The following is a 56,039-nucleotide window of genomic DNA, read 5'->3' as shown; positions in this document are numbered from 1 at the left end:
ACTTCATCATCTGCGACTCCCCGGCGGGCATCGAGCGCGGCGCCCAGCTGGCCATGTACTACGCCGACGCGGCGATCGTGGTCACCAATCCCGAGGTCTCCTCGGTGCGCGACTCCGACCGCATCCTCGGCCTGCTGGCCTCCAAGACCCGGCGCGCCGAACGCGGCGAGGACCCGATCCAGGAGCACCTGCTGATCACCCGCTACAACCCGAGCCGGGTCGACCTGGGGGACATGCTCAACCTGGAGGACATCCGCGAGATCCTGGCCATCGACCTGCTTGGCCTGATCCCGGAGTCGGAGGCGGTGCTGCGGGCGTCCAACCAGGGGGTGCCGGTCACCCACGATGACGACAGCGATGCCGGCCAGGCCTACGCCGACACCGTGGCCCGCCTGCTGGGCGAGGAGGTCCCCCTGCGCTTCCACGAGTACCAGAAGAAGAGCCTGTTGAGCCGCATGTTTGGAGGAGTCCGCCGGTGAAGTTGCTCGATTTCCTGAAGCGAGAGCGCAAGAAGTCCGCGTCGGTCGCCAAGGAGCGGCTGCAGATCATCGTGGCCCATCAGCGCACCCAGCGGGGGCAGCCGGACTACATGCCGCTGCTGGAGAAGGAGCTGCTGGAGGTGATCCGCCGCTACGTGCAGATCGATGACGACGCGGTGAACATCACCCTCGACAGCGAGGACAACTGCTCGGTGCTGGAGCTCAACGTGACCCTGCCCAAGTCCTGAACAGGCAGCCCCGAGCGCGTCCTGGGCACGAGCCCGGCGGCTGAGTCGTCCGCGGGGCTATGCTAGGCTGGAGGCCGTGAATTCACGCCTTTCGGAGAGCTCCCGCCCATGGCGCAGTCCCCCGCCGCCCCGCAGTCCTTCCTGTGGCACGATTACGAGACCTTCGGTGCCGATCCGCGTCGCGACCGGCCCTCCCAGTTCGCGGCCATTCGCACCGATGCCGATCTCAACGAGATCGGTGAGCCCCTCGAGCTCTTCTGCAAGCCGGCCGATGACTTCCTGCCCCATCCCCAGGCCTGCCTGATCACCGGCATCACACCCCAGCAGGCCCGCCGCCGCGGCCTGCCCGAGGCCGAGTTCGCCGGCCGGGTCGAGGCGGCCATGGGCGAACCGGGCACCTGTGCCCTGGGCTACAACAGCCTGCGCTTCGACGACGAGGTGAGCCGCCACCTCTTCTACCGCAACCTGCTCGACCCCTATGCCCGGGAGTGGCAGAACGGCAACTCGCGCTGGGATCTGATCGACGTGGTGCGTGCCTTCCATGCCCTGCGCCCCGAGGGCATCGAGTGGCCGACGCGCGACGATGGCGCGCCGAGCTTCAAGCTGGAACACCTGACGGCCGCCAATGGCATCGCCCATGCGGGGGCCCATGACGCCCTGGCCGACGTTCGCGCCACCATCGCCCTGGCGAGGTTGCTGCGCGAGCGCAACGGCAAGCTCTTCGACTACCTGCTGGGGCTGCGCGGCAAGCGGGCCGTCGCCCGGCAGCTGGACCTGCCCGGGCGCAAGCCGGTGCTGCACATCTCGCGTCGCTACCCGGCGAGTCGCGGCTGCAGCGCCCTGGTGATGCCGCTGGCCGAGCACCCCTCCAACCCCAACGGGGTGATCGTCTTCGACCTCTCCATGGATCCGACCCCGCTGCTGGAGCTCACCCCTGAGCAGATTCGCGAGCGGGTCTTCGTCAGCAACGATGACCTGGCGGAGGGGGCCGAGCGCATTCCGCTGAAGGTGATCCACCTCAACAAGTGTCCGGTGCTGTTCCCGACCAGCGCCCTCAAGGACGTGGAGGGGCCGCACAAGGGCGAGTATGGCGCGATCGTCGAGCGACTGGGGCTGGACCTGGCCGCCTGCCGGGCACACTGGAAGCTGCTGTCGAGTCGCCCGGAGGTCGCCTCGCGTGTCGCCGAGGTGTTCGCCGCGCCGCATCCCGAGCCGCCGCATGACCCGGACCTGATGCTCTATGCCGGTGGCTTCTTCTCGCCGGCGGATCGCCAGCAGATGCAGCGGGTGCGCGAGACCGACCCCTGGGACCTGGTGGGGGCACGCTTCGCCTTCCAGGATCCACGCCTCGAGGAGATGCTGTTCCGCTACCGGGCCCGCAGCTATCCGGAGACCCTGGAGAGCGAGGAGCAGGCACGCTGGGAGGCCTTCCGCTGGGAGCGCATGAACGATCCGGCCGTCGCGAGCCTGACCCTCAAGGAGTTCGCCCGGGAGATCGAGCGGCTCAACGGCGTCCCGCTCTCCGACCGTGACCGGCAGATCCTCGAGGAACTGGTGATGCACGTGGAGGCCATCATGCCGCCCCAGGCCTTCGACTGACGATCCGGTTCCTTTCCCGATGCCAACGACAGCGCCCGGCCGATGGCCGGGCGCTGTCGTGTCGTCGGGTCAGTCGTCGTGCTTGGGCAGGGGGGCCAGGTGGCGGCTCAGGGGAAGCACGTCACTGGGCTCGTCACCCGGGTCGAAGCTGACTCGTGCCACGGCGGCCTTGCGCAGTGCCGGCCAGCCCTCACGCAGCTCCTCGGCCGTCACGGCCAGGGCCCGCTCGGCGATGCGGCGGTGCCGGTCGAAGGTGGTATCACCATAGGCGAGGGTGCGCCACAGGCGGTTGGTACGTCCGGCAAGGCTGGTGTCGCGCTGCATCAGCTCGTCGTGCACGGCCTGGCGGTAGGGGGCCAGGTCCTCATCGTCGAGTGCCTCGAGCCGCTTGGCGAAATCGTCCAGGAAGGCATCGATGCGGGCCTGGATCGCCTCGCTTCCGGTGTCGGGGGACTGCACCAGCAGGCTGATACCCGGCGCGTCCAGCATCGGCGAATAGCCCGCGTTGACCACGTAGCCGAGTTGCTCCTCGGTGCGCAGGCGCTGGTAGAAGGGGGTCTCCAGCAGCTGGCCCAGCACCGCCAGTCGCGCCTGGCTGTCGAGCGAGCGGTCCGGTCCCTGCAGGTAGCGCAGTACCAGCGACTCCTCCCGGGTGGTGGCCGGGGTCAGGGCGGGCAGGTCGTCCGCCCGCAGGGGGACGAGATCCGGAATCTCGTCGGCTGCCAGGGACGGAGAGAGCGCCTCGGCGACCAGCCGGGCCTCGCGCTCGGCGAGCGCGGCGTCGAGGTTGCCCACCGCCATGGCCTCCAGGTGCAGCTCGGCCAGGAAGAGCTCGCGGAAGTCGCGCAGGTCCTCCACGCCCAGCTCGCGGCTCGCCTCGAGCAGGACATCGGTGGGCCACTGGGGACGCACCAGGGCCTCGGCCAGGGTGCGGTGGGCCTGCCGGTAGAGGGCATCCTGAGGGGCGTTGCGCCATTCGCGCTGCAGGCGGTAGAGCACCCGGTCGAAGCTCCCCGCGTCGATCTCGCCCTCCTGCAGCTGGGCGAGCACCCGGGCAATCAGCCGGTCCTGGCGGTCCCGCCAGCCGGAGAACGACAGGGTGATGCCCCGGGCGTGGGCATAGGCCTCGAAGTCATGGCCGGCCAGGCGTGCCGGGTAGAGGGTCTCATTGAGGCTGTCGCCGAGCCAGCCGGCGAGCAGGCGGGAGAGCGCCGCCTCGCGGGCCTCTTGGCTGGCGGCGGGGTGCTGCAGGCTGATGCGCCACTCCACCTTGGGGGTGTCGAAGCTGGCATCCGCCTTGTGCCAGAAGCTGAAGCTCGGCTCCTCGATGCGCTTCTCGGGCACCTCGTCCTGGCCGTCGAGCAGTTCGAGGTCCTCGGCGATGTAGGGATTGGGCTCAGGCAGGGCGAGGCCCGCCAGCGGTTCGGCGTCGGTCGCGGCCTCGACCTCGCGCCATGGCGCATCGAACCAGGGCGAGACCTTCTCGCCCTCGACGTCCGGGCCGCTGTAGAGTCGCAGCAGCCGTTCGGGCCGCAGGCCATCGAGCCAGCGCACGATCTGGTCGCGATCAAAGCCGTCCATGCGGTAGGGCGCGACGTTGACATCCGCCAGCGGATAGCGTGACAGGTTCATGGCCAGCCGCATGGCATCGCTCTGCGGCGAGCCATGCTGCTGGAAGCGGAACTGCTGCTCGGCCAGGCGTGCCTGCTCCTCGTAGCGCCAGGCTTCCAGGCCGGCGTCGCGGATCTGGTCGATGGCGGCGAACAGGCTTTCCTGGATGCGGTCGAGCCGGTCGGCGCCGGCCGGCGTCAGACTGATGTCCACGGCGAACAGCGCATGGCGACCGTCGCCGCGGGTCACGCCCGCGGAGAGGCCATCGGCCCAGCCGGCCTCGCGCAGCACCGCGAGCAGGCTGCCCTCGCCCTCGTGACCGAGCAGGTGGGCCAGGTAGTCGGCCGGCTTGTGGCGGTAGGCCTGCTGGGGGTCGGGCACCGGGAACAGGAAGCTGACCCGCTGGCTGTCGCGCACCGACTGCATCTCGGCAGCGCGGGGCAGGGTCTCTTCCGCCACCAGCGGCGCCTCGATGACCGGGCGGGAGAGGCCGCGGTCCGGTATCTCGGCGAAGCGCTCGGTGACCAGTGCCTCCAGGTCATCGAGGGGCTGGGGGGCGACCACGGCCAGGTGCATCACGTTGGCACCATAGTGGTTCTCGTAGAAGTCGATCACGCGCTCGCGCAGGCTCGGCTCGCCCTCGGGGCGGTCGGCCAGGGTCTCGCGGCTGCCCACCGAGAAGCCGGTGGTCGGGTGGTCGGGGTTGAGCAGCTCGTTGAGCACGTCCTGGGCGCGGCGCCCATCCTCGCGGAGTCGGGCCTGGTATTCGGAGTGCACCACGTTGCGCTCGCTCTCCAGCCGGTCGGCGTTGAACAGCGGGGCGACGAAGAAGCGGCTGAACCGGTCCAGGGCCCCGGGCAGCGCATCGGGCTCGATGTCGAAGAAGTAGTTGGTGTCGTGGGGGGCGGTGAAGGCATTGTGGCTGCCCCCGTGGCGTGACAGGTAGGCCTGGTAGGCATCCGACTCGGGATAGGCGTCGGTGCCCAGGAACAGCATGTGCTCGAGGAAGTGGGCCAGGCCGGCCAGATCCTCCGGGTCCTGGGCGCTGCCCACGCCCACGTTCAGCGAGGCGGCGGCCTGGTCGGCCTCCGGGTCGCTGACCAGCAGCACGCTGAGGCCGTTGTCGAGGGTCAGCGCACGGTAGTCGCGGTCGTCGTGGGGGCTGACCCGCGGCGAGACGACCTTTTCGATGGCCGCCTCCGCCTCTGGCGCCTCGGCCCGGGCGGCCAGTCCCGTCATCAGGGACGCGGCCACGGCGAGCCAGGCGAGCAGGCGGACCGGCTGGCGGAAGGGGGCAGGCAAGGGCTGTGTCATCATCGCTCCTGTGGGACGGGGTGGCGCAGCATGGGCCCGATGGGATGGGCGCAGGCCGGATCCTGGTTGGCGGGGTCATTCACACGTCTTGATACCGGAAAGGCGCCAAACAGTTCCCCGGGAGCGGGCGCAAGAAGCGCCTGCGCTTCCGCCATCGGGGTCTGGGGGTCGAGCCAGCGTTGGGCCTCGGCGGGGTCGATCACCGCTGGCAGTCGGTCGGTGAGCGGGGCGAGCAGTGGCCCCGTGGGCACCGTGATCAGCGCCATGGAATCATTGTACTCGCTCAGGGTGGTATGGAAGCGGCACCAGAGTCCCGCCAGCAGCAGCGGGCCCCGGTCGACGCGGGTCACCAGGAAGGGCTGCTTGAAGCGTGGCTGCGGCTTCCACACGTAGATGCCGCTGGCCGGCACCAGGCAGCGGCGCGCGCCGAAGGCCTCGCGGAACATGGGGCGGGCCGTCAGTGCCTCGGCCCGGGCACAGTGGGGCGCATGGTCGAGCACCTTCAGCCAGGGGGGCGTGAGCCCCCAGAAGGCATTCACCAGGCGCGGCCGCCCCCCTTCCAGGCGCACGATCGACAGGGGGCGACGCGGCGCCAGATTGGCGCCGGTGACCAGGGTGGTCTCGGCGACCAGGTCGGGCAGCAGGCGCTCGAGCTCGAGGGGGGCGATGTGCAGTCGGCCGGCCATGGGGTCTCCGGGGTGGTGGGGCGTCAGGGTAACCAAGTCGACCCGGCGAGAAAAGCGGCGAACGGGCGGTGATCCTGTCCCCGGCTTGCATCGTCATTCGTGTGGGATATCCTGTCGAAAACAGTGTTCGATGAGAGTATCCTTGTCGCCCGACCCGCGATGCCCGCGACTCTTCCTGCGAGGAAACCGATGGCCCGTCCCAGACAGCATGCCCCCGAGGCACTCCATGCTCAGGTCATGGCCGCATGCGATGCCTGGCTGCAGGAGCATCCGGCCCACACGCTGTCGCTGCGTGCCCTCGCCCGGGAGGTCGGCTGTGCGCCGAGCACCCTGCTCAAGCTCTACGGCAGCTTCGGGAACCTGCTGCAGCACGTCAACATCGAGACCCTGGCGCGCCTGCGCGGGGTGATCGAGCCGCTGCTGGCCGACATCGCCCCCGAGGAGCGGCTCAAGGCGCTGGCCAGCGCCTACTGGCAGTTCGCCCGCCAGGATGCCTATCGCTGGCAACTGCTGTTCGACTATCCCCTGGCCCAGGAGGGGGAATTGGACCAGCGCCAGAACGAGATGATCGAGGGCCTCTTCCTGCGCGTCGAGGCGACCCTCAAGGAGTACCAGCCGGCGCTGGACGACCTGGAGGCACGGCGGCTGAGCCGCACCCTCTGGGGCAGCGTCCATGGCCTGGTCCAGCTGGGGCTCAACGAGCGCCTCGGCTACTGGCAGGGTGAGCCGCTGGAGGTGCGCGAGCTGCTCGACCAGCTGCTCGCGACCATCCTGGCCGGCCTCAGGCACGCGCCCGGCGTGACGTGATGACCCCCTGGCTATGGGGGGTCACGAGCCTGGCGGTAGTGGCGGGGAGCTGGCGACTGGCCAGTGCGCCCCGCCCCTTCCTGCGCTGGCTGGTCTTCCTGCTGGTCCATCTCGTCTATCGGCTGCGATTCCGCGGTCGACACCACATTCCCCCGCGTGGCCCGGCCATCGTCGTCTGCAACCACGTCAGTTTCATGGATGCCCTGGTAGTGGGCGGGGCAAGCCCCCGGCCGCTGCGCTTCCTGATGGACAAGCCGATCTACGAGTCGCCCTGGCTCAACTGGCTGTTCCGCCTGGTGGGGGCCATTCCCGTGGATGCCGACCGTCGCGATCCGGGCAGCGTGCGCCATGCGCTGGTCGAGGTCAGCCGCGCGCTGCGCCAGGGCGAGGTGGTGATGGTGTTTCCCGAAGGACGCCTGACGCCGGACGGCGAGATGCACCCCTTTCGCCGCGGCCTCGAGCTGATCCTGGCCCGGGATGCGGTGCCAGTGGTGCCCGCCGGGCTGGCCGGCCTCTGGGGCTCCTGGACCTCGCACCATGGCGGTAAGGCGCTGACCCGGCCGCCTCGCCGGTTCCGGGCGCGGGTGGCCCTTTTCTTCGGTGAGCCCATGCCGGCCGGCGAGGCGAGCCGGCGCAACGTCGAGGCCCGGGTGCGGGCACTCAAGGCCGAGGCCGAGGGCTGGGCCGACAGCGCGCGGAGGTAGGGGTCAGCCGCGGCGCGGGGGGCGCCGCACCGGCTGCCAGCAGCGTGCCGCGGTGATCAGGTTGTCGCGGACCTCGAGGATCTCCATGCGCACGCTGCCGATCTGCAGGCAGGCCGGCCCGTCGGGGAAGGACTCCAGGTGCTCGAGGATCACGCCATTGAGGGTCTTGGGGCCATCCGTGGGCAGCAGCCAGCCCAGCGCCTTGTTGATGTCGCGGATGTTGGCGGTGCCGTCGATCACGTGGCTGCCGTCTTCCTGCGGATGGATCTCCTGGTCCAGGCCCGCCACGTCGGTGGTGAACTCGCCGACGATCTCCTCGAGGATGTCCTCCAGGGTCACCAGCCCCTCCACATCGCCGTACTCGTCCACCACGATGCCGATGCGCCGCTTCTGCTTCTGGAAGTTGAGCAACTGGGTATGCAGCGGGGTGGACTCGGGGATGAAGTAGGGCTCGCGGGCCTCCTGGACGATGGCCGCCTTGGTCACCTCGCCGCGGGACAGGAAGCGCGCCGCATTGCGCAGGTGGAGCATGCCGATGATGTTGTTGATGTCGCCCTTGTAGACCGGTACCCGGGTGTGCTGGCTGGTGCGGATGCGGGCCAGGATCTCCTCCAGGTCGTCGTCCAGGTCGAGGCCCATCACCTCGTGGCGCGGCACCATGATGTCGTTCACGGTAACGTTCTCGAGGTCGAGGATCGACAGCAGCATCGCCTGGTGGCGGCGCGGGATCAGGGTGCCGGCCTCGTGCACCACGGTGCGTAGCTCGTCGCGGGTCAGGTTGTCGGCGCCCCCGTCGATGTTCCTGACCCCCAGCAGGCGCAGCAGGCCATTGGAGATCGCGTTGACCAGCCATACCAGCGGGTAGAGCAGCTTGAGCAGCGGCTCGAGCACCAGCGAGGCAGGGTAGGCGATGCGCTCCGGCTTCACCGCCGCATAGGTCTTGGGGCCCACCTCGGCGAAGATCAGGATCACGATGGTGAGGATCAGCGGGGCGATGGCCGGGCCGGTCACCTCGCCGAAGAAATGGATGGCGACTACCGTGGCGATGGCCGCGGCCAGGTTGTTGACCAGGTTGTTGCCGATCAGGATCACGCCGATCAGCCGGTCGGGGCGGGCCAGCAGACGCAGCACGCGCTGGGCGGCGCGCTCACCGCTGTTCGCCTGGTGGCTCAGGCGATAGCGGTTGATCGACATCATCCCGGTCTCGGAACTGGAGAAGAAGGCGGAAAGACAGATGAGCAGAAACAGCAGGCCGAACAGCAGTCCCAGCGGGAAGTCGTCACTCAAGTCGAAGGGTCCTCAAAGGCGTATCAGGCTCGAGTTGTAGGGGGTCGGTCATCCGGTGTCAAGGCGCGTGCAGGCGTCAGCCGCGGTCGAGCAGGATCTCCAGCACGAACTTGCTGCCGAAGTAGGCGATCAGCAGCACCAGGCAGCCCCCCAGGGTCCAGCGGACCGCCCGCATGCCTCGCCAGCCCAGCCGGTGGTGGCTGAACAGCAGGGTGGCGAAGATCACCCAGGCGGCCAGCGAGAGGATCGACTTGTGGGCCAGGTGCTGGGCGAACATGTTGTCGAGGAACAGGAAGCCGCTGACGATCGACAGGGTCAGCAGGACCATGCCGGCCCAGATCAGCTCGAAGAGGATCCGCTCCATGGTGGTCAGCGGCGGCAGCGACTGGACCACGCCGCGGATATGGTGGTGGCGCAGCGCCTGGTTCTGGACGCCGAGCAGCACCGCCTGGATGGCGGCGATGGCCAGCAGCGCGAAGGCCAGCGCGGAGCTCAGGGCGTGCAGGGCGATCCCCGGTGTCATGCCGGCTCCACGCTCGGGGCTCGGCAGGCCGACGGCCAGCAGCAGGGTCAGGCCGGCCAGCGGCAGCAGGCCGGTGGCGACGTTGAGCACCGGCTTGACGAGGCTGACCACCAGCAGCACCAGGACGGCCAGGCCGCTGGCCAGCACCGCGCTGGTCGAGAGCCCGGGCAGCAGGGAGTCGCCGCGGACCAGCAGCGCAGCGGCCAGGGGCAGGTGGCAGAGCAGGCCGAGCAGGCCCAGGACTCGCACCAGCATGGCGCGGGGCGGCACTCGCCGGGCCAGGGTCAGCCCCTGCCAGGAGGCGGCACCGAGATAGAAGATGAAGGCCATGACGGCAAGTGATAGCGGCTGCATCGATCGCTGTCCGTGCGCCTTCGCCAGCGCTGGTGGTAGGGAATGGAGCCGCTACTATACCGAATCCGCTTGGCCGCGCACAGCATGTCGGTGCCCCTCGCGGGGCCGGGAATGCCCGCCATGCATGGAGACTGGCGGCCACAGGGCGTATAATTTTCGACCATTGCAGGGAGCCCCCGGTCGGTGCCGGGTAGGCTCTCCGGCCATCGTGAGTGGAGAGGCCCATGTTCCAGAATCTCAGCGAGCGTCTGTCGCAGACGCTCAAGTCTATCAAGGGTCAGGCGCGCCTGACCGAGGACAACGTCAAGGACACCCTGCGCGAGGTGCGCCGGGCGCTGCTCGAGGCCGACGTGGCCCTGCCGGTGGTCAAGGCGTTCATCGACCGCGTGCGCGAGCGCGCGGTGGGGCAGGAGGTCTCCCAGAGCCTTTCCCCGGGGCAGCAGTTCGTCAAGATCGTCCAGCAGGAGCTCGAGGCGATCATGGGCGAGGCCAACGAGGGGCTGACCCTCAAGGGCACCCCGGCCGTGGTGCTGATGGCCGGCCTGCAGGGCGCGGGCAAGACCACCTCGGTAGCCAAGCTCGCGCGCTACCTGCGTGAGCGGGAGAAGAAGAAGGTGCTGGTGGTCTCCGCCGACGTCTACCGCCCGGCGGCCATTGACCAGCTCGAGACCCTGGCCCGCGAGGTCGAGGTCGACTTCTTCCCGTCACGCTCCGACCAGAAGCCCGTCGACATCGCCGAGGCGGCGATCAAGCATGCCAGGATCCAGTTCCATGACGTGGTGATCGTCGACACCGCCGGCCGCCTGGCCATCGACGAGGCGATGATGGCCGAGATCCAGGCGCTGCATAAGGCCGTGGTGCCCGCCGAGACGCTGTTCGTCGTCGATGCCATGACCGGCCAGGATGCCGCCAACACCGCCAAGGCCTTCCACGAGGCGCTTCCGTTGACCGGGGTGATCCTCACTAAGGCCGATGGCGATGCCCGCGGCGGTGCGGCGCTGTCGGTGCGCCACATCACCGGCAAGCCGATCAAGTTCATGGGCGTGGGCGAGAAGGTCGATGCCCTCGAGCCCTTCCATCCGGACCGCGTGGCCTCGCGGATTCTCGGCATGGGCGACGTGCTGTCGCTGATCGAGGAGGCCGAGCGCACCGTCGACAAGCAGAAGGCCGAACAGCTGGCCAGGAAGGTCAAGAAGGGCCAGGGCTTCGACCTCGAGGACTTCCGCGACCAGCTCCAGCAGCTCAAGAAGATGGGCGGCATGGGCGGCCTGATGGGCAAGCTGCCGGGGATGGGCCAGATGGCCGAGATGGCCCAGGGCCCCGGCCCCGAGAAGGAGCTGGGCAAGCTCGAGGCGCTGATCAACTCCATGACTCCCCAGGAGCGGCGCAAGCCCGAGATCATCAACGGCTCGCGCAAGCGGCGCATTGCCGCCGGGGCCGGCCTGCAGGTGCCGGACCTGAACCGCCTGCTCAAGCAGCACAAGCAGATGCAGAAGATGATGAAGAAGGCGGGCAAGAAGGGCGGCATGCAGAAGATGATGCGCGGCATGTCCGGCATGATGGGCGGCCCGGGCGGCCCGGGCGGCCCGGGTGGACCCGGTGGCATGGGGGGCATGGGCGGTCCCGGCGGCATGCCGTGGCGCTGAGCCTGCCCGCCGCGGGCCGGCTCCCGCAAAAAGGTTTCCAAGTCGGGCGGTTTTCCGTAGAATGTCGCGTCTTCACTGGCAGGACCGCGATCGACGCGGCCATCGTCGTGACCGAATGACCCGAAGCCGGGCCGTCGGCCCGCTTCCCGTAGCAGATCGTCGAGGGCCAGCAGGGTATCGGTACCTCGGCCGAAACATCCGCAACTTCAACCGAAGGATAATCAACGCATGGTTACCATTCGTCTGGCACGTGGTGGCGCCAAGAAGCGTCCCTTCTACCACCTCACCGTGACCGATTCTCGCAAGTCCCGTGACGGCCGCTTCATCGAGCGCCTGGGCTTCTTCAACCCCGTGGCCCGTGGCCAGGAAGAGCGCCTGCGCGTCGACCTGGAGCGCATCAGCCACTGGCAGAGCCAGGGTGCCCAGCTCTCCGACCGCGTCGCCGAGCTGGTCAAGGAAGCCCGCAAGCAGGCCTGAAGGGTCTGACTTGCCGGCTGCAACGGTCCAGGGGTCGTCGATGAGCGAAAATGCGCAAGCGCAGCCCGCCGACGATCATGTGGTGCTGGGCACGCTGACCAGCCCCTACGGTGTCAAGGGCTGGCTTAAGGTGTACTCGTACACCAGCCCCATGGAGGGCATCCTCGACTACGCGTCCTGGGTGCTGCGCCAGGGGACGACGCTGACCCGGGTGGGCGTCGTCCAGGGGCGTCGCCAGGGCAAGGGCCTGGTGGCCCGGCTCGAGGGAATCGACAGCCGCGAGGCGGCCGAGGCCCTGGCCGGGGCCGAGATCCTGCTGCCCAAGGCGGAACTGCCCGCGCTCGAGGCTGATGACTACTACTGGTATCAGCTGGAGGGTCTCCGGGTGGTGACCCGCGAGGGACTGGCGCTTGGACACATCGCCTATCTCTTCGAGACCGGCGCCAACGACGTCATGGTCGTCAAGGGCGAGGTCGACGAGGGCATCGAGGCACGCGAGCGGTTGCTGCCCTACCTGCCCGGCGAGGTGGTGCTGGACGTGGACCTCGAGGCCGGCGTGATGACCGTCGACTGGGATCCGGATTTTTGATGGCACCAGGTTTGACGGAAACCGGTCTGATGGCACCCGATTCGACGTCGGCCGACATGTGGATCGGGGTAGTATCGCTGTTTCCCGAGATGTTCGAGGCGATCACTCGCCATGGCGTCACGGGCAGGGCGGTGGAGAAGGGGCGCATCGCGCTCGAGTTCTGGAACCCCCGGGACTATGCCACCGACCGGCATCGCACCGTGGACGATCGCCCCTATGGCGGTGGCCCGGGGATGCTGATGAAGGTCGACACCCTGCGCTCGGCCATCCACGCCGCTCGCGAGCGGGCCGAGGCGGCCACCGGGAAACGGGCGAAGGTCATCTACCTGTCGCCCCAGGGGCGCCGCCTGGATCAGCGGGGCGTGCAGGAACTGGCGTCGGGCCCACCCCTGGTGGTGGTGGCCGGACGCTACGAAGGCATCGATGAGCGGGTGGTGGAAGCCGACATCGATGAGGAGTGGTCGATCGGCGACTATGTGCTCAGCGGCGGCGAGCTGCCGGCCATGGTGCTGATCGATGCCGCGGCAAGGCTGGTGCCCGGAGTGCTGGGCCATCAGGATTCCGCGGTCGAGGACTCCTTCAACGACGGACTGCTGGATTGTCCGCACTATACGCGCCCGGAGGAAATCGATGGGCGGCGGGTGCCGGAGGTCCTGCTCAGCGGCCACCATGGCGCCATCCGGCGCTGGCGGCTCAAGCAGTCCCTGGGGCGGACCTGGCTCAGGCGCCCCGACCTGCTGGAAGGCAGGACGTTGAGTGCCGAGCAGTGCGAGCTGCTCGAGGAGTTCATCGAGGACTACGCGCTGACCAGCCGATAGGTCAGGGCGGAGGTGCAGGACGCCACGACGCCCCGAGCGGGCAGGCGGACCTGTGTCACCAACGCATTCCCGCGCTCTCGAGCTCGACTCGGGCGCCGGGATCACGGTTCGCCGGCGACCCAAGCCGACCGGCGGATCAGGTTATCAAGGAGTCAATGTCATGAGCAGCAAGAACAAGGTGATCCAGGCGCTCGAGAGCGAGCAGATGAGCAAGGAAGTGCCGGTCTTCGCCCCCGGCGATACCGTGGTCGTCCAGGTCAAGGTCAAGGAAGGCACCCGCGAGCGCCTCCAGGCCTTCGAAGGCGTGGTCATCGGCAAGCGCAACCGCGGCCTGAACTCGGCCTTCACCGTGCGCAAGATCTCCCACGGTGTCGGTGTCGAGCGGACCTTCCAGACCTACAGCCCGCTGGTCGACTCCATCGAGGTCAAGCGTCGCGGTGACGTGCGCCAGGCCAAGCTGTACTACCTCCGCGAGCGCAGCGGCCGGTCTGCCCGCATCAAGGAAAAGCTGGCCTGAGGCGAGCGCCTCTGCCGGCCCGTGGTGCCGGGGCCCCAGGCCCCGCACCCCTTGCGAAACCCCGTCACCGCTCCGCGGGGCGGGGTTTCGTGCTGCTGGGGCATGTCCGGGAGCCCTATGGAAACCACCATGGATGCGGGCACGCTGGTCGATGCCTTTCTCGACGGCCTGTGGCTGGAGCGGGGCGCGAGCGCCAATACCCTGGCCGCCTATCGCCATGACCTGAGTGCCTGGCAGGCTCGCCTCGAGGGCGTCGACCAGCGGCTGCTGGCACCGGCCGGCGGGGTGCTGCCGGCCTGGCTCGACGAGCGTCGCGACGCCGGTTACAGCCTGCGCAGCAACGCCCGTCTGCTATCCAGCCTGCGGGGGTTCTACCGCTGGGCGCTGGCCGAGGGGCTCGTCGACCACGACCCGCTGGCCGAGGTTCGCCTGCCCCGGGTGCGCCCCTCGCTCCCTGATACCCTGGAGGAGGCCGAGGTGGAGCGCCTGCTCGCGGCCCCGGACCTCACCACCGACCTGGGCATGCGCGACAGGGCCATGCTCGAGGTCCTCTACGGGGCCGGGCTGCGTGTCTCTGAGTTGGTCGGGCTGACCACCGACGCGGTGAACCTGCGCCAGGGCGTGGTCCGGGTGCGGGGCAAGGGCGACAAGGACCGCCTGGTGCCGCTGGGCGAGGAGGCCGTGGCGTGGCTGACTCGCTACCTGCGCGGCGCCCGCGGCGCGCTGATGGTCGACATCACACGGCCGGCGCTGTTTCCCGGGCGTGGCGACCGCTGCCTGACGCGCCAGGCCTTCTGGCACCGCATCAAGGCCCATGCGCGTACCGCGGGCATCGACCGTCCGCTGTCGCCGCACACCCTGCGCCACGCCTTCGCCACCCATCTGTTGAATCATGGGGCCAACCTGCGTGTCGTACAGCTGCTGCTCGGTCACAGCGACCTCTCGACCACGCAGATCTACACCCATGTGGCGCAGGTGCGACTGGAAGCCCTGCACGCCCACCATCATCCTCGAGGCTGACTCATGAGACGATCGACCCTTACCCTCGGCGGCGGACTGCTCGCCGCCTCCCTGGCCCTGCTGCCCGTTGCCCAGGCCGACCCGGCCGAACAGCTGGCCGAGACCCTCACGGTCAACGGCCAGTCCATGCCGGTGGAGCGCGTGCGCGAGACACCTCTGGAAGGCTTCTTCGAGGTCCGGCTGGAGAGCGGGGAGACCTTCTACAGCAACGCCGAGGGCAGCCACTTCCTGGTCGGTGACCTCTACGAGAACGGCGAGAGCGGCCTGGTCAACCTCACCGAGCAGGGGAACAATGCCGAGCGCAGCGGGCGTCTCGCCGCGGTGCCGGAGAGCGAGCGGGTGGTCTTCCGCGGCGCCGACGAGAGCCGCGCCACCCTCATGGTCTTCACCGACACCACCTGCCCCTACTGCCGTCAGCTCCATGAGGAGGTGCCGCGCCTCAACGAGATGGGTATCGAGGTGCACTACCTGGCCTTCCCGCGCAGCGGCCTGGGCTCGCCGGGGGGGCGGGAGCTGCAGCAGGTGTGGTGCGCCGACAATCCGGCCGAGGCCATGTCCGCGGCCAAGCGCGAGGAAGCGCTCTCGGGTGCCGCCGACTGCGACAATCCGGTCGAGGAACAGTATCATCTGGGCATGGAGCTCGGCGTCCAGGGCACGCCGGCGATCGTGCTGCCCGATGGTCGCCTGGTACCCGGCTATGTGCCGGCGGAGCGCCTGGCCGCCATGCTCGGCCTGAACGAGTGATGACCGACGTCGACGAACGTCGGCACGGCGGGCCCGGACGGGCCCGATCCACGCTGAGACACACGCCAGAACGAGGGGAATGACATTGAAACCGGTGAGAGTGGGAATCTGTGGCCTGGGGACCGTCGGTGGCGGAACCTTCAACGTGCTGACGCGCAATGCCGACGACATCGCCCGGCGGGCGGGGCGTCCGATCGTCATCGAGCAGGTCGCCTTCCGCAGCCTCAATCCCGACTGTGACACCACCGGCATCCGGACCACCTCCGACGTCTTCGAGGTGGCCACCAACCCCGACATCGACGTGCTGGTCGAACTGATCGGGGGCTACGACGTGGCCCGCGAGCTGGTGCTCACCGCCATCGAGCACGGCAAGCACGTGGTCACCGCCAACAAGGCGCTGATCGCCGTGCACGGCAACGAGATATTCCGCGCCGCCCACGAGAAGGGCGTGATCGTCGCCTTCGAGGCCGCGGTGGCCGGCGGCATCCCGGTGATCAAGTCGCTGCGCGAGGGCCTGGGCGCCAACCGCATCGAGTGGGTGGCCGGCATCATCAACGGCACCGGCAACTACATCCTGACCCACATGCGCGACGAGGGGCGTGCCTTCGAGGACGTGCTCGCCGAGGCCCAGGCGCTGGGCTACGCCGAGTCCGACCCGACCTTCGACGTCGAGGGCATCGACGCCGCCCACAAGCTGACCATCCTCGCCTCCATCGCCTACGGCGTGCCGCTGCAGTTCGACAAGGCCTACACCGAGGGCATCTCGCGCATCACCGCCGACGACGTGGAGCAGGCCGACAACCTGGGCTACATCATCAAGCACCTGGGCATCTCCAAGCGCACCGAGGCGGGCCTCGAGCTACGCGTGCACCCGACCCTGATTCCCAAGGAGCGCCTGCTGGCGAGCGTCCATGGCGTCAAGAACGCCATCGCCATCATGGGCGATGCCGTCGGGCCGACTCTCTACTACGGGGCCGGTGCCGGCGCCGAGCCCACCGCCTCCGCGGTGGTCGCCGACCTGCTGGACGTGGCGCGCGACATCGCCACCGACCACCACTACCGGGTGCCCTACCTGGCCTTCAGCGGCATCGGCGAACCGGAGTGCGACCTGCCGATCATGCCCATGGAGGACATCATCACCGCCTACTACCTCAGGCTGCTGGCGGTGGACCGTCCCGGCGTGCTGGCGCGGGTGGCGACGATCCTCTCCGAGCAGGGCATCTCGATCGAGGCGCTGATCCAGAAGGAGGCCACCGAGGGCGAGCTGGTGCCGATCATCCTGCTGACCCATCGCACCCGCGAGAAGCAGATGAACGAGGCGATCCGCCTGATCGAGTCGCTGGCCGACATCGCCGGACCGGTGACGCGGATTCGCGTCGAGTCGCTGGACGAGCAGGAGTAAGCCATGCGCTATATCAGCACCCGCGGGCAGGCGCCCGCGCTCTCCTTCGAGGAGGTCGTGCTCACCGGAATGGCCAGCGATGGCGGCCTCTACGTGCCGGAGGAGATTCCGATGCTTTCCCATGACGACCTGGCGGCCATGGCGGGGCTCTCCTATGCCGAGATCGCCTTCCGGGTCATGAAGCCTTACGTCAACGGCGAGATCGACGATGCGACCTTCCGGGGCATCGTCGAGGAGGCCTATGCCACCTTCAGCCACGACGCCGTGGTGCCCCTCAACCAGCTCGACGCCAACCACTTCCTGCTCGAGCTGTTCCACGGCCCGACCCTGGCCTTCAAGGACGTGGCCCTGCAGCTGCTCGGCCGCATCCTCGACCACTTCCTGCAGAAGCGCGGCGAGCGGGCCGTCATCATGGGGGCGACCTCCGGCGACACCGGCTCGGCGGCCATCGAGGGCTGTCGCCACTGCGACAACCTCGACATCTTCATCCTGCACCCCCACCAGCGGGTCTCGGAGGTGCAGCGCCGCCAGATGACCACGGTGCTGGCCGACAACGTCTTCAACGTCGCCATCGAGGGCAACTTCGATGACGCCCAGGCCATGGTCAAGGCGAGCTTCGCCGACCAGGGCTTCCTCGACGGCACCCGGCTGGTGGCGGTGAACTCCATCAACTGGGCGCGCATCATGGCCCAGATCGTCTACTACGTCGCCTCGGCCGTGGCGCTGGGGGCCCCCCACCGGGCGGTGAGCTTCTGCGTGCCCTCGGCCAACTTCGGCAATGTCTTCGCCGGCTACATGGCCAAGCGCATGGGGCTGCCGGTGACACAGTTCATCATCGCCACCAACGCCAACGACATCCTGCACCGTACCCTGGCCGACAACGACTTCTCCAAGCAGGAGCTGGTGGCCACCCTGGCGCCCTCCATGGACATCGTGGTGTCGTCCAATTTCGAGCGGCTGCTGTTCGAGGCCTACGAGCGCGACGGGGCGGCGGTGAAGGCCCTGCTCGAGCGCTTCCAGAGCGAGCCCTCGGCGCTGGCCGAGGCGCCGCTGGCCAGGCTGCGCGAGTCCTTCGCCAGCCACAGCGTGAGTGATGCCACCATCCTGGAGGTGATCCGCGAGGCGCATCACCGCACCCAGGAGATCCTCGACCCGCACACCGCCACCGGCTACCGTGCCGCCGAGCAGGCGCGTGCCGATGCCGCGACCCCGGTGATCACCCTGGCCACGGCCCACCCGGCCAAGTTCGCCGAGGCGGTGGTCAAGGCCGGCTTCCCGGGGGTGCCGCTGCCGCCGCACATGGACGACCTGCTGGAGCGCGAGGAGCGCTACAGCGTGCTGCCGGCGGAGCTTTCTGCCGTGCAGCGGTTCGTCGTCGAGAACCGCCGCTGAACCGCATGCCTTTAGTGCAGCGTCATCACTAGCGAGGGGCGCCGGGGATAGGCCGAAGAGGAGGTCCTATGCCAGGGATGGCATCGGTAGCGCCCAGGGATGGGTTCACAGCGCCTCCTCGCAGGCCTGTCGCCGGATCAGCCCCGAGCGGGCTGCTGCCCCCTGTTCTCAACCGTCCGCGATAACCCGCAGGAGTCAGGCTTGGACGCCGTCACCGATCCCATCGAGCTGCAGGGGCGCTTGCGCCCCCGCATCCAGCCCAGGCCCCGCGATGAGGCGCTCTATGCCCGTGCCCGCGAAGAGGGCCTGACCGAGCTTCAGGCCCGGGTGCTGGCGGGGCGGCTTGCCGGTTACCAGGGTGAACTGGCGCCGCTGGTCTCGCCCAGCCTGCGCCACCTGGCCCACCCCGAGAAACTCGCCGACGCACGGCGTGCGGCCGAGCGCATCGCCCAGGCGGTGGTGGATGGCGAGCATATCGGCATCCTCACCGACTACGACGTGGACGGCATCACCTCCCACGTGGTGATCCGGCGCACCCTGGTCGAGCTCTTCGGGGTGCCCGAAGCCCGCCTGCACAGCCTGATCGGCCACCGCATCCATGACGGCTACGGCATCAGCCTGCCGCTGGTGGAGCGCACCCTGGGGCTCTCGCCACGGCCAAGCCTGGTGATCACCGCCGACTGCGGCAGCTCCGACGAGCCGCGCATCGCCCGGCTCCGGGACGCCGGCATCGAGGTGGTGGTCAGCGACCACCACGCCCTGCCGGTGGAGGGCCCGCCGGCCTCGGCCTACGCCGTGGTCAATCCCACCCGTGACGACTGCGCCTACCCCGACCCGACCATCGCCGGGTGCATGGTGGCCTGGCTGGTGATGTCGCTGACTCGCGGCGTGCTGATCGAGTGGGGCGTGCTGCCCGAGGCGACGCCCAAGCTCTCGCCCTGGCTCTCCTACGTGGCGCTGGGCACGGTGGCCGACTGCGTCTCCCTGGGCGGCAGCGCCGCCAACCGCGCCGTGGTGACCCACGGCCTGGCGCTGATCAACCGCATGGAGGCCGCCTGCTGGCGTGCCATGGCGGCACGCCTGGGGGCCGACAGCGTGCCCTTCGATGCCGAGACCCTGGCCTTCCAGATGGGGCCTCGGATCAACGCCCGTTCGCGGCTCGACGATCCCTATGCGGCGCTGCACTTCATGCTCGCGGCGGATGACGCCACGGCGGCGCGGCACCTGGAGACGCTGGACCAGGATAACCAGTCGCGCAAGGCGATCGAGGCGGAAATGGCCGAGGAGGCCAGGGCCCTGGCGCTGCCGGCCCTGACGGCCGACGAGCCCGCCATCGTCGTCTTCCTGGCGTCCGGGCATCCCGGCGTGCAGGGCATCGTCGCATCAAGGCTGGTGCAGGCCTTCGGCCGGCCGGCCCTGGTGCTGACGCCGGCGGCGGCCCCCGGCATGCTCACCGGCTCAGGGCGCTCCATCGAGGGACTGCACCTGCGCGACGCCCTGCAGCGGACCTTCGAACTGGCGCCCGAGGCGCTGCCGCGCTTCGGTGGCCACCGCGGCGCCGCCGGGGTGGGGGTGCCGCGCGAGCACCTGGCGGCGTTCCGTACGGCCTTCCTGCACGCGGTGGGCGAGCAGCTTGGTGATACCGAACTCTGCCCGCGGATCTTCACCGACGGCGAGCTGGCGTCCCATCAGCTCGGCCTAGCCACCCTGGACGAGGTCGAGCGGCTGGGGCCCTATGGCCGGGAGTTCGATGCCCCGCTGTTCCAGGGCGAGTTCCTGGTCGAGGCGCTTCGCCCGGTGGGGGCCGATGGCAGCCACCTGATGCTCGAGCTCTCCGCCGGGGCCACGAGCCTGAAGGCGATCTGGTTTCGCGCCCTGACTCCCGGGGAGGTGCCGGCCTTCGGCATCGGCGATCGCCTGCGCTGTGCCTACAAGCTCAATCGCAACCGCTGGCGGGGGCGCGAGAGCCTTCAGCTGATGGTCGAGCACGCCGAGCCACTATAAGGAAAGAGAGATGGATCCCCAGGAACTGCCCACCGATCCCCATCGCGCCCATGAGGACGTGATGGCGATGCTGGTCGGCACGCTCTTCGTCGCCCTCGGCGTCAGCTTCTATACCCAGGCGATGCTGCTCACCGGCAGTACCGCGGGCCTTGCCTTCCTGCTGCAGTATGCCACCGGCTGGCGCTTCGGCATCGGGTTCTTCCTGATCAACCTGCCGTTCTACTGGCTGGCCGTGCGTCGCATGGGCTGGTCGTTCACGCTGCGCACCTTCGTGGCCATCGGCCTGGTCTCGCTGTTCTCGGAGCTCACCGCCGGCTGGATCCGCATCGAGTGGCTACAGCCGCTCTATGCGGCCCTGATGGGCGGCAGCCTGATCGGCATCGGCATGCTGGTGCTGTTCCGCCATCGCACGAGTCTCGGCGGCATCAATATCCTCGCGCTCTTCCTGCAGGACCGCTATGGCTGGCGGGCGGGCTACGTCCAGCTGGGTATCGATGCGCTCATTATGCTGGTCGCCCTGCTGGTGCTGCCGATGGAGCGGGTAGGGCTCTCGGTGCTGGGCGCCGTGGCGCTCAACCTGATCATCGCGCTGAACCACAAGCCGGGGCGCTACATGGGCGTCAGCTGAGGCGTGGTGACTCAGTAGTTGGGCCAGACCCCGGGTGTGGCCAGCTCCAGCAGTTGCCCGTCGGGGTCACGGTCTAATAAAGAGGCAGACTCTCCCGGGAGAGCGATATCACGAGCACTGGTCTCAATAGTTGGGCCAGACGCCCGGCGTGGCCAGCTCCAGCAGGTGGCCGTCGGGGTCACGGAAATAGAGACTCTCTCCCCCTCGTGGCCAGTGGGTGCGCCCCTCGATGGCAATGCCATGGTCCTCGAGCTGGCCCTCCCAGGCCGCGAGTTCGCGGGCCGCGATGGCGAAGGCGAGGTGCACCCGGCCGCTGCCGTCGTGGGGCGGGATCGTGCCCATCTCGTCCGGCAACACCACGGTCTCCAGCGTCTCGCCATGCAGGAAGAGCAGCAGCACCGAGCCGGCCCCGGCGTCATAGGCGGTGAAGCGATGGTCGGCGTTGAAGGGCGAGAGCCCCATCACGCCCTCGAAGAAGGTCCGTGCCCGGGCCATGTCCTTCACGTAGAGCGCGGTCTCCAGTACGCCGTTGAGCCTGGGCATGGCTACCTCCGTTTCCATTATCCCCCTTAAGCCTAGCAAGGATCAGCGTTGGCTCCCCCAGAACCACCAGGCGATCAGGGCGATCAGCGCCAGGCCGGCGAGATTGACGATCCAACTCATGACAGGGCCTCCTTCGTTTCCCGGGGGGGTGAGGTTTCCTTGCCGGCATCGGTGTCGCCCCGAGTACGGAACAGGCGCAGCCGGTTGGCATTGCTCACCACGGTGATCGAGGAGAGCGACATGGCGGCCCCGGCGATCATCGGCGAGAGCAGGGTGCCGGTGATGGGGTAGAGCACCCCGGCGGCGATGGGAATGCCCAGGGTGTTGTAGCCGAAGGCGCCCACCAGGTTCTGCTTGATGTTGCGCAGGGTGGCCCGGCTGATCTCGATGGCGGCGGCCACGCCGTGCAGCGAGCCGCGCACCAGGGTGATGCCGGCGCTCTCGATGGCCACGTCGGTGCCCTGGCCGATGGCGAAGCCCACGTCGGCCCGGGCCAGGGCCGGGGCGTCGTTGATGCCGTCGCCCACCATGCCGACGACCTCGCCCTCGCCCTGAAGGCGCTCGATCTCGGCGTGCTTGTCCTCGGGCAGCAGGCCGGCGCGGAAGTCGTCGATGCCGACTTCCCGGGCGATGGCGCCGGCGGTGTGCGCGTTGTCGCCGGTGAGCATCACCACCTTGAGGCCGTCGGCCTGCAGGCGCTTCACTGCCGCGATGGTGTCATGGCGCAGCGGGTCGCTGATGCCGAACAGCGCGGCCAGCCGGCCATCCACCGCCAGATAGACCACGGTGCGCGCCTTCTCTTCCAGTTTGCCGGCAATGTCGCGGCCGCTGGAAAGATCGATCCCGGCTTCCTCCAGCAGGCGGGCATTACCCAGCAGCAGCGCTCTGCCGTCGGCGGTGGTCGCCTTGACCCCGCCGCCGGTGACGGTGTCGAAGTCGCGAATCTCGCCGGGCTCGGCCTGCCGTTCTTCCGCGTGGGTCATCAGGGCGGCCGCGAGGGGGTGCTCGGAGCCGCGCTCCAGGGCCACCACCAGGCCCAGCACCTCCCGCTCGTCGCCCTCGAGCACCTCCGATTCCGTCACCTCCGGCTTGCCCTCGGTCAGGGTGCCGGTCTTGTCCACCACCAGGGTGGTGAGCCTGCTGGCGGTCTGCAGGGCATCGCCGCTTCTCACCAGCACGCCATGCTCGGCCGCCTTGCCCACGCCGATCATGGTCGAGATCGGCGTGGCCAGGCCCAGGGCGCAGGGGCAGGCGATGATCAGCACCGTGGTGGCGGTGACCAGCATATGGATCACCCGTGGCTCGGCACCGAAGTTGAACCAGGCCAGCGCGGTGATCACGGCGATGATCATCACCGAGGGCACGAAGACGCTGGACACCTGATCGGCCAGCTGGCCGATGGGCGGGCGGGAGTTCTGGGCGCTGGCCACCTGCTCGGTGATCTGGCCCAGGCGGGTGTCGGCACCGACGCGGGTGGCGCGATAGACCAGCGAACCCTTGCCGTTGACCGTGCCGGCACTCACCTCGTCGCCCTCGCCCTTGGTCACCGGCAGGGGCTCGCCGGTGAGCATGGACTCGTCGATATGGCTCTGCCCCTCGGTCACCTCGCCGTCCACCGGCAGGCGTTCGCCGGGGCGCACGCGGATGTGGTCGCCCTCGCGCACCTCGTCGATGTCGACCTCGCGCTCCTCGCCGTCGCGGATCACCCGCGCGGTACGGCTCTGCAGGTCGAGCAGTCGCTTGAGGGCGTCGCTGGTCCGGCCCCGCGCCCGTAACTCCAGGGCATTGCCCAGCAGCACCAGGCCGATGATCATCGCCGAGGCCTCGAAGTAGATGCCGCGGGCCACCTCGGGCAGCCAGGGGGCGAAGGCCACCACCGCCATGGAGTAGAGCCAGGCGGTGCCGGTGCCCATGGCGATCAGGGTATCCATGTTGGCCTGGTGGTGCCGGAAGTTCTTCCAGGCATTGACGAAGAAGTGGCGGCCCGGGAACACCATCACAGCAAGCGTCAGCAGGCCGATCACCAGCCAGTAGAGCCGCCCGGCCCCCACGGGGTGGGGGTGGAAGACGAACATGCTCGCCATGAGGGGCACGGCCAGGGCCAGCGACCAGGCACTCCCCTTCAGGCGGCGGCGATACTCCCGCGCGTCGCGCTCGGCGCGGGCCTGCTCGGCCTCGCGCATGTCGACGATGGGCTCGGCACCGTAGCCCACGTCCTCCACGGCCTGGACCAGGGCATCCGGGTCGGCGCTGCCGCGCACCTGGGCGGTATGGGTGCCGAAGTTGACCTCCGCGCCGACCACGCCGGGCGTGCGCTCCAGGGCCTGCTGGACGCTCTTCACGCAGCTGGCACAGGTCATGCCGCTGATCGACAGCCGTCGGGTGGTGGCGCGCGCGTCGCTCTCTTCCGCCTCTGGGGCCTTCTCCTGCTCGGACGTCTCCTCCTGACCGGATGGGCACTCGGGCCCCGGCTCGGGGGATGACTGGGTCTCTGCGTCGGCAGCGTCCGTGGGCCGAGCGGGTGGGTAGCCGGCCTGTTCCAGCAGCCGGTCCAGGGTGGTGACCTCCAGGGCAGTCTCCACCTCCAGGCGCTTCTCGTCCGGGAAGCCGACCACCTCGGCCTCCGGGTCCTCGGCCTGGATCGCCTTGCGCATCCTGCCGACACAGCCCTGGCAGCTCATGCCCGGCACGCGGCGCTCATGGTGCCGTCGGCCGGCTGCCGGGTAGCCGGCCTCGGCCAGCGCCTTGTCCAGGGCGTCATCGGTCAGGGTGGTGGTGACCTCGAGGCGCTTCTCGGACGGCATGCCGGTGACCTCGGCCTGCGCGTCACGGGCCTGGATGGCCCGGCGCATGGTGGCCACGCAACCCTGGCAGTTCATGCCGGGCACCTGGCGTTCCAGGGGCTGTCTGGCGTTCATCGGGTCTCCTCGCCGGTCTCTTGGCCGGCATTGAGCGGTTCGGGAAAGCTCTCGATCAGGCGGCAGAGGCTGTGGCCGTCGGGGGTGCCGTCGGGCATCTCCTCCCAGGCGGCAAGGGCCTGCTCCATGCGCGAAGCCAGGGACTGCAGCTCGCGGATCCGTTCACGGATCTGCGGCAGCCGGCTGGCCAGCAGGTCGCGCACCATGGGACAGGGCGAGTCGCCATGGTCGGCGTGGTCGAGGATGTCGCGGATCTCGGCCACGCCGAACCCCAGGGTACGGGCCCGCTGGATGAAGCGCAGCCGGTCCAGATCCTTCTGTCCGAACAACTGGTAGCCGTTCTCGGGATGGCGCTCGGGATGCAGCAGCCCCTCGCGTATGTAGTGGCGTACGGTTTCGGCGGTGACGCCGGCCAGCCGTGCCAGTTCGCTGACCTTCATGGCGGTGTCTCTCGGCGATGTCATGGCGCAAGTGTAAAACCCTTGTGTTACCCATAGGTCAAGGGGTAGTGGAGACACGCCTGCCGAGCTGCACGTATGTTGTCTAAGTCAATGAAAATTCAAGAAATGAAACAGTTGTTCGACCAAAGTATTAGCACTTTTTGCTTTCAAACGGCCGTTTGTGCTTGATCCCGGGTGGCGGATTCGCAAACACTGCGGGTACGCCAGAAGGATCAACGACAAGTACCCAGCATCACCTACCCGAAAGGATGTCGAGCCCATGCACAACAAGTTCAACAAGCTCTCCCTCGCCGTGGCCCTTGCCTCCACGGCACTGATCGCCAGCCAGGTGTCCGCCTCCGGCTTCCAGGTCCGCGAGCAGAGTGCCAAGACGTTGGCCAACGCTCTCTCCAACGCCACCGCCGGTGCCGAGGACGCCAGCTTCATGGCCTACAACCCGGCCGCCATCGGCAATATCGACGGCAACCAGGTCGTCGGCGGGGTGGCCTATATCGATGCCAATTTCGAGTTGCAGGATGCCGAGGCCAGCAGCCTCGGTGGCGTGGTCAATTATGATCGCGGGGGCTCTCGCGAGGGGGGGGAAACGGCGGTGGTCCCGGCCTTTGCCGCCAAGACGCAGCTGAACGAGCAGTTCGATCTGGGCCTGGCCATCTATGCCCCCTACGGGCTCTCCACCAAGTACGACGAGGACTGGATCGGCCGCTACCACGCCGTCGAGACCGAGCTGACCACCATCGACTTCCAGCCGACGCTCAACTATCGGGCGACCGAACGCCTCAACCTGGCGGTGGGTCTGCGGGCGCAATATGCGGATGCGACGCTCTCTAATGCCAGTGACTTCGGTTCTTTAGCTTTTAGAGCAGGTGATCCGAGGGCCACCCCTGGACAAAATGATGTCATCGGTGAGGTGACGGGTGATGACTGGGGCTATGGCTACACTCTGGGGACGCTATTCCAGGTGACCGATCAGACTCGCCTGGGTGTCAGCTATCGTTCGGAAATTGACCTGACCCTCGACGGCGAGCTCGACGTCAGGGGCACGGATCCCCTCTCGGACGGCGCTATTGCCGCGGGGCGGGTGACTGGAACTGGTGGCAAGGCCGAGCTGACCACGCCGGCCAACCTGAATCTGGGGATCTACCACCAGCTGACCGATCGGCTGGCGCTGATGGCCAATGCCGAGTGGACCGAGTGGAGCAGCTTCGACGAACTGGTGGTCGAGTTCGAAGATGGCCGCGATCCGAGTCGGACCGAGGAAAACTGGGACGATACCTGGGCCTTCTCGGTGGGCGCCAACTATGCGCTGACCCCGCAGTGGCTGCTGCGCGCCGGCCTGGGCGTGGACGAGAGCCCGGTGCCGAGCGCCGAGTACCGCACCCCGCGGGTGCCGGATGCCGATCGCCAGTGGGCCACTTTCGGTGCCACCTGGATGCCCAGCCCGGAGCTCGGCATCACCGCCGGCTACATGCATGTCTTCGCCGACGATGGCGATATCGACCAGCAGGCGACCGCCACCAACGAGAATGCGAGCAGGGGCAACCTCTCGGGGACCTACGAGGTTTCGGCGGATGTGTTCGCCCTGTCCGTGGACTACCGCTTCTGAGCATCGATCCTGCACCCGACCTCGAGACCCGGCTTCGGCCGGGTCTCATCGTTCTGGACGCCCGTCGGCGTGGGGATGGATGCGGCGCGGCGGCACTTTCGCTACAATAGGCGCCTTTTCCGTGCCGTCGGCGGCCCTGGCGTCGAGCCCGCGCCGCGGCGGCTATCGTTCCATCGCAGACTCGGATGAGCCCCATGCTGGAAACCAACCCGATTCACCACCTGATCAAGGACCTGTCCGAGCGGACAGACGTCCTGAGGGGGTATCTTTGACTATGCCGAGAAGAAGGATCGGCTAGAGGAAGTCACCCGCGAGCTCGAGGATCCGGACGTCTGGAGCGACCCGGACAATGCCCAGAAGCTCGGCAAGGAGCGGGCGACGCTGGAGGCGATCGTGGCCACCATCGACGAGCTCGACCAGGGGCTCGGCGACAGTCGCGACCTGCTCGAGCTCGCCGAGATGGAGGAGGACGAGGGCACCGTCGCCGAGGTCCAGAAGGAGCTCGAGGGGCTGCAGGCCAGCCTCGAGAAGCTCGAGTTCCGGCGCATGTTCTCCGGCGAGATGGACGAGAACAACGCCTATCTCGACATCCAGGCCGGTTCCGGCGGTACCGAGGCCCAGGACTGGGCCAACATGCTGCTGCGCATGTACCTGCGCTGGGCCGAGCACCACGGCTTCAAGGCCGAGATCATCGAGGTCTCCGCCGGCGAGGTGGCAGGCATCAAATCGGCCACCGTGCACATCCAGGGGGAGTACGCCTTCGGCTGGCTGCGCACCGAGACCGGCGTGCATCGCCTGGTGCGGAAGAGTCCCTTCGATTCCGGCGGCCGTCGGCATACCTCGTTCGCCTCGGTGTTCCTGTCGCCGGAGGTGGATGACAGCTTCGAGGTCGAGATCAATCCCTCGGACCTGCGCACCGATACCTACCGTTCCAGCGGCGCCGGTGGGCAGCACGTCAACACCACCGACTCGGCCGTGCGCATCACCCACGAGCCCACCGGCATCGTGGTGGCCTGCCAGAGCCAGCGCAGCCAGCACGCCAACCGCGACTTCGCCATGAAGCAGCTCAAGGCGAAGCTGTGGGAACACGAGATGCAGAAGCGCAACGCGGCCAAGCAGGAGGCCGAGGACTCCAAGGCCGATATCGGCTGGGGCAGCCAGATCCGCTCCTATGTGCTGGATGACCAGCGCATCAAGGACCTGCGTACCGGCGTGCAGTCGAGCAGCTGCGACAAGGTGCTGGACGGTGACCTGGACCCGTTTATCGTCGCAAGCCTCAAGCAGGGCCTCTAGCCCTGCCGCTCATGGCGGGGCGAAGGGCCCCGCCTTGGCGGTGTCCTTCCCTCGCCGCCGTTTTCCGCCCCAGCCCAACTTGATGACAGGTAGCCCTATGGCCAACGAGAGCCCCTCACCGGATAGCCCGCAGAACGACGAGAACCGCCTGATCGCCGAGCGGCGTGCCAAGCTGGCGGCGCGCCGCGAGCGTGCCGCCGAGACCGGCGAGAGCGCCTTCCCCAACGACTTTCGCCGCGACAGCCTGGCGGCCGAACTGAGCGGCGAGCTCGGCGACCGGGAGAAGGCGGACCTGGAGGCCCTGGACCGCCGTGCCGCGGTGTCCGGGCGGGTCATGCGCAAGCGTGGTCCCTTCATCGTCATCCAGGACCCGTCCGGTACGATCCAGCTCTATGTCGACAAGAAGGGGCTGCCGGGCGAGGTGCTGGAGGACGTCAAGGGCTGGGACATCGGCGACATCGTGGCGGCCCGCGGACCGGTGCACAAGTCGGGGAAGGGCGATCTCTACGTGATGATGGTGGAGGCCAGGCTGCTCACCAAGAGCCTACGCCCGCTGCCCGACAAGTTCCACGGTCTCACCGACATGGAGGCGCGCTACCGCCAGCGCTACGTCGACCTGATCATGAACCCCGATTCGCGCAGGGTGTTCGAGACCCGCGCCGGGGTGATCAGCGCCATGCGACGCTTCTTCGAGGATCGCGGCTTCATGGAGGTCGAGACGCCCATGCTGCAGCAGATTCCCGGCGGCGCCACGGCACGTCCCTTCGTCACCCACCACAATGCGCTGGACATCGACATGTACCTGCGGATCGCGCCGGAGCTCTACCTCAAGCGCCTGGTGGTGGGCGGCTTCGAGCGGGTCTTCGAGATCAACCGGAACTTCCGCAACGAGGGGCTCTCTACCCGCCACAACCCCGAATTCACCATGATCGAGTTCTACCAGGCCCATGCGGACCACAACGACCTGATGGACCTCACCGAGGAGATGCTGCGCAGCGTGACCCGAAAGGTGCTGGGCACCACCACGGTGCTGAATACCGTGCGCAACGGCGAGGGCGAGGTGCTGGAGACCTTCGAATACGACTTCGGCCAGCCGCTGCGGCGCATCACGGTGTTCGATGCCATCCTCGAGTTCAACCCGGAGATCCATGCCGAGGCCCTGGCCGACGAGTCCGCCGCGCGCCAGATCGCCGAGCGCCTGGACATCGACGTCAAGGACGGCTGGGGACTGGGCAAGGTACAGATCGAGATCTTCGAGAAGACCGTGGAGCATCGTCTCCAGCAGCCCACCTTCATCACCGAGTACCCCACCGAGGTGAGCCCGCTGGCGCGGCGCAAGGATGCCAACCCCTTCGTCACCGAGCGTTTCGAGTTCTTCGTCGGCGGCCGAGAGATCGCCAACGGCTTCTCGGAGCTCAACGACGCCGAGGATCAGGCCGAGCGGTTCCGCGCCCAGGCCGCGGAGAAGGAGGCCGGCGACCTGGAGGCGATGTACTACGACGCCGACTACGTGCGAGCGCTGGAGGTCGGCCTGCCGCCCACCGCCGGCGAGGGCATCGGCATCGACCGGCTGGTGATGCTGTTCACCGACAGCGCCTCCATCCGCGACGTACTGCTGTTTCCGGCGATGCGCCCCGAGGTGGAGTGATCGGGAGTCGGAAGTGTTGGTAAGGGGCGGCCCGAGCACCCATAATGATCGTCGTTTCGACGTCGAGGAGACCGTGATGAAACTGCTCAACCGCTCCGCCCTGAGCGTCAGGCCGACCCGGCATTTCGTGGAATGGATCAATGCACTCGAACCCACGATGGAGGGCGACGACCTGACCCTGGCCGACGTCGAACGCGAAAGTACCGTCTACCTGATCCCGGAGATGGACGCGCCCGAGGCCCTGGAGGCCTTCGTGCGCGAGCGCTACCTCGAGATCCTGGAGACCGAGCTGCGCGCCTGGGAAGAGGACGAGCGTCAGTGGCCGGAAGCCCTGGACTGGGCGCTCTTCCAGCGCTTCCTGCAGATCGAGCACAGCTACCTGGCCATCGACCTCGACGACGAGGCCGCGCTGGAGATCTCCGAGGTGGATGATGCCCTGCTCCTGGAGACGGACCAGGACTGACCCTCCTGTCCGACAGCGAACATGGGAAACCGGCTTCGGCCGGTTTCCGCGTTATGGACCCCGCAGTGATGGAAGCAGGATGAGCCGACTCTTCGCGACCCGCCCCGGCGACGACGGCCTGCCGGGCCCCGAGCGGCGCCTGGCGGTACTGGCGCTGATCCTCGGTACCCTGATGGCGGTGGTGGACACCACCATGGTCAACATCGCGCTGCCCGCCATGGCGGCCGACCTCGGGGTGTCCGCCTCCCGGGTAGTCTGGGTCACCAACCTCTTCCAGGTCGTCTGTGCCGCCTTCCTGCTGGTCTTCGCCGCCCTCAGCGAACTGGTCAGCCGCCGGCGGCTCTATGCCGCCGGGGTGGCGCTGTTCACCCTGGCGGCCCTGGGCAGCGCCCTGGCGCCGAACCTGGAGACCCTGCTGTTGTTCCGTGCCCTTCAGGGCCTCGGGGCCGCGGCGACCCTCTCCATCGGCCCGTCGCTCTACCGCTCGATCTTCCCCTCGCGGCTGCTCGGCAGCGCCCTGGGGCTCTCCGCCCTGGTGGTGGCCGGTGGCTACGCCGCGGGACCGACCATAGGCGGGCTGGTGCTCTCCGTGGCCAACTGGCCCTGGCTGTTCGCCCTGCACGTGCCCCTGGGACTCTGCGCGTCCTGGCTGGCCTGGCGGGCCTTGCCCCGGGAGGCGGGGCGGCGCGACGGCTTCGACTGGCGCGGGGCGCTCTGTTCGGTGGCCATGCTGGCCGGGCTCTTCCTCGGCCTGGATGGCCTCGGCCACGGGGCGCCGGCCTGGCAGGTACTCGGCTGGCTGGCACTGAGCCTGCTCAGTGGTGGGTTCTTCCTGCATCGCCAGCGTCGGGCCCGCCACCCGCTGCTGCCGCTCTCGCTGTTTGCCGAGCGACGCTTCACGTTGGCGGTCTCGGCCTCGGGGCTTGCCTTCGTCGGCCAGGGCCTGGCCTTCGTGGCGCTCTCCTTCCTCTATCAGCAGGAGATGGGCTTCACGCCACTGGAGACCGCCTGGATGTTCACGCCCTGGCCGCTGGCGATCATGCTGGTGGGCCCCCTGGCCGGGCAACTGGCGGACCGGGTCAACCCCAGCCTGCTCTCCAGCGGTGGCCTGGTGCTGCTGCTCCTGGGGCTTGCTGCCCTGGCCGGGCTCGATGCCGAGGCCGGCGTGGTGGACAGCCTGTGGCGCACGGCGCTCTGCGGTCTTGGCTTCGGGCTCTTCCAGCCGCCCAACAACCGCGAGATGATGGCCAGCGTGCCTCGCGAGCGCAGTGCCAGCGCCTCCGGCGTGATGAGCACGACCCGCACGGTGGGCCAATCGCTGGGGGTGGCCCTGGTGGGCGCCTTCCTGGCGGCCGGTGCGCCGGTGCAGGCGACCCTCTGGGTCGGGGCTGGGGCCTGTGTGCTGTCGCTCGCGGCCAGCCTGGGGCGGGTGTCGCTGGCCGGGCGGGCCCAGCGCGAGGCGCGGCGTGCCGAGCCGCTGCGGGCGTCGTCTGACCCGGACTGAAGGCGTACAATGGCCCCATCATTCACCCAGCATCGGAACCCCGACATGAGCATCCAGGCCACCATCGAAGACAAGCTCAGGGCCCTCGAGCCCGCCTTCCTGGCGGTGGAGAACGAGAGCCATCGGCATAACGTGCCGCCGAACTCCGAGACCCACTTCAAGGTCACCCTGGTCGCCTCCCGCTTCGAGGGGCTGATGCCGGTCAAGCGACACCAGCAGGTCTATGCGCTGCTCGCCGACGAACTCGCCGGCCCCGTCCACGCCCTGGCCCTGCATCTCTTCACCCCCGGGGAGTGGGAGGCCAGCGGCCGCTCCCGCCCCGACTCCCCCGACTGCCGGGGCGGCGGCAAGTCGTGACCCCGGAGCCGCAGCGCCTGCAGTACCTGGAGGCCATGGGCCTGACGGCCTGGGTCTCCCGCTATCGCCTGCCCAATGCCCTGCCCACGCCGCCCTGCGAGTGGGAGAGTGCCGCGCCGGTGGCCGAGGAGCGCCGCGCCCCCGGGGAGCGGCTGCATGCGCTGCTCGACGAGGCCGCGGAGGCCCAGGTCGCCACCCCGCGACCGGCCCCTGCCGAGCCGGAGCCTCGCCACCGCCCCCCGGCCGGCAAGGCCCGGGCGCTGCTCGGTGACCTGGTGCCCGCCGACGAACAGGAGGCGACGCCCGAGACGCAGGCCCCGGCCCCCGTGCGCCATGGCGAGGCGCTGCGCTTCACCCTGCAGGTCGCCTGCCTGGATGGCCGCTGGCTGGTGCTGCTGCCCCGGGAGGCGCCGCCCGGCAGCGTGGAGCTGCGCCTGCTGCGCCACCTGCTGCAGGCCGCTGGCGTGGTGCCCGAGCAGATGCCGGCCTTCGAGGCCTTCCGCTGGCCCCAGGTGGAGGGATTGCCGGTGGAGGCGCCGCTGGAAGAGGCCCGGGAGGGTCTCCAGGCCTTCCTGGCCGGTCGGCAGCGGCGAGGCTGGGTACCGGAACGGCTGCTGGTGTTCGGCGAGGACGAGACCCTCGCGGAGATCCTGACCCTCGCCGACGACCACTGCCCGCTGCTGGCGCTGCCGGCCTGGCAGGGGCCTGCGCTTGGCGAGCTGGCCGGTAGTGCCGAGGCCAAGCGTGCCCTCTGGCCGCGGCTGGCCGGGTGGCGCGACGCCTGGCAGGCGAGTCGTGAGCCCGGCTGAGGTGGTGCGTCGCCTGGTGCCGGCCGACCTGGCGACGCTGTCGGCGCTGGAGCTGGCCGCCAGCTCCGCCCCCTGGAGCCGGGATCAGCTGCAGGCGGCACTGGACGACTCCGACACCCGGGTGTTCGGCATCGAGCGTGAGGCGTGCCTGATCGGCCATGCGATGGTGGTGCGGCTGCCCTTCGATGCGGAGCTTCAGGCGATCCTGGTGGCCAGGGAGGCGCGTGGCCAGGGGGCGGCGGGACGCCTGCTGGCGGCGGTGATCGAACAGGCGCAGGGCTGGCGCAGCGAGCGCCTGCTGCTGGAGGTCAGGGCGGGCAACGCCGCGGCCCTGGCGCTGTATCGGGGGGCGGGGTTCGGCGAGGATGGCCGGCGCCGTGGCTACTACCCGGCAGGCGCTGCCGGCCAGCGGGAGGATGCGCTGCTGATGTCGCTCCCGCTGGCCTGAGGCCGCCTCAGTTGCTGGCGGTCGTCTCGACCTCGTCGAACTTGCCCAGCAGGGCGGAGAGGCGGCGCTCCCACTCCTCGCGTTCCTGCTTCAGACGGGCGTTTTCCTCGCGCAGCTCCTCGGCTTCCATCCTCATCAACTCCAGGGCCTCGACGGCGCTGGTGACCTTCTGTTCGAGCTGGTTGAAGAGTTCGATACTCATCCTGTTCTCCTGACGACATCCTGCTGGTGGGGCGTGCCCGATGGGGGTCCTTCAGCGCGCAGCGTAACGCCGCGCTCGGGGCTCAGCAAGCGTCGCCGTGGGGCGACCCCGCGCCAGCCGGATGCCGGCGGTAGAGCCGCCCGGTGCTGTCGCCCGCACGCACCTCGCGGTGCAGTTGCCAGCTGGCGGGGACCTCGGGGGCGTGCGCCGACTCGGTTTCCACGTAGATCAGCGCCTCCTCGGTGAGCCAGCCGGCCTCCAGGGCGCGGCAGCAGGCCCCGGTGAGCCCCTGGCGGAAGGGCGGGTCGAGAAATACCAGGGAGAAGGGGGTGGGGTCGTCGGCGAGGAAGGCCAGGGCATCGGCGGTGATCAGGCATCCGCGCTCGGCGGCCCCCAGGGTCGCAAGGTTGTCGGCCAGCTGGCGCGCCACCCGGGCGTCGCCCTCGACGAACACCGCCTGCCGGGCGCCCCGCGAGAGGGCTTCCAGGCCGAGTGCCCCGGTGCCGGCGAAGAGGTCGAGGACCCGTGCCCCGGGCGTGACGGCGGCGAGCCAGTTGAACAGCGTCTCGCGCACCCGGTCCGGGGTGGGGCGGAGCCCCGGGTGGTCGAGCACCGGCAGCTGACGGCGCCGGTACTCGCCGCCGATCAGGCGCAGTCGGCCGGGGCGCTTGGCCTGGGCGGCAGCCGGCCGGCGGGGCTTGCGGGAGGGGGGGCGGCGTCGTGTCATGGGGGCGGATTGTAACCGCCGGCTTGTCCACAGTCATGGTGCGCGATGGTAGGATGAGACGATTCGTTCATCCGTGAGGCGTGATCCCCCCATGTTCGGTATTTTCAAGCGCAAGAAGAAGCAGGAAGGGCAGCAGACGACACCGGAACAGGAGGCCGAACGCCGGTCGGACGAGCAAGCGGCAGACGACGCCACCGAGCCCGCGCCGCAGGCGGAGGCCAGCGACGACGAGGACCACGAGGTTACCTCCGGCCGCCAGCCGGCGGAGACGAACGAGCCGGCCCGGGACGCGGCCGCCGAATCCGCCCCGACGCCAGGGGAGGCGGCCAGCGCTCCCGCCTCGACGGTGGAGGCCGGGCCGGCCGTCGAGACTGCGCCCGAACCCGAACCCGAACCCGAACCCGAACCCGAACCCGAACCCGAACCCGAGCCGGCTCGGCCCAGGGCGGCCCTGCAGGAGAAGCCGAGCGCCGAGAAGACGGGCTGGTTCGCGCGCATCCGCGCCGGGCTCGGCAAGACGCGGGCCAACCTCACCGACGGCCTGGCCGACCTCTTCATGGGCCGCAAGCAGATCGACGACGACCTCATGGAGGAGCTCGAGACCCAGCTGCTGATGGCGGACGTGGGCATCGAGGCCACCACCGAGATCATCGACCGGCTCACCGACCGGGTCTCGCGCAAGGAGCTCAAGGAGCCACAGGCGCTCTACCGGGCCCTGCAGGAGGAGCTCGCGGCGATGCTCGAGCCGGTCACCCGGTCGTTGGCGCTGCCGCCCAAGGGTGAAGGCCCCTTCGTGATCCTGGTGGTGGGGGTCAATGGCGTGGGCAAGACCACCACCATCGGCAAGCTGACCCAGCGCTTCCAGCGCGAGGGGCGCAGCGTGATGCTGGCCGCCGGCGACACCTTCCGGGCGGCGGCGGTGGAGCAGTTGAAGGTCTGGGGCGAGCGCAACGACGTGCCGGTGATCGCCCAGCACACCGGGGCCGACAGCGCCTCGGTGATCTTCGATGCCGTGTCGGCCGCCAAGGCGCGGGGCGTCGACGTGCTGATCGCCGACACCGCCGGCCGCCTGCACAACAAGGCCCACCTGATGGAGGAGCTCAAGAAGGTTCGCCGGGTGATGGGCAAGGTCGACGCCAGTGCCCCCCATGAAGTGATGCTGGTGCTCGATGCCGGGACCGGCCAGAACGCCCTCGCCCAGGCCTCGACCTTCAACGAGGCGGTGCCGGTCACCGGCATTACCCTGACCAAGCTCGACGGTACCGCCAAGGGCGGTATCATCTTCGCCCTGGCCCGCCAGCTCGGCACACCGATCCGCTTCATCGGCGTCGGCGAGTCGCTGGATGACCTGCGCCCCTTCGTGGCGAGCGAATTCGTCGATGCCCTGTTCGACCGCGAGCCGGTGTCGCCCGGGTCATGATCGCCTTCGAGCACGTCGGCAAGCGCTACGGAGGGCGCTTCGAGGCGCTCGCCAATATCGACTTCCGGGTGCATCGTGGCGAGATGGTCTTCCTCACTGGCCACTCCGGCGCGGGCAAGAGCTCGCTGCTGCGCCTGATCATGCGCCTGGAGCGACCCAGTCGCGGCAAGGTGCGGGTGGCGGGCCATGACATCGACCGCCTGCACCACAGCCAGATTCCCTTCTATCGCCGCCAGATCGGCGTGGTCTTCCAGGACCACCAGCTGCTCTTCGATCGCTCCATCTATCACAACGTGGCCCTGCCGCTGGAGATCCAGGGGGTCGAGCATCGCGAGGCGGCGCGTCGGGTGCGGGCGGCGCTGGACAAGGTGGGGCTGCTGCACCGCGAGGCCGCGCTGCCCATCGAGCTCTCCGGCGGCGAGCAGCAGCGGGTCGGCATCGCCCGGGCGGTGGTCAACAAGCCGGCGCTGCTGCTCGCCGACGAGCCCACCGGCAACCTCGACCCCCAGCTCTCCGCCGACATCATGGCACTGTTCGAGGACTTCAACCGCATCGGGACCACGGTGATGGTCGCCAGCCATGACCTGGCATTGATCGCCCGGCTGCGACATCGCACCCTGCGGCTCCACGAGGGGCGTCTGGTCGCCGACGAGGAGGTCGCATGAGCCGCGAACCCGCCCCCTCGCCCCGCGGCGCACGCACGCACCGGCCGTCAGGCGGCGTCCGCTGGCGGGCCTGGGCGCGTCACCACCGCGCCATGGCCGTCGACAGTGCCTGCCGCCTGCTGCGCCGGCCACTGGGCAGCTTGCTGACCATGCTGGCCATTGCCATCGCCCTGGTGCTGCCGGCAGGGCTCTGGCTGACCCTGGACAGCGCCCGCCTGCTCGACGCCGAGCTTGAGGAGAGTGCGACCCTCACCACCTATCTGGAGGCCGGGGTCGGGGAGGGCGAGGCCGGGCGCATCGAGGAGGCCCTGGCCGCCCAGGCGGGGGTGGCCGGCACGCGGTTGATCACCGCCGCCGAGGGGATGGCCGAGTTCGAGCAGGCGCTGGGGCTGCGCGATGCCCTGGCGAGGATCGAGGGCAATCCCCTGCCGGCGAGCGTGGTGGTGCGCCCCGGGGACCCCGACCCCGAGGCGGTGCGCGAGCTCGCCGAGACCCTCGAGGCCGTGGTTGGGGTCGAGGAGGTGCGCCTGGACCTCGCCTGGCTCGAGCGCCTGCGCCACCTCGCCGAGCTGGGTCAGCGGGTCACCCTGGCCCTGGGCGTGCTGTTCGGGCTGGGCGTGCTGCTGGTGGTGGGCAACACCATCCGGCTCGCCGTGGAGAATCGCCGCCAGGAGATCGAGGTGGTGACCCTGATCGGCGCCACCCATGCCTTCGTGCGTCGCCCCTTCCTCTACAGCGGGGCCTGGTTCGGGCTGGGCGGCGGCCTGCTGGCCTGGGGCCTGCTGACGCTGGGCAGCGACTGGCTCTCGGCGCCGGTCTCGGCCCTGGCGGCGAGCTACGGGGCCAGCTTCCACCTGCCGCGGCTGGGCCCCGAGGGGTCTACAATACTGCTTGCCTGTAGTACACTACTTGGCTGGCTGGGTGCCTGGATCGCCGTGAATCGGCACCTGGCGGAGATCCGGCCTCGCTGAGGCGAGTGCCGGTCGAATCCACGGGATATCGGGCATCAGCCGGAACTTTCGTCGGTCTTCACCGTCATATGCGGCAACCATGCACAGCCTTATGGGTTTCGAAGGAGACAACCTGCACATGAGCACCAGTCTTCTGCCGGTGGGTCAACTCTCCCCGGGTCATGACCTGAACGGTTACATCCAGGCGGTCAACGGCATCCCCATGCTGACCGTCGACGAAGAGCGCGAACTGGCCTTCCGCCTGCACGACGAGGGCGACCTCGAGGCGGCGCGGCGCCTGGTGCTCTCGCATCTGCGCTTCGTCGTTTATATCGCGCGCAGCTATTCTGGCTACGGCCTGCCCCAGGCCGACCTCATCCAGGAAGGCAATGTCGGCCTGATGAAGGCCGTCAAGCGCTTCGACCCCAACCAGGGCGTGCGGCTGGTCTCCTTCGCCGTGCACTGGATCAAGGCCGAAATCCACGAGTTCGTGCTGCGCAACTGGCGCATCGTCAAGATCGCCACCACCAAGGCCCAGCGCAAGCTGTTCTTCAACCTGCGGGGCGCCAAGAAACGCCTGGCCTGGCTGAACAGCGACGAGGTCGAGGCCATCGCCAAGGACCTCGACGTCAAGCCCGAGGTGGTGCGCGAGATGGAAGGGCGACTGTCGGCCCACGACGCGGGCTTCGATGCCGCGCCAGGGGAAGACGACGAGTCCGCCTACCAGGCGCCGGTGCACTTCCTCGATGATGCCAGCGCCGACCCGGCCACCCAGCTCGAGGACAGCGACTGGGAGCAGGATGCCACGCACCGTCTGCAGCAGGCCCTGGAGGCCCTCGACGAGCGCTCCCGGGACATCCTGCAGCGTCGCTGGCTGGGGGATGACAAGGCCACCCTGCACGAGCTGGCCGACGTCTACGGCGTCTCCGCCGAGCGTATCCGCCAGCTCGAGAAGAACGCCATGAAGAAGATCCGCCTGCAGATTGGTGACGCCCTGGCGGCATGACCTCCGCGGTGCCCGCATCCGCATGACGACGCCCCGACCAACGGTCGGGGCGTCGTGCGTTATGCCGCACGTTGCCGTCAGGCCGTCTGAGGGGTGTCGCGCAGCAGCTGGGCCGAGAGGAGCGCCCACTGGTCGTCCCAGTGCTCGGTAGGACGGTGGCGAAAGTCACTGCGCACGTAGCGCGAGATCTGCCCCTCGAGCTGGGCCAGCAGCAGGTTGGCGGCCGCCGAGACCGGCAGCGAGGGGCGCCGCCCCTCGCGCAGCTCTGCCTCGCGCAGCACCTGCTTGAGCTGGGTCTCGAGGCGCTCGAAGAGCTGGTGGATGCGAAGGCGCAATCGTGCCGTCTCCCCGGTCAGGGCGTCGCCGCCCAGCAGGCGGGAGAGGCCCGGGTTCTTCTCGGCGAAGGCCAGCACCAGGGTGAGGATCTGGCCGCAGCGTGGCACCGCCTCCGGCACCTCCTCGAGGATGCGGCCGATGCGCTCGAAGAGGGACTCCTCGATGAACGCGATCAGCCCCTCGAACATGCGCGCCTTGCTGGGGAAGTGGCGATAGAGTGCGGCCTCCGAGACGCCGACCTGGCGGGCCAGGGCGGCCACGGTGATGCGCTTGCCGCTGTCCTCCTCCAGCATCAGCGCCAGGCCCTGCAGTATCTGCTCACGGCGACTGGGGGTTCGTGTTTCCTGCGTCATGTCGTTATGTTCTTGTCGGTCGGGTGAATCGGGCCGGAGGGCTCAGCCGGCGTTCGGGTCCTGGGGGATGTCGGTGATCAGGGTGCCCACCCCGGCGTTGGTGAAGATCTCCAGCAGGGTGGCATGGGGCACCCTGCCGTCGATGATATGGGCGCTCCTCACGCCGCCCTTCACGGCGTCCAGGGCGCAGCGGATCTTCGGCAGCATGCCACCATGGATGGTGCCGTCGGCAATCAGGGCATCCACCTGGCCGGTGGTCAGCCCGGTGAGCACCTCGCCCTCGGCGTTCATCAGGCCGGCCACGTTGGTCAGCAGCATCAGCTTCTCGGCATCCAGGGCCTCGGCCACCTTGCCGGCCACCAGGTCGGCATTGATGTTGTAGCTGCGGCCCTTCGCATCCACGCCGATGGGGGCAATCACCGGGATGAAGTCGCGGGCGGCGAGCATCTCGATGAGGTCGGTGGAGATGTGCTCCACCTCGCCCACGTGGCCGATATCGATGATTTCCGGCGCGGTCATCTCCGGGCTCTGGTGCTCCACCTTGAGCTGGCGCGCGCGGATCTGCGCGCCGTCCTTGCCGGTCAGGCCGATGGCCTTGCCGCCGCACTGGTTGATCAGGTTGACGATGCCCTTGTTGACCAGCCCGCCCAGCACCATCTCCACCACGTCCATGGTCTCGGCATCGGTCACCCGCATGCCGTTGACGAACCGTGACTCGATACTGAGCTTCTCCAGCAGCTCGCCGATCTGCGGTCCCCCGCCATGCACCACCACCGGATTGATGCCGACCTCCTTCATTAGCACCATGTCGCGGGCGAAGGAGTCGATCAGGGTGTCCTCGGTCATGGCGTTGCCGCCGTACTTCACCACCACGGTCTTGCCGGAGAAGCGCTGGATGTAGGGCAGTGCCTCGGAGAGCACCTCCACCACCAGGCGCGGGTCGCGGGTCTGTTCGGTCATCGGTCGGGTTACCTCTCCTGTCTATGCGGCGAACCGCCCCTCAGAGGGGCAGCTCGAGCTCGGGTGACACCTGGGCGAGGGCGTCGGCGAAGCGGCCGCGGATGCGTGCCAGGGCGGCGTCGTCCTTGCCCTCGAAGCGCAGCACCAGCACCGGCGTGGTGTTGGAGGCGCGGCACAGGCCCCAGCCGTCCGGGTAGTCGACGCGGATGCCGTCCAGGGTCGTCTTGATGCCCTCCTCGCCGAAGTCGCCTTCACGAGCCAGACGGTCCACCAGGGCGAACTTGGTCTCGTCGGTGACCGTGATGTTGATCTCCGGAGTGCCGACGTCCTGGGGGTAGCGGGAAAAGAAGGTATCGGCATCATCGCCCTGCTTCGACAGGATCTCCAGCAGGCGGGCGGCGGCGTAGAGCCCGTCGTCGAAGCCGTACCAGCGCTCCTGGAAGAAGATGTGGCCGCTCATCTCGCCGGCCAGCAGGGCGCCGGTCTCCTTCATGCGTGCCTTGATCAGCGAGTGACCGGTGCGCCACATCTCCGGTGTGCCACCGGCTTCCTCGATCACCCGGGTCAGGTTGCCGGTGCACTTGACGTCGAAGATCACGCGGGCGTCGCGATTGCGCGACAGCATGTCCTCGGCGAAGGCCATCAGCAGGTGGTCGGGGTAGATCAGCTTGCCGCTCGGCGTGATCACGCCGAGGCGGTCGCCGTCGCCGTCGAAGGCCAGGCCGATGTCCGCGCCGGTCTCCTGCACGGTGCGAATCAGGTCCTGGAGGTTCTCGGGCTTTCCGGGGTCCGGGTGGTGGTTGGGGAAGGTGCCGTCGATCTCGGCGAACAGCGGTATGGTCTCGGCGCCAAGGCGCTCCACCAGCGCCGGGCCGAGTTCGCCGGCCACGCCGTTGCCGCAGTCGACCACCGCCTTGATCGGGCGGGCGAGGGTGACGTCGCCGAGGATGCGCGTGAGGTAGGCGTCGCGCACATCCTCCTGGCGCGCGCTGCCCCGGCCTTCGCTGAGCTCGCCGCTCGCCAGGCGGGTGTGCAGTGCGGTGATGGCATCGCCGGAGAGCGTCTCGCCGCCCAGCACGATCTTGAAGCCGTTGTAGTCCGGCGGGTTATGGCTGCCGGTGACCATCACGCCCGAGGCCGTGCCGTCGAGCACGTGGGTGGCGAAGTAGAGCACCGGGGTGGGGACCATGCCGATGTCGACGACGTCGCAACCCGAGGACAGCAGGCCGCGGGTCAGGGCCGCCAGCAGGCGGGGGCCGGAGAGGCGGCCGTCACGGGCCACCACCACGGTGGACTCGCCGCGGGACCGGGCCTCGCTGCCGATGGCGCGACCGATCTGCTCGACACCGGCCTCGGTCAGGGTGTCGTCGACGATGCCGCGGATGTCGTAGGCGCGGAAGATGGAGGCGGGGACTGCCTGGCTCGCTGCTTGGGTCATGGGGTCCGTCCTTTATGGCGTATCGAGTGGTGTGCTGCCGTCCCTGGGCGTCAGTGACGACCGGAGCTGCCGAAGCCGCCGGTGCCCCGGCGGCTGGTATCGAAGGCCTCGACGACCTGCAGGTCGGCATGCACCACGGGAACAAGCACATACTGTGCCAGCCTCTCGAAGGGTTCGATGGTGAAGGGCGCGTCGCCACGGTTCCATGTGGAGATCATCAGCTCGCCCTGGTAGTCGGAATCGATCAGCCCCACCAGGTTGCCAAGCACGATGCCATGCTTGTGGCCCAGCCCCGAGCGGGGCAGGATCATCCCGGCGAGGGCCGGGTCGGCGATGTGGATGGCAAGCCCCGTGCGCACCAGCTCGCACTGACCGGGCGCCAGGGTCAGGGGGGCGTCGAGCAGGGCGCGCAGGTCCATGCCGGCGGCGCCTTGGGTGGCGTAGTGAGGCAGATAATCACGCACGCGCTCGTCGAGCAGCTTGACGGCGAGGCGCGGGCGGTCGGGGAAGGAGGGCATCGAGGATCCTCGGGTGTTCGGTGTCAGGAGGCGTGGCGGGGCGGCAGGCAGGCCAGGGCGCGGCGCACCACCGCCAGGGCGAGCAGCGCCTTGGGCTGGGGGGCGAGGCTCTCGCTGCCTTCACTGTCGCCTTCCCGCCACAGCAGCAGGGCGGCGTTGTCGTCGCTGCCGAAGCCGAGCCCGGCCCGGGAGACGTCGTTGGCGACGATCATGTCGAGCCCCTTGCGGGTCAGCTTGTCACGGGCGTAGGCCTCCAGGTCGCGGGTCTCGGCGGCGAATCCCACCACCAGAGGGCGCTGCGCCTGGGGCAGGGCGGCCACGGAGGCGATGATGTCGGGGTTCTTCACCAGGCGCAGGGTGAGGCCCTCCTCGCCCTCGACCTTCTTGATCTTGTGCTCGGCGGCCGCCTCGGCCCGGTAGTCGGCCACGGCGGCGCAGCCGATGAAGATATCACTGTCGGCGGCCAGCCGCTGGGCGGCCTCGTGCATCTCCCGGGCCGTTTCCACGTCGGTGCGTTCGACGCCGTCCGGTGTCGGCAGGACGACCGGGCCACTGATCAGCCGCACCCGGGCGCCCAGCGAGGCGGCGGCGGCGGCCAGGGCGAAGCCCATCTTGCCGGAGCTGTGGTTGGAGAGGTAGCGCACCGGATCGAGCGGTTCCCGGGTCGGGCCGGCGGTGATGGTGACGGTCAGGCCGTCGGCCTCCCGTGGCGCCTTCGGCTCGGCCGACGTATCGTGCGATGCCCCGGGGGGCGCGGCATCGGGCGCCATAGAGAGCGCGGCATCGGGCGCCATGGAGAGCAGCGCCGCCAGGATCGCCTCGGGCTCCAGCATGCGCCCCGGTCCCACGTCGCCGCAGGCCTGGTCGCCGCTGTCCGGCCCCAGCAGTTGCCAGCCGTCCTCGGCCAGCTGGCGCGCGTTGCGCTGGGTGGCCGGGTGGCGCCACATGGCCTGGTTCATGGCCGGGGCCATCACCGTCTCGGCCTCGCTCGCCAGGCACAGGGTGGTGAGCAGGTCGTCCGCCAGGCCCTGGGCGAGGCGCGCCATCAGGTCGGCGGTGGCCGGGGCGATCAGGATGGTGTCGGCCCAGCGGGCGAGCTCGATATGCCCCATGCCGGCCTCGGCGTCGGGGTCGAGCAGCGAGGTGCGGACGGCTTCTCCCGTCAGGGCTTGCAGCGTCAACGGGGTGATGAAGGCCTGGGCGCCCTCGGTCATCACCACCCGCACTTCGCAGCCGGCCTGGGTGAGCAGGCGGGCGAGCTGGGCACTCTTGTAGGCGGCGATGCCGGCGCTGATGCCGAGCAGCACGCGTCGGTGGGGGAGTGTCGACATGGCGGTATCCGAGCGTGAATCCGGTCGCCTACCTTACCACCGGTGCCCGACCTTGCGTAGCCGCCGCGCCGTCTACACTGACAGTCACGGGCGTCAGGCAGGGAGGCAGGGATGTCGATTCGGGACTGGCCGGAGGGGGAGCGCCCCCGGGAGAAGCTGCTGGCGCTGGGGGTGGAGGCGCTTTCCGATGCCGAACTGCTGGCGATCTTCCTGCGCGTCGGCGTGGAGGGACGCTCGGCGGTGGACCTGGCCAGAGACCTGCTGTCCGCCTTCGGCGGGCTTCGCCAGCTGTTGGAGGCCGACCAGGCACGCTTCTGCGCCGAGCGCGGCATGGGCATGGCCAAGTACGTCCAGCTCCAGGCCACCCTGGAGCTGTCGCGGCGGCATCTCGCCAGCCAGCTCGACCGGGGCGATGCGCTCACCTCGCCGTCGCTGGTGCGTGCCTACCTCGCTGCCCAGCTGCGCCATCTCGGCCACGAGGAGTTTGCCGCGCTCTTCCTCGACAGCCAGCATCGCGTGATCCGCTACGAGTCGCTGTTCCGCGGCACCCTGGACAGCGCTTCGGTCTACCCTCGGGAGGTGGCCCGCCGCGCCCTGGAACTGGGGGCCGGCGCCATCATCTTCGCTCATAACCACCCCTCCGGCGTGGCCGAACCCTCCGATGCCGACCGGCGCATCACCGAGCGCCTGCGTGAGGCGCTGGGGCTCTTCGAGGTCCGCGTGCTGGACCACTTCGTGGTGGGCGACGGGGAGGTGGTCTCCTTCGCGGAGCGGGGATGGTTGTGAGGGCCGGGATGGATAGGAAAATCGCGCGCGGCTGGCTATAATGCCGCACCGGCTGCGCTGGGCCCCTTGGTACGGGCCACCCGCCTGTCATCGTCGCCTGCCGCGCCATCGAAGCGTGTCGCGAGGCCATGTCACGCCCCCGTCGGATCATCGTCGCGTCGCTTGCCGAATGCGGCGGTCTCTGGTATAAAGTGCAGCCTTTGAATTCCCTTGGGTCAAATGACAACGGGGTCGTCCCGGTTTGCCCGACAGGTTTTGAACACTCAGGTCTAAACACCTGGCCAAGCGGTTGGAGGCTCTCATGTCCAAAGTATGTCAGGTTACCGGCAAGCGCCCGGTGACTGGTAACAACGTTTCACACTCCCAGCGCAAGACGCGCCGTCGTTTCGTGCCGAATCTGCATTCCCACCGGTTCTGGGTGGAGTCCGAGAAGCGCTTCGTCAAGCTGCGCGTCTCCTCCAAGGGCATGCGCATCATCGACAAGAAGGGCATCGAGGCGGTGCTCGGCGACATCCGCAAGCGCGGCGAAGCCGTCTAAGCGATCCATCAGGGGAGAGAATTGTCATGCGTGACAAGATCAGAATGATATCCAGTGCCGGCACCGGCCACTTCTACACCACCGATAAGAACAAGCGGAACACCCCGGACAAGCTCGAGATGAAGAAGTTCGACCCGGTGGTCCGCAAGCACGTGATGTACAAGGAAGGCAAGATCAAGTAAGCCTTGGTCGCTTCCGCCGCAGGCAGGAGCCTGTCAGCCTGAACCCGGCCCCATGGTCGGGTTCTTGCGTATCACTGCCCCTCCGGACGAGACCATGCCCGAGCTGCCCGAAGTCGAGACCACCCGACGTGGCATCGCCCCCCATGTGGAAGGCCGTGAGATCACTGAGGTGATCGTGCGCCAGGCACGCCTGCGCGTGCCTGTGCCGACGGACCTCATCGAGCGGCTGGTCGGGGCGCGCATCGGCGTGCTTGCCCGGCGTGCCAAGTACCTGCTGGTGCCGCTCGAGGGCGAGGCGTCGGGGACCCTGCTCTGGCACCTGGGCATGTCCGGCAGCCTGCGCATGGCCCGCCTGGGCGAGCTGCCGAAGAAGCACGACCATCTCGACCTGGTGCTCGACGACGGCGCCATCCTGCGCTACCACGATCCGCGCCGCTTCGGCTTCGTCGACTGGCTGGCCGGCAGCGCGGCGCAGGATTCGCGCCTGGCCCGGCTGGGGCCGGAGCCGCTCTCCGAGGCCTTCGACGGCGAACGCCTCTTCACGCGCTCCCGCGGCCGCCGCCTGGCCGTGAAGCCCTTCCTCATGGACAACGCCGTGGTGGTGGGGGTGGGGAACATCTATGCCGCCGAGGCCCTGTTCCTGGCCGGCATCGACCCGCGGCGCGCCGCCGGGCGCATCTCCCGGGAGCGCTATGAGCGGCTCGCGGCGGCGGTGCGCGAGGTGCTGGCCGCCGCCATCACCCAGGGCGGCACCACCCTGCGCGACTTCGTCGGCGGCACCGGTGAGCCGGGCTACTTCAAGCAGCGCCTCAATGTCTACGGGCGCGACGGCCAGCCCTGCCGGCGCTGCGGCGCCGAGCTGCGCCTGGTGACCCTGGGCCAGCGGGCCAGCGTGTTCTGCGGCCACTGCCAGACCTGACGGCGGCGCGGCCCCGCCGACGCCCCTCCACCCTTTCACGAGACAGTTCCATGAACGCACTTCGCTCACTGCGCCTGAAGAAGAACGCCGACCGCCGGCTCAAGGCCGGCCACCTGTGGCTCTACTCCAACGAGATCGACATCCAGGCCACGCCGCTCAAGGAGATCGAGGCCGGGGCGCAGGTAGTGGTCGAGGCCGCCAACGGCAAGGCCATGGGCGTGGCCTACGTCAACCCGCACTCGCTGATCTGCGCGCGCATGGTCTCCCGCGACCCGGCCCAGGGGCTCGACCGCTCGCTGCTGGTCCACCGGCTCAACCAGGCACTGGCGCTGCGCCAGCGCCTCTACGACAAGCCCTTCTATCGCCTGGTGCACGGCGAGGGCGACCTGCTGCCGGGGCTGGTGATCGACCGCTTCGGTGACGTGCTGGTCGTGCAGCTCAACACCGCCGGCATGCAGGCGGTGCTGCCCGAGCTCCTGGACGCCCTGGACAAGGTGCTGTCGCCCTCGTCGGTGGTGCTGCGCAACGACACCAGCGGTCGCCGCCAGGAGGGCCTCGAGGCCGGCGTCGAGGTCGTCAAGGGCGAGTTGCCCGACCAGGTGCTGCTGGAGGAGAACGGCGTGCAGTTCGTTGCCCCGGTGCTCGACGGGCAGAAGACCGGCTGGTTCTTCGATCACCGGGTCAATCGGGCCTGGCTCAATGGCCTGGTGGCCGGCAAGCGGGTGCTGGACCTGTTCAGCTACGTGGGGGGGTGGGGCGTGCAGGCCGCGGCCAATGGCGCCCGCGAGGTGCTCTGCGTGGATGCCTCCGGTCCGGCACTGGAGCGGGTCGCCGAGAACGCCGCCCTGAACGGGCTGCACGAGCAGGTGGCCGTGGGCGAGGGCGACGCCTTCGAGGTCCTGGCGGCCCTCAAGGCCGAGGGCGAGGAGTTCGACGTGGTGATCCTCGACCCGCCCGCCTTCATCCGCAAGCGCAAGGACATCCCCAACGGCGAGCGCGCCTACGGCAAGCTCAACCGTGAGGCGATGCGCCTGCTGGGGCGCGACGGCCTGCTGCTCTCGGCCTCCTGTTCCATGCACCTGGCCCCGGAGCGCCTGGTGGACGTGGTGCGCGGGGCGGTGCGTCACCAGGACCGCCAGGGCCAGATCCTCTTCCAGGGCCACCAGGGGCCGGATCACCCGGTCCATCCGGCGATTCCCGAGACATCCTACCTCAAGGCCCTGGGCGTGCGCGTCTTCCGGGACTAGCGCGCGGTGCTCCCCGACTACGTTCGCGCCTTCGCCCACTCCAATGCGCTGCTGGTCAGCCACGTGCACAACGTGCTGACCGCGGCCGGGATTCCCGCGGAGCTGCGCAACCTGACCCTGGGCGGTGGCGCCGGTGAGCTGCCGCTGGGGGAGTGTGAGCCGGAGGTGTGGGTGGCGCCCCACAACCTCGCGCGGGCCGAGGCCCTGATCCGCCAGACCCTGGAAGGCTCGAGTGATCGCCCGGCATGGAGCTGCCCGGGGTGTGGAGAGCGCCTCGAGGGCGCCTTCGATACCTGCTGGAACTGTGGCACCCGCCGAGAGCCCTGAGACGGCCCGGGCCCCGACTGACCCTGCCATGATCGACGTCGTCCGGATCGCCACCTCGGGGTGGGGTGGCAGGGTTTCCTGCAGGGGTGCTGGCCAGAAGAAGAATTTCTGGACAGAAAGCCCTTTGGTATCGATATTTCTTGTTCTTCTGCGTGGACTCTTCGTGTATGGACTGCCTGTGCTGTAATGGGGAGGAAAGCCACCCAACAACAGCGTGCAGGAGAACGTCATGCAGATCGCCGTGCCCAAGGAAATCAAGAACCACGAGTACCGCGTTGCCCTGACCCCCACCGGGGCCCGGGAACTGGTCGGTCGCGGCCACACGGTCACGGTGCAGGCCGGCGCCGGCGAGGGTGCCGGCTTCGCGGACGCCGCCTATGAGGCCGCCGGGGCGCGCCTCGAGGCCGACGTGGCCAGGGTCTGGGAGGGCGCCGAGCTGATCCTCAAGGTCAAGGAGCCGCAGGCCGAGGAGGTCGCGCGCCTCAAGGCCGGCCAGACCCTCTTCACCTATCTCCACCTGGCCGCCGAGGAGACGCTGACCCGAGGCCTGATGGAGAGCGGCGCCACCTGCATCGCCTACGAGACCATTACCGACCGCCAGGGCGGCCTGCCGCTGCTCGCGCCGATGAGCACCGTGGCAGGGCGCATGGCCATCCAGGCCGGCGCCCACAGCCTGGAGAAGGCCCAGGGCGGTGCCGGCGTGCTGTTGCCCGGGGTGCCCGGGGTGGCGCCGGCCAAGGTGGCCGTGATCGGCGGCGGCGTGGTGGGCGAGAATGCCGCCCGCATGGCGCTGGGCCTCGGCGCCGATGTCACGGTGCTCGACAAGTCGATCCCGCGCCTCGAGACCCTGGACGACCGCTACCAGGGCCGCATGAAGACGGTCTTCTCCACCGCCGATGCCATCGACGAGGCGGTGCGCGAGTGCGACCTGATCGTGGGTGCCGTGCTGATCCCGGGAGCCGCCGCCCCCAAGCTGATCACCCGCGAGATGCTCGCCGAGATGAAGCCCGGCAGCGTGCTGGTGGACGTGGCCATCGACCAGGGCGGCTGCTTCGAGACCAGCCGGGCCACCACCCATACCGACCCGACCTACATCGTCGACGGGATCGTGCACTACTGCGTGGCCAACATGCCGGGCGCCGTGGCGCGCACCTCCACCCAGGCGCTGACCAATGCCACCCTGCCGTTCGTGATCGCCCTGGCCGACAAGGGCTGGCAGCAGGCCCTGGCCGATGACCCGCATTTCCTGCCGGGGCTCAATGTCCATGACGGCCGGGTGACCTACCAGGCGGTGGCGGATGCCTTCGGCCTGGAGAGTGTCGATCCCGCCAGCTTGGTGAAATAAGGCAGCCTCGTTGGCTGGAGGCCAAGAGCCAGAGCGGCGCCGGCGGCAGGGCGAAGCGGAGGTCCTTTTCCAAGGATGGACATGGGAACGCCCAGGGAAGGGGGGCACAGCGCCTCCGCCCAGCGCTGTCGCCAGTAAGCCGCGCTTAGGGGAGCCTTGCTCGCCCCGGTCGCCTTGACCGGGGCCTCGCGTTACCATAGCGGCCATTTCCGAACAGCAGAGTCCGCTATCCCCATGAGTGCAGCTTCCGAGAAGACCCGGGTTCTCACCGGCATCACCACCACCGGCACCCCTCATCTGGGCAACTACGTGGGGGCGATCAAGCCCGCCATCGCCGCGAGCCAGGACCCGAGCGTCCAGTCCTACTACTTCCTCGCCGACCTGCACGCGCTCATCAAGTGCCAGGATCCGCGCCGGGTGCAGGAGTCGCGCCTGGAGATCGCCGCCACCTGGCTGGCGCTGGGCCTGGATACCGACAACGCCATCTTCTATCGCCAGTCGGACGTGCCCGAGATCACCGAGCTCACCTGGATGCTCTCCTGCGTCTGCGCCAAGGGGCTGATGAACCGCGCCCATGCCTACAAGGCGGCGGTAGCCGAGAATGAGGCCGCCGGCAACCAGGACCCGGACAAGGGCATCACCATGGGGCTGTTCGGCTACCCGGTGCTGATGGCCGCCGACATCCTGATGTTCAATGCCAACAAGGTGCCGGTGGGCCGCGACCAGATACAGCACATCGAGATGGCCCGCGATATCGCCGGACGCTTCAACCACCTCTACAAGGGGCAGTACTTCACCCTGCCCGATGCCGTGGTGGACGAGCGGGTGGAGGTCCTGGGCGGCCTGGATGGCCGCAAGATGTCCAAGAGCTACAACAACACCATCCCGCTGTTCGTCTCCGAGAAGAAGCTGCAGAAGCTGGTGCGCAAGATCAAGACCAACTCCCTGGAGCCCGGCGAGCCCAAGGATCCCTCGAGCTGTACCCTGTTCCAGATCTACTCGGCCTTCGCCACGGTCGGCCAGACCGAGGCCATGCGCACCGAGTACGCCAATGGCATCGGCTGGGGCGAGGCCAAGAACCGCGTGTTCGAGTTGCTCAACGAACAGCTGCGCGAGCCTCGCGAGCGCTACCAGGCGCTGATGGAGGACCCCGGCCATATCGAGCAGGTGCTGATCAAGGGGGCCGAGAGGGCCCGTGCCGAGGCGGCGCCCCTCATGGATCGCCTGCGCCAGGCGGCGGGGCTGGGGCGCTTCGTCTGAGTCGCGGCCGCAGCATGCCGATAGCGCCTGTGGTCGTTGAGGGATGACTCTTATTCTTTAAAGCTATTGATCATTTCTTTTAAATGCTTTTACGTGCTTTTTGAGAGTGGCTATCATGCCCGGTCTACCGGGCGTCATGCCCCTGATGACTTCGAGAGAGCACGCCATGAGTGAACTCGCCCTGACCCAGCGCTCCCGCCTACCCGTCTCCGCCGTGGCGGCCGGTGCCTTGCTGCTGGGCGCCCTGGCCGTGGGCGCCGCCTTCGGCGCACGCCTCGGTGCCCTGATGGTGGTGGGGGGCCTGCTGGGCATGGTGCTCTACCATGCCGCCTTCGGCTTCACTGCCGCCTGGCGCGTCTTCATCACCGAGCGGCGTGGCCGCGGCCTGCGTGCCCAGATGGTGATGCTGACCCTCGCCGTGTTGCTGTTCTTCCCGGCGCTGGGTGCGGGCAGTCTCTTCGGCCAGTCGGTGAACGGCTTCGTGGCCCCCATCGGTATCTCGGTGGTGGTCGGCGCCTTCCTGTTCGGCGTGGGCATGCAACTCGGCGGCGGGTGCGCCTCGGGGACCCTGTTCACCGCCGGCGGTGGCAATGCCCGCATGTTGATCACCCTGCTGTTCTTCATCGTCGGCTCGCTGATCGGCACCGCCCACTTCACCTGGTGGCAGGGCCTGCCTGCCTTCCAGCCGGTGTCACTGGTCAAGACCGCCGGCGCCGGGGGCGGGATCGCCATCAGCCTGGCGCTGTTCGCCGCTATCGCCGCCTTCACCGTGGTGATGGAGAGGCGCCGCCACGGCGAACTGGAGCGGACCCCGACGATCGATGCCGGCAGCAGCCGCTGGCTCACCGGTCCCTGGCCGCTGCTGGCCGGGGCCGTGGCCCTGGCCCTGCTCAACTTCGCCACCCTGGCACTGGCCGGTCGCCCCTGGGGGATCACCTCTGCCTTCGCGCTGTGGGGGGCCAAGGGCTTCGAGGCCCTCGGTGGCGACGTCAGCCAGTGGGGCTACTGGCAGTCATCGTGGAATGCGGCCGCCCTGGAGGCCACGCTCTGGCGCGACATCACCAGCGTGATGAACATCGGCATCCTGCTCGGGGCGCTGGTGGCAGCGTCGCTGGCCGGCAAGTTCGCGCCCAACTTCCGTATCCCGGCGAAGTCGGTGCTGGCGGCGGTGATCGGCGGCCTGATGCTTGGCTACGGGGCCCGCCTGGCCTTCGGCTGCAACATCGGCGCCTACTTCAGCGGCATCGCCTCGGGCAGCCTGCATGGCTGGGTGTGGCTGGTGGCCGCCTTCGCCGGCAACATGCTCGGAGTGAGGCTGCGTCCCTTCTTCTTCCAGGGCGAGGCAGGCCGGTTGCCCGCGGCGAAGGGTTGCTGAGCCGCATGGCAGACCGCGAGACAGGCGCCCCGGCCCCAGGCCGGGGCGCCGTCGTTTGCGGCGTGCTAGAGTTGGCGGCAAGGTGCCGACAGAGCGCCAACGGCCCGTTCCAGTCACCGTATCGAGGCGAGAGATGACCATCGACCAAAAGCGTCCCCTCTATATTCCCTATGCCGGCCCGCCGCTGCTCGAGATGCCGCTGCTCAACAAGGGCAGTGCCTTCACCCGCGAGGAGCGCCTGGAGTTCAACCTGATCGGCCTGCTGCCGCAGAATGTGGAGACCATCGAGGAGCAGGCGGAACGGGCCTATCGCCAGTACAGGCAGTGCCGAAACGACCTGGACAAGCACGTCTACCTGCGCGCCATCCAGGACGACAACGAGACCCTCTACTACCGGCTGGTCGCGGAGCACCTCGAGGAGATGCTGCCGATCATCTATACCCCTACGGTGGGCAAGGCGTGCGAGGAGTTCTCCAACATCTACCGCAACCACCGGGGGCTGTTCATCGCCTACCCGGACCGCGACCGCATGGATGACATCCTGCGCAGCTCCACCAAGGACAAGGTCAAGGTGATCGTGGTCACCGACGGTGAACGCATCCTGGGGCTCGGTGACCAGGGCATCGGCGGCATGGGCATTCCCATCGGCAAGCTGGCGCTCTATACCGCCTGCGGCGGCATCAGCCCGGCCTACACCCAGCCGATCATGCTCGACGTGGGGACCAACAACCAGGCGCTGCTCGACGATCCCATGTACATGGGCTGGCGCCACCCGCGGGTCTCCCAGGAGGAGTACGATGCCTTCATGGCGGAGTTCATCGCCGCGGTGAAGCGGCGCTGGCCGGGGGTGCTGCTGCAGTTCGAGGACTTCGCCCAGGCCAATGCCCTGCCGCTGCTCGACCGCTATCGCGACGAGCTCTGCTGCTTCAACGACGACGTCCAGGGGACCGCCTCGGTGGTGGTGGGTACCCTGATGGCCGCCTGCCAGGCCCGCGACGAGGGTATCGGCCAGCAGAAGGTGGTCTTCGTGGGGGCCGGGTCGGCCGGCTGTGGCATCGCCGAGCAGGTGGTGGTGACCATGCAGGCCGAGGGTCTGACCGAGCGGGAGGCGCGCTCGCGCATCTACATGGTCGACCGCGAGGGGCTGGTTACCTCCGAACAGACCTGGCTTCGCGACTTCCAGGGCCGCCTGGCCCACGACCCCGAGATGGTGGCCGACTGGGGCGGCCAGTCGCTGCTCGAGGTGGTGCGATGGATCGAGCCCACGGTACTGATCGGGGTCTGCGGCATGCCGGGCATCTTCACCGAGGAGGTGGTGCGTGCCATGCACGCGGGCTGCGAGATGCCGCTGATCATGCCGCTCTCCAATCCCACCTCCCGAGCCGAGGCCGTGCCGGAGGACGTGATCCGCTGGACCGATGGCCAGGCCCTGGTGGCCACCGGCAGCCCCTTCCCGCCGGTGGAGTACGGCGGCCGCCGCATCCCCATCGCCCAGTGCAACAACGCCTACATCTTTCCGGGGATCGGCCTGGGCGTGGTGGCCGCCGGGGCTAGGCGTGTCACCGATGCCATGCTGATGGCCTCGTCCCGGGCGCTGGCGCGCGAGGCGCCGCTGGTCAAGCAAGGGGTGGGGGCCCTGCTGCCGCCGCTCTCCAAGATCCGCGAGCTCTCCAAGGCGATCGCCTTCGACGTGGCCGCCCAGGCCCAGGGCGAGGGCGTGGCGCTGAAGACCAACGGCATCAAGCTGCGGGAGGCCATCGAGCGCAGCAGCTGGACGCCGGAGTACCGGCGCTACCGTCGCCGCTCCTTCTGAGCTTGCCACAACCACAACAGGGCCCGGGCGGTTTGCCCCGCCCGGGCCCTGTTCGTGACACACGTCAAGAGCACACGGGGGCGGCAGGGACCGTCATTGCGCGCCTATACTCCGCGCAGATGGGTTATCAACGCGGCGCAGGGAGGTCGGCAATGACAGCATCGACGGTCAAGGGGATTCGTCCGGAACACGAGGTGATGACCCGGCAGCGTCTGCCCTACTTCGTCGGCATCTCGGGGCAGACCGTGGGTGCCACGGGGCTGTCCATGCACCTGGTGGTCATTCCGCCGGGTGGACGTGCCGATCCTCATCTCCATGTCGGCTATGAAACCGGCATCTATGTGCTGGAGGGCCGGGTGTGCACGCGCTGGGGCGCGTCGCTCGAGCGAGAGACGATCAGCGAGGCCGGGGATTTCCTGTTCATCCCTCCGGGTGTGCCCCACGAGGCCATCAACCTCAGCGATACGGTGCCGGCCCGCGCCGTCGTCGCCCGTAACGATCCGGCGGAACAGGACAGGGTCGAGCCTTATGCCCCCGGGCGCTAGTGCCACCCGAGTGACATGAGGGGCGGTGGGGTTCGCTAGCCCTGCAGCGAGAGGAAGGTCACAGAGGCGAAGGCCCCACCGGGAAACCGGTGGGGCCTTTCAGTCAGTGGCTGATGATCGGGCCGCTTGTGTCGTCCTGATCAGGGTGCCCCTGTCATGCCGACCCGATCATCTTGCGCAGCACGTAGTGGAGGATGCCGCCGTGGCGGTAGTACTCCAGCTCGTTGGCGGTATCGATGCGGCACAGCGCCTCGAGCGTCTTCTCGCCCTTGTCGGAGGCGATGGTCACCTTGACCTTGCCGCCCGGGGTGAGCTCACCGAGCCCCTCGATGGAGACCGTCTCGTCGCCGGTCAGGCACAGCGTCTTGCGGCTCTCGCCTTCCGGGAACTGCAGCGGGACCACGCCCATGCCGATCAGGTTGGAGCGGTGGATGCGCTCATAGGACTCGGCCAGTACCGCTCGCACGCCGAGCAGGCGGGTGCCCTTGGCGGCCCAGTCGCGGGAGGAGCCCGTGCCGTACTCCTTGCCGGCGATCACCACCAGCGGCGTCCCCTCCTGCTGGTACGTCATGGCGGCGTCGTAGATCGCCATCTGCTCACCGGAGGGCACATGGCGGGTCTCGCCGCCGACCACGCCATCGAGCATCTCGTTCCTGATGCGCACGTTGGCGAAGGTGCCGCGCATCATCACCTCGTGGTTGCCGCGACGCGACCCGTAGGAGTTGAAGTCCACCGGCTTCACGCCCCGCTCCTGAAGGTAGCGCCCGGCGGGGCTGTCGGGCTTGATGGCGCCGGCCGGCGAGATATGGTCGGTGGTCACGGAATCGCCCAGCATGGCGAGTACCCGGGCGTCCTTGACGTCCTCGATGGCGGGAGGCGTGCGTCCCATGCCCTCGAAGAAGGGGGGATGCTGGATGTAGGTGGAGTCCTTTGACCACTGGTAGACCTTGCTCTGCGGCACCTCGATGGCCTGCCAGACCTCGTCGCCGTCGAACACCTCGGCATACTGCTTGCGGAACATGGCGGTGTTGACCTGCTCCACGGCCTCGGCGATCTCCGCCTGGCTGGGCCAGAGGTCCCTGAGATAAACCGGCTTGCCGTGATGGTCGATGCCCAGGGGATCACGGGTCAGGTCGAGCTGGACGTTGCCGGCCAGGGCATAGGCCACCACCAGCGGCGGCGAGGCCAGCCAGTTGGTCTTGACCAGCGGGTGCACCCGGCCCTCGAAGTTGCGGTTGCCGGAGAGCACCGAGGCCACGGTCAGGTCGCCCTCCTCGATGGCCTCCTCGATGGGGCCCGCCAGGGGGCCGGAGTTGCCGATGCAGGTGGTGCAGCCATAGCCCACCAGGTTGAAGCCCAGGGCATTCAGGTCATCCTGCACACCGCCGGCGACCAGGTAGTCGGTGACCACCTTGGACCCCGGTGCCAGGGAGGTCTTCACCCAGGGCTTGGTGTGCAGGCCCTTCTCGCGGGCCTTCCGGGCCAGCAGGCCGGCGGCCATCATCACGCTGGGGTTGGAGGTGTTGGTGCAGGAGGTGATGGCGGCGATCACCACGGCCCCCGGATTCAGCCGGAAGGCCTCGCCGTCGAGGTCCACGTCCTTGCTGTCATGGTGTTCGTAGCTCTCCTCGACGCCCACGGCAGTCTGGCCGCCCTCGGACATCAGCTTGCCCTTCTCGGTGGTGGAGAGCGGCTTGCCGTCGTCCTCCATGACCTTGGCGAAGACCGACTTCATGTCCTTGAGCGCCACCCGGTCCTGGGGCCGCTTGGGGCCCGCCAGGCTGGCCTCGACCTCGGTCATGTCCAGCGCCAGGGTGTCGCTGAAGACCGGCTCGTCGCCGGGCTCGCGCCACAGCCCCTGGGCCTTGCTGTAGGCCTCCACCAGTGCCAGCTGGGCGTCCTCGCGGCCGGTGAGGCGCATGTAGGTCAGCGTCTCGTCGTCCACCGGGAAGAAGCCGCAGGTGGCGCCGTACTCCGGGGCCATGTTGGCGATGGTGGCGCGGTCGGCCAGCGGCAGGTCCTTGAGGCCATCGCCATAGAACTCGACGAACTTGCCCACCACGCCGTGATTGCGCAGCATCTGGGTCACCGTCAGCACCAGGTCGGTGGCGGTGATGCCCTCGCGCAGCTTGCCGGTGAGCTTGAAGCCCACTACCTCGGGAATCAGCATGGAGACCGGCTGGCCCAGCATGGCGGCTTCGGCCTCGATGCCGCCCACGCCCCAGCCGAGCACGCCCAGGCCGTTGATCATGGTGGTGTGGGAGTCGGTGCCCACCAGGGTATCCGGGTAGGCCAGCGTCCTGCCGTCCTGCTCTTTCGTCCAGACGGTCCTGCCCAGGTACTCGAGGTTGACCTGGTGGCAGATGCCGGTGCCGGGCGGCACCACGCGGAAGTTGTCGAAGGCCTGCTGGCCCCAGCGCAGGAACTCGTAGCGCTCGTGGTTGCGTTCCATCTCGATGGCCACGTTGTCCTTGAACGCCGTGGGGTTGCCGAACTTGTCGACCATCACCGAGTGGTCGATGACCAGGTCCACCGGCGACAGCGGGTTGATGCGGGCCGGATCCTCGCCGAGGGATTCCACCGCGGCGCGCATGGAGGCCAGGTCGACGACCCCGGGCACGCCGGTGAAGTCCTGCATCAGCACCCGCGCCGGGCGATAGCCGATCTCGCGGTCGGAGTGTCCCTGTTGCTGCCAGTCGACCAGCGCCTGCATGTCCTCGCGGGAGACGCTCTCGTCATCGGCGAAGCGCAGCTGGTTCTCCAGCAGGATCTTCAGGGTCTTGGGCAGGCGGTCGATGTTGCCCAGTGCGTCGGCGGCCTTCGCCAGGCTGTGGTAGTGGTAGGTCGTGCCGCCGGCGTCCAGCGTCTGCAGGGTATCCGGTGTGGACTCGTTGCTCATG

Annotated in this window: 54 protein-coding genes (1 of these 54 running past the window's edge); 39 read left to right on the top strand and 15 right to left on the bottom strand. The window is 68.8% G+C overall.

Features of this window, described 5'->3' with window-relative positions:
• The 3 genes from minD to sbcB all read left to right on the top strand — a co-directional run.
• Positions 1–479, top strand: partial view of a septum site-determining protein MinD gene (minD, locus tag QLQ86_RS02270; RefSeq protein ID WP_282734018.1) — the 3' portion only. It extends 340 nt beyond the left edge of the window; the window shows 479 of its 819 coding nt (coding positions 341–819); its start codon lies beyond the left edge, outside the window; its stop codon occupies positions 477–479.
• Entirely contained in the window at positions 476–727 is a 252-nt protein-coding gene (gene minE, locus QLQ86_RS02265) for a cell division topological specificity factor MinE (protein ID WP_040184914.1), read from the top strand. The genes minD and minE overlap by 4 nt, the downstream gene beginning before the upstream one ends.
• A 108-nt stretch (positions 728–835) precedes the next feature.
• A complete protein-coding gene (gene sbcB / locus QLQ86_RS02260; protein WP_282734017.1) occupies positions 836–2,326 on the top strand; it encodes an exodeoxyribonuclease I in 1,491 nt (496 codons plus the stop codon).
• Between the two features lie 69 nt (positions 2,327–2,395).
• Here sbcB and QLQ86_RS02255 read toward each other — a convergent pair whose 3' ends face one another.
• Together QLQ86_RS02255 and QLQ86_RS02250 are read right to left on the bottom strand one after the other, a co-directional pair.
• Complete coding sequence (locus QLQ86_RS02255; protein WP_282815784.1) at positions 2,396–5,254, bottom strand: insulinase family protein; 2,859 nt, start codon at positions 5,252–5,254, stop codon at positions 2,396–2,398.
• Complete coding sequence (locus QLQ86_RS02250) at positions 5,251–5,937, bottom strand: SOS response-associated peptidase (protein ID WP_282734110.1); 687 nt, start codon at positions 5,935–5,937, stop codon at positions 5,251–5,253. The genes QLQ86_RS02255 and QLQ86_RS02250 overlap by 4 nt, the downstream gene beginning before the upstream one ends.
• Positions 5,938–6,126: 189 nt before the next feature.
• Here QLQ86_RS02250 and QLQ86_RS02245 point away from each other — a divergent pair, with 189 nt between their 5' ends.
• Positions 6,127–6,744, top strand: a complete 618-nt coding sequence (locus QLQ86_RS02245; protein WP_282734111.1) for a TetR/AcrR family transcriptional regulator — start codon at positions 6,127–6,129, stop codon at positions 6,742–6,744.
• The gene (locus tag QLQ86_RS02240) at positions 6,744–7,448 is read left to right on the top strand and encodes a 1-acyl-sn-glycerol-3-phosphate acyltransferase (RefSeq protein ID WP_282734112.1); all 705 of its coding nucleotides are present in this window, start codon (positions 6,744–6,746) and stop codon (positions 7,446–7,448) included. Before QLQ86_RS02245 ends, QLQ86_RS02240 begins: the two co-directional genes overlap by 1 nt.
• 3 nt (positions 7,449–7,451) lie before the next feature.
• On the opposite strand, the gene QLQ86_RS02235 is transcribed toward QLQ86_RS02240, so the two are convergent.
• Both QLQ86_RS02235 and QLQ86_RS02230 read right to left on the bottom strand, forming a co-directional pair.
• Positions 7,452–8,735 carry an HlyC/CorC family transporter gene (locus QLQ86_RS02235; protein ID WP_282734113.1) on the bottom strand — a complete coding sequence of 428 codons (1,284 nt, stop codon included), beginning with the start codon at positions 8,733–8,735 and terminating at the stop codon, positions 7,452–7,454.
• A 76-nt stretch (positions 8,736–8,811) separates the two neighbouring features.
• Positions 8,812–9,612: a cytochrome C assembly family protein gene (locus QLQ86_RS02230; RefSeq protein WP_282734114.1), complete on the bottom strand. Its 801-nt coding sequence runs from the start codon at positions 9,610–9,612 to the stop codon at positions 8,812–8,814.
• Positions 9,613–9,836: 224 nt separating this feature from the next.
• Between QLQ86_RS02230 and ffh the strand changes: the two genes are divergently transcribed.
• The 11 genes from ffh to QLQ86_RS02175 all read left to right on the top strand — a co-directional run bounded on the left by ffh (position 9,837) and on the right by QLQ86_RS02175 (position 20,849).
• Positions 9,837–11,258: a signal recognition particle protein gene (ffh, locus tag QLQ86_RS02225; RefSeq protein ID WP_282815783.1), complete on the top strand. Its 1,422-nt coding sequence runs from the start codon at positions 9,837–9,839 to the stop codon at positions 11,256–11,258.
• Between the two features lie 228 nt (positions 11,259–11,486).
• Positions 11,487–11,735, top strand: a complete 249-nt coding sequence (gene rpsP, locus QLQ86_RS02220) for a 30S ribosomal protein S16 (RefSeq protein ID WP_133637530.1) — start codon at positions 11,487–11,489, stop codon at positions 11,733–11,735.
• Between the two features lie 40 nt (positions 11,736–11,775).
• Positions 11,776–12,324, top strand: coding sequence for a ribosome maturation factor RimM (rimM, locus tag QLQ86_RS02215; RefSeq protein WP_282734116.1), 549 nt, complete (start codon positions 11,776–11,778; stop codon positions 12,322–12,324).
• A gap of 56 nt (positions 12,325–12,380) precedes the next feature.
• Positions 12,381–13,142 carry a tRNA (guanosine(37)-N1)-methyltransferase TrmD gene (gene trmD, locus QLQ86_RS02210; protein WP_282734263.1) on the top strand — a complete coding sequence of 254 codons (762 nt, stop codon included), beginning with the start codon at positions 12,381–12,383 and terminating at the stop codon, positions 13,140–13,142.
• 160 nt (positions 13,143–13,302) lie between these two features.
• Positions 13,303–13,659 carry a 50S ribosomal protein L19 gene (rplS, locus tag QLQ86_RS02205; RefSeq protein WP_282734117.1) on the top strand — a complete coding sequence of 119 codons (357 nt, stop codon included), beginning with the start codon at positions 13,303–13,305 and terminating at the stop codon, positions 13,657–13,659.
• A 117-nt stretch (positions 13,660–13,776) separates the two neighbouring features.
• Positions 13,777–14,679 (top strand): site-specific tyrosine recombinase XerD, encoded by a 903-nt coding sequence (gene xerD / locus QLQ86_RS02200; protein ID WP_282815782.1) that lies wholly within the window; start codon positions 13,777–13,779, stop codon positions 14,677–14,679.
• 3 nt (positions 14,680–14,682) lie between these two features.
• Positions 14,683–15,423, top strand: a complete 741-nt coding sequence (locus QLQ86_RS02195; protein ID WP_282815781.1) for a DsbC family protein — start codon at positions 14,683–14,685, stop codon at positions 15,421–15,423.
• Positions 15,424–15,508: 85 nt separating this feature from the next.
• Entirely contained in the window at positions 15,509–16,825 is a 1,317-nt protein-coding gene (locus QLQ86_RS02190; RefSeq protein ID WP_282734120.1) for a homoserine dehydrogenase, read from the top strand.
• Between the two features lie 3 nt (positions 16,826–16,828).
• A complete protein-coding gene (thrC, locus tag QLQ86_RS02185; RefSeq protein ID WP_282815780.1) occupies positions 16,829–18,217 on the top strand; it encodes a threonine synthase in 1,389 nt (462 codons plus the stop codon).
• A gap of 201 nt (positions 18,218–18,418) precedes the next feature.
• Positions 18,419–20,221, top strand: a complete 1,803-nt coding sequence (locus QLQ86_RS02180) for a single-stranded-DNA-specific exonuclease RecJ (protein WP_282815779.1) — start codon at positions 18,419–18,421, stop codon at positions 20,219–20,221.
• A gap of 10 nt (positions 20,222–20,231) precedes the next feature.
• The gene (locus QLQ86_RS02175) at positions 20,232–20,849 is read left to right on the top strand and encodes a YitT family protein (RefSeq protein ID WP_282815778.1); all 618 of its coding nucleotides are present in this window, start codon (positions 20,232–20,234) and stop codon (positions 20,847–20,849) included.
• Positions 20,850–20,972: 123 nt separating this feature from the next.
• Here QLQ86_RS02175 and QLQ86_RS02170 read toward each other — a convergent pair whose 3' ends face one another.
• From QLQ86_RS02170 to QLQ86_RS02160, 3 genes are all read right to left on the bottom strand, one after another.
• Positions 20,973–21,392, bottom strand: coding sequence for a VOC family protein (locus QLQ86_RS02170; protein WP_282815777.1), 420 nt, complete (start codon positions 21,390–21,392; stop codon positions 20,973–20,975).
• A 116-nt stretch (positions 21,393–21,508) separates the two neighbouring features.
• A complete protein-coding gene (locus tag QLQ86_RS02165; RefSeq protein WP_326521262.1) occupies positions 21,509–24,310 on the bottom strand; it encodes a heavy metal translocating P-type ATPase in 2,802 nt (933 codons plus the stop codon).
• Complete coding sequence (locus QLQ86_RS02160; protein ID WP_282815776.1) at positions 24,307–24,750, bottom strand: MerR family transcriptional regulator; 444 nt, start codon at positions 24,748–24,750, stop codon at positions 24,307–24,309. The genes QLQ86_RS02165 and QLQ86_RS02160 overlap by 4 nt, the downstream gene beginning before the upstream one ends.
• A 280-nt stretch (positions 24,751–25,030) precedes the next feature.
• On the opposite strand from QLQ86_RS02160, the gene QLQ86_RS02155 reads away from it, so the two are divergent.
• From QLQ86_RS02155 to QLQ86_RS02120, 8 genes are all read left to right on the top strand, one after another.
• Positions 25,031–26,374, top strand: coding sequence for an OmpP1/FadL family transporter (locus QLQ86_RS02155; RefSeq protein ID WP_282815775.1), 1,344 nt, complete (start codon positions 25,031–25,033; stop codon positions 26,372–26,374).
• A 194-nt stretch (positions 26,375–26,568) separates the two neighbouring features.
• A protein-coding gene (prfB, locus tag QLQ86_RS02150) for a peptide chain release factor 2 (RefSeq protein ID WP_407650026.1) occupies positions 26,569–27,667 on the top strand; the annotation gives its coding sequence in 2 pieces (ribosomal slippage) (positions 26,569–26,643 and positions 26,645–27,667; 1,098 coding nt in all).
• 97 nt (positions 27,668–27,764) lie between these two features.
• Positions 27,765–29,315 (top strand): lysine--tRNA ligase, encoded by a 1,551-nt coding sequence (gene lysS / locus QLQ86_RS02145; RefSeq protein WP_282815774.1) that lies wholly within the window; start codon positions 27,765–27,767, stop codon positions 29,313–29,315.
• Positions 29,316–29,391: 76 nt separating this feature from the next.
• Entirely contained in the window at positions 29,392–29,778 is a 387-nt protein-coding gene (locus QLQ86_RS02140) for a hypothetical protein (RefSeq protein WP_282734128.1), read from the top strand.
• A gap of 79 nt (positions 29,779–29,857) precedes the next feature.
• Positions 29,858–31,282 carry an MFS transporter gene (locus QLQ86_RS02135; protein ID WP_282815773.1) on the top strand — a complete coding sequence of 475 codons (1,425 nt, stop codon included), beginning with the start codon at positions 29,858–29,860 and terminating at the stop codon, positions 31,280–31,282.
• 45 nt (positions 31,283–31,327) lie between these two features.
• A complete protein-coding gene (locus tag QLQ86_RS02130) occupies positions 31,328–31,639 on the top strand; it encodes a BolA family protein (RefSeq protein ID WP_282734130.1) in 312 nt (103 codons plus the stop codon).
• Entirely contained in the window at positions 31,636–32,448 is an 813-nt protein-coding gene (locus QLQ86_RS02125) for a hypothetical protein (RefSeq protein ID WP_282734131.1), read from the top strand. Before QLQ86_RS02130 ends, QLQ86_RS02125 begins: the two co-directional genes overlap by 4 nt.
• On the top strand, positions 32,435–32,896 hold the full coding sequence (locus QLQ86_RS02120; protein ID WP_282815772.1) for a GNAT family N-acetyltransferase: 462 nt from the start codon (positions 32,435–32,437) through the stop codon (positions 32,894–32,896). Before QLQ86_RS02125 ends, QLQ86_RS02120 begins: the two co-directional genes overlap by 14 nt.
• Before the next feature lie 7 nt (positions 32,897–32,903).
• Here QLQ86_RS02120 and QLQ86_RS02115 read toward each other — a convergent pair whose 3' ends face one another.
• Together QLQ86_RS02115 and rsmD are read right to left on the bottom strand one after the other, a co-directional pair.
• Positions 32,904–33,098, bottom strand: a complete 195-nt coding sequence (locus QLQ86_RS02115) for a cell division protein ZapB (protein ID WP_282734133.1) — start codon at positions 33,096–33,098, stop codon at positions 32,904–32,906.
• Between the two features lie 82 nt (positions 33,099–33,180).
• On the bottom strand, positions 33,181–33,825 hold the full coding sequence (gene rsmD / locus QLQ86_RS02110) for a 16S rRNA (guanine(966)-N(2))-methyltransferase RsmD (protein ID WP_282815771.1): 645 nt from the start codon (positions 33,823–33,825) through the stop codon (positions 33,181–33,183).
• A 91-nt stretch (positions 33,826–33,916) separates the two neighbouring features.
• Between rsmD and ftsY the strand changes: the two genes are divergently transcribed.
• The 4 genes from ftsY (at position 33,917) to rpoH (ending at position 37,866) form a co-directional block, all read left to right on the top strand.
• On the top strand, positions 33,917–35,245 hold the full coding sequence (gene ftsY / locus QLQ86_RS02105) for a signal recognition particle-docking protein FtsY (RefSeq protein WP_282815770.1): 1,329 nt from the start codon (positions 33,917–33,919) through the stop codon (positions 35,243–35,245).
• Complete coding sequence (gene ftsE, locus QLQ86_RS02100) at positions 35,242–35,910, top strand: cell division ATP-binding protein FtsE (RefSeq protein ID WP_282734136.1); 669 nt, start codon at positions 35,242–35,244, stop codon at positions 35,908–35,910. The genes ftsY and ftsE overlap by 4 nt, the downstream gene beginning before the upstream one ends.
• Positions 35,907–36,881 (top strand): permease-like cell division protein FtsX, encoded by a 975-nt coding sequence (gene ftsX / locus QLQ86_RS02095; RefSeq protein WP_282815769.1) that lies wholly within the window; start codon positions 35,907–35,909, stop codon positions 36,879–36,881. The genes ftsE and ftsX overlap by 4 nt, the downstream gene beginning before the upstream one ends.
• A gap of 118 nt (positions 36,882–36,999) precedes the next feature.
• Positions 37,000–37,866, top strand: coding sequence for an RNA polymerase sigma factor RpoH (rpoH, locus tag QLQ86_RS02090; RefSeq protein WP_282734138.1), 867 nt, complete (start codon positions 37,000–37,002; stop codon positions 37,864–37,866).
• A gap of 77 nt (positions 37,867–37,943) precedes the next feature.
• Here the strand turns inward: rpoH and slmA are convergent, their stop codons facing one another.
• The 5 genes from slmA to coaBC are packed head-to-tail and all read right to left on the bottom strand — an operon-like array spanning position 37,944 to position 42,802.
• Positions 37,944–38,555, bottom strand: coding sequence for a nucleoid occlusion factor SlmA (gene slmA / locus QLQ86_RS02085; protein WP_282734139.1), 612 nt, complete (start codon positions 38,553–38,555; stop codon positions 37,944–37,946).
• A 42-nt stretch (positions 38,556–38,597) separates the two neighbouring features.
• Entirely contained in the window at positions 38,598–39,515 is a 918-nt protein-coding gene (gene argB, locus QLQ86_RS02080) for an acetylglutamate kinase (protein WP_282734140.1), read from the bottom strand.
• A gap of 40 nt (positions 39,516–39,555) precedes the next feature.
• Positions 39,556–40,953, bottom strand: a complete 1,398-nt coding sequence (locus QLQ86_RS02075; protein WP_282734141.1) for a phosphomannomutase/phosphoglucomutase — start codon at positions 40,951–40,953, stop codon at positions 39,556–39,558.
• 50 nt (positions 40,954–41,003) lie between these two features.
• Positions 41,004–41,471 carry a dUTP diphosphatase gene (gene dut / locus QLQ86_RS02070; protein ID WP_282815768.1) on the bottom strand — a complete coding sequence of 156 codons (468 nt, stop codon included), beginning with the start codon at positions 41,469–41,471 and terminating at the stop codon, positions 41,004–41,006.
• Between the two features lie 23 nt (positions 41,472–41,494).
• Positions 41,495–42,802: a bifunctional phosphopantothenoylcysteine decarboxylase/phosphopantothenate--cysteine ligase CoaBC gene (gene coaBC, locus QLQ86_RS02065; RefSeq protein ID WP_282815767.1), complete on the bottom strand. Its 1,308-nt coding sequence runs from the start codon at positions 42,800–42,802 to the stop codon at positions 41,495–41,497.
• Between the two features lie 111 nt (positions 42,803–42,913).
• On the opposite strand from coaBC, the gene radC reads away from it, so the two are divergent.
• The 11 genes from radC to QLQ86_RS02010 all read left to right on the top strand — a co-directional run bounded on the left by radC (position 42,914) and on the right by QLQ86_RS02010 (position 53,139).
• Positions 42,914–43,588 carry a RadC family protein gene (gene radC, locus QLQ86_RS02060; protein ID WP_282734144.1) on the top strand — a complete coding sequence of 225 codons (675 nt, stop codon included), beginning with the start codon at positions 42,914–42,916 and terminating at the stop codon, positions 43,586–43,588.
• A 301-nt stretch (positions 43,589–43,889) separates the two neighbouring features.
• Positions 43,890–44,126: a 50S ribosomal protein L28 gene (gene rpmB / locus QLQ86_RS02055; protein WP_040184989.1), complete on the top strand. Its 237-nt coding sequence runs from the start codon at positions 43,890–43,892 to the stop codon at positions 44,124–44,126.
• 26 nt (positions 44,127–44,152) lie between these two features.
• Entirely contained in the window at positions 44,153–44,308 is a 156-nt protein-coding gene (rpmG, locus tag QLQ86_RS02050) for a 50S ribosomal protein L33 (protein WP_089712818.1), read from the top strand.
• Positions 44,309–44,402: 94 nt separating this feature from the next.
• Complete coding sequence (gene mutM, locus QLQ86_RS02045; protein ID WP_282815766.1) at positions 44,403–45,227, top strand: bifunctional DNA-formamidopyrimidine glycosylase/DNA-(apurinic or apyrimidinic site) lyase; 825 nt, start codon at positions 44,403–44,405, stop codon at positions 45,225–45,227.
• A gap of 50 nt (positions 45,228–45,277) precedes the next feature.
• On the top strand, positions 45,278–46,474 hold the full coding sequence (locus QLQ86_RS02040) for a class I SAM-dependent rRNA methyltransferase (protein ID WP_282734146.1): 1,197 nt from the start codon (positions 45,278–45,280) through the stop codon (positions 46,472–46,474).
• A gap of 6 nt (positions 46,475–46,480) precedes the next feature.
• On the top strand, positions 46,481–46,801 hold the full coding sequence (locus tag QLQ86_RS02035) for a putative signal transducing protein (RefSeq protein ID WP_282815765.1): 321 nt from the start codon (positions 46,481–46,483) through the stop codon (positions 46,799–46,801).
• 229 nt (positions 46,802–47,030) lie between these two features.
• The gene (gene ald, locus QLQ86_RS02030) at positions 47,031–48,146 is read left to right on the top strand and encodes an alanine dehydrogenase (RefSeq protein ID WP_282815764.1); all 1,116 of its coding nucleotides are present in this window, start codon (positions 47,031–47,033) and stop codon (positions 48,144–48,146) included.
• A 234-nt stretch (positions 48,147–48,380) separates the two neighbouring features.
• Complete coding sequence (gene trpS, locus QLQ86_RS02025) at positions 48,381–49,406, top strand: tryptophan--tRNA ligase (protein ID WP_282734149.1); 1,026 nt, start codon at positions 48,381–48,383, stop codon at positions 49,404–49,406.
• Between the two features lie 166 nt (positions 49,407–49,572).
• Entirely contained in the window at positions 49,573–50,781 is a 1,209-nt protein-coding gene (locus QLQ86_RS02020; protein WP_282815763.1) for a YeeE/YedE family protein, read from the top strand.
• A gap of 133 nt (positions 50,782–50,914) precedes the next feature.
• A complete protein-coding gene (locus QLQ86_RS02015; RefSeq protein WP_282734151.1) occupies positions 50,915–52,594 on the top strand; it encodes an NAD-dependent malic enzyme in 1,680 nt (559 codons plus the stop codon).
• 152 nt (positions 52,595–52,746) lie between these two features.
• The gene (locus QLQ86_RS02010; protein ID WP_282734152.1) at positions 52,747–53,139 is read left to right on the top strand and encodes a cupin domain-containing protein; all 393 of its coding nucleotides are present in this window, start codon (positions 52,747–52,749) and stop codon (positions 53,137–53,139) included.
• Between the two features lie 154 nt (positions 53,140–53,293).
• Here QLQ86_RS02010 and acnA read toward each other — a convergent pair whose 3' ends face one another.
• The gene (gene acnA, locus QLQ86_RS02005) at positions 53,294–56,038 is read right to left on the bottom strand and encodes an aconitate hydratase AcnA (RefSeq protein WP_282815762.1); all 2,745 of its coding nucleotides are present in this window, start codon (positions 56,036–56,038) and stop codon (positions 53,294–53,296) included.
• Position 56,039: the final 1 nt, after the last annotated feature.

The organism is Halomonas rhizosphaerae, assembly GCF_030012485.1.
Classification (GTDB): domain Bacteria; phylum Pseudomonadota; class Gammaproteobacteria; order Pseudomonadales; family Halomonadaceae; genus Halomonas; species Halomonas rhizosphaerae.
This window is presented reverse-complemented; position numbering and strand designations above follow the sequence as displayed.

Bases quoted from the DNA above. Each gene is read 5' to 3' on its own strand.
- sbcB (WP_282734017.1), top strand. From the start codon at position 836: ATGGCGCAGTCCCCCGCCGCCCCGCAGTCCTTCCTGTGGCACGATTAC.
- QLQ86_RS02255 (WP_282815784.1), bottom strand. From the start codon at position 5,254: ATGATGACACAGCCCTTGCCTGCCCCCTTCCGCCAGCCGGTCCGCCTG.
- QLQ86_RS02250 (WP_282734110.1), bottom strand. From the start codon at position 5,937: ATGGCCGGCCGACTGCACATCGCCCCCCTCGAGCTCGAGCGCCTGCTG.
- QLQ86_RS02245 (WP_282734111.1), top strand. From the start codon at position 6,127: ATGGCCCGTCCCAGACAGCATGCCCCCGAGGCACTCCATGCTCAGGTC.
- QLQ86_RS02240 (WP_282734112.1), top strand. From the start codon at position 6,744: ATGACCCCCTGGCTATGGGGGGTCACGAGCCTGGCGGTAGTGGCGGGG.
- QLQ86_RS02230 (WP_282734114.1), bottom strand. From the start codon at position 9,612: ATGCAGCCGCTATCACTTGCCGTCATGGCCTTCATCTTCTATCTCGGT.
- ffh (WP_282815783.1), top strand. From the start codon at position 9,837: ATGTTCCAGAATCTCAGCGAGCGTCTGTCGCAGACGCTCAAGTCTATC.
- rpsP (WP_133637530.1), top strand. From the start codon at position 11,487: ATGGTTACCATTCGTCTGGCACGTGGTGGCGCCAAGAAGCGTCCCTTC.
- rimM (WP_282734116.1), top strand. From the start codon at position 11,776: ATGAGCGAAAATGCGCAAGCGCAGCCCGCCGACGATCATGTGGTGCTG.
- trmD (WP_282734263.1), top strand. From the start codon at position 12,381: ATGTGGATCGGGGTAGTATCGCTGTTTCCCGAGATGTTCGAGGCGATC.
- rplS (WP_282734117.1), top strand. From the start codon at position 13,303: ATGAGCAGCAAGAACAAGGTGATCCAGGCGCTCGAGAGCGAGCAGATG.
- xerD (WP_282815782.1), top strand. From the start codon at position 13,777: ATGGAAACCACCATGGATGCGGGCACGCTGGTCGATGCCTTTCTCGAC.
- QLQ86_RS02195 (WP_282815781.1), top strand. From the start codon at position 14,683: ATGAGACGATCGACCCTTACCCTCGGCGGCGGACTGCTCGCCGCCTCC.
- thrC (WP_282815780.1), top strand. From the start codon at position 16,829: ATGCGCTATATCAGCACCCGCGGGCAGGCGCCCGCGCTCTCCTTCGAG.
- QLQ86_RS02175 (WP_282815778.1), top strand. From the start codon at position 20,232: ATGGATCCCCAGGAACTGCCCACCGATCCCCATCGCGCCCATGAGGAC.
- QLQ86_RS02170 (WP_282815777.1), bottom strand. From the start codon at position 21,392: ATGCCCAGGCTCAACGGCGTACTGGAGACCGCGCTCTACGTGAAGGAC.
- QLQ86_RS02165 (WP_326521262.1), bottom strand. From the start codon at position 24,310: ATGAACGCCAGACAGCCCCTGGAACGCCAGGTGCCCGGCATGAACTGC.
- QLQ86_RS02160 (WP_282815776.1), bottom strand. From the start codon at position 24,750: ATGAAGGTCAGCGAACTGGCACGGCTGGCCGGCGTCACCGCCGAAACC.
- QLQ86_RS02155 (WP_282815775.1), top strand. From the start codon at position 25,031: ATGCACAACAAGTTCAACAAGCTCTCCCTCGCCGTGGCCCTTGCCTCC.
- lysS (WP_282815774.1), top strand. From the start codon at position 27,765: ATGGCCAACGAGAGCCCCTCACCGGATAGCCCGCAGAACGACGAGAAC.
- QLQ86_RS02140 (WP_282734128.1), top strand. From the start codon at position 29,392: ATGAAACTGCTCAACCGCTCCGCCCTGAGCGTCAGGCCGACCCGGCAT.
- QLQ86_RS02135 (WP_282815773.1), top strand. From the start codon at position 29,858: ATGAGCCGACTCTTCGCGACCCGCCCCGGCGACGACGGCCTGCCGGGC.
- QLQ86_RS02130 (WP_282734130.1), top strand. From the start codon at position 31,328: ATGAGCATCCAGGCCACCATCGAAGACAAGCTCAGGGCCCTCGAGCCC.
- QLQ86_RS02115 (WP_282734133.1), bottom strand. From the start codon at position 33,098: ATGAGTATCGAACTCTTCAACCAGCTCGAACAGAAGGTCACCAGCGCC.
- rsmD (WP_282815771.1), bottom strand. From the start codon at position 33,825: ATGACACGACGCCGCCCCCCCTCCCGCAAGCCCCGCCGGCCGGCTGCC.
- ftsY (WP_282815770.1), top strand. From the start codon at position 33,917: ATGTTCGGTATTTTCAAGCGCAAGAAGAAGCAGGAAGGGCAGCAGACG.
- ftsE (WP_282734136.1), top strand. From the start codon at position 35,242: ATGATCGCCTTCGAGCACGTCGGCAAGCGCTACGGAGGGCGCTTCGAG.
- ftsX (WP_282815769.1), top strand. From the start codon at position 35,907: ATGAGCCGCGAACCCGCCCCCTCGCCCCGCGGCGCACGCACGCACCGG.
- rpoH (WP_282734138.1), top strand. From the start codon at position 37,000: ATGAGCACCAGTCTTCTGCCGGTGGGTCAACTCTCCCCGGGTCATGAC.
- slmA (WP_282734139.1), bottom strand. From the start codon at position 38,555: ATGACGCAGGAAACACGAACCCCCAGTCGCCGTGAGCAGATACTGCAG.
- argB (WP_282734140.1), bottom strand. From the start codon at position 39,515: ATGACCGAACAGACCCGCGACCCGCGCCTGGTGGTGGAGGTGCTCTCC.
- QLQ86_RS02075 (WP_282734141.1), bottom strand. From the start codon at position 40,953: ATGACCCAAGCAGCGAGCCAGGCAGTCCCCGCCTCCATCTTCCGCGCC.
- dut (WP_282815768.1), bottom strand. From the start codon at position 41,471: ATGCCCTCCTTCCCCGACCGCCCGCGCCTCGCCGTCAAGCTGCTCGAC.
- coaBC (WP_282815767.1), bottom strand. From the start codon at position 42,802: ATGTCGACACTCCCCCACCGACGCGTGCTGCTCGGCATCAGCGCCGGC.
- radC (WP_282734144.1), top strand. From the start codon at position 42,914: ATGTCGATTCGGGACTGGCCGGAGGGGGAGCGCCCCCGGGAGAAGCTG.
- rpmB (WP_040184989.1), top strand. From the start codon at position 43,890: ATGTCCAAAGTATGTCAGGTTACCGGCAAGCGCCCGGTGACTGGTAAC.
- rpmG (WP_089712818.1), top strand. From the start codon at position 44,153: ATGCGTGACAAGATCAGAATGATATCCAGTGCCGGCACCGGCCACTTC.
- mutM (WP_282815766.1), top strand. From the start codon at position 44,403: ATGCCCGAGCTGCCCGAAGTCGAGACCACCCGACGTGGCATCGCCCCC.
- QLQ86_RS02040 (WP_282734146.1), top strand. From the start codon at position 45,278: ATGAACGCACTTCGCTCACTGCGCCTGAAGAAGAACGCCGACCGCCGG.
- ald (WP_282815764.1), top strand. From the start codon at position 47,031: ATGCAGATCGCCGTGCCCAAGGAAATCAAGAACCACGAGTACCGCGTT.
- trpS (WP_282734149.1), top strand. From the start codon at position 48,381: ATGAGTGCAGCTTCCGAGAAGACCCGGGTTCTCACCGGCATCACCACC.
- QLQ86_RS02020 (WP_282815763.1), top strand. From the start codon at position 49,573: ATGAGTGAACTCGCCCTGACCCAGCGCTCCCGCCTACCCGTCTCCGCC.
- QLQ86_RS02015 (WP_282734151.1), top strand. From the start codon at position 50,915: ATGACCATCGACCAAAAGCGTCCCCTCTATATTCCCTATGCCGGCCCG.
- QLQ86_RS02010 (WP_282734152.1), top strand. From the start codon at position 52,747: ATGACAGCATCGACGGTCAAGGGGATTCGTCCGGAACACGAGGTGATG.
- acnA (WP_282815762.1), bottom strand. From the start codon at position 56,038: ATGAGCAACGAGTCCACACCGGATACCCTGCAGACGCTGGACGCCGGC.